Here is a 57391-nt window from a genome sequence, read left to right as displayed (position 1 = left end):
GGCAAGGGGTATTTCCAGGATCTGTTTGCGCGCTGCACAAGCGTGATGACGGGGCTGCAATCCCTGCCCCAGCCCGTCATTGCCCAAGTTCACGGTATTGCCACCGCGGCGGGCTGCCAGCTGGTGGCCTCTTGCGATCTGGCGGTGGCGGCGGAGGGCACCCGGTTCGGCGTCAACGGCGTGAACATCGGCTTGTTCTGCTCCACCCCGATGGTGGCGCTGTCACGGAATATCCCGCGCAAACAAGCGTTCGAGCTGCTGACCACCGGCGAGTTCGTCGAGGCCGCGCGCGCCGTGGAACTCGGCCTGGCCAACCGTGCCGTGCCGCTGGAGGACTTGGAGGCCGAGACCACGCGGCTGGCGGAAACCATTGCCTCCAAACTCGGAGCGGCTGTGAAGATCGGCAAGCAGGCGTTCTACGAGCAGCTGCAGATGCCGCTGGACCAAGCCTATGCCTATACCAGCCGCGTGATTGTCGAAAACCTGATGCACCGCGACACCATCGAAGGCATGGCCGCCTTTATCGAAAAGCGCGCGCCTGACTGGCAGGAGTGAGTTTTTCCGAAAATTTACGGAAAGCTTTAGGCTTTGTTTACCAATCGGAACGTAATGTTTCCGTAATAAGCCAAATGCCCGGCTTTCAATTCGGGCAGAAAGATGGCAGATATTGGGCAAGGTCGCAGACCGGCACAATTTGGGCTGCTGCTGCAGAAGGGTCCCTCCAACCGGTTCTCTCACCCCGGTGATCCATTCCTGCAGCGGCGGCCCCAAATCCCCCCCCTCCCGCTTTGAACGCCCGCCCACGGCTTCCCGCTCGCCCCAAGCCTGTTGCACGCGCGCGCCCCCTGCCCTATGTGGCGGGCATGACAGATCATTCGGCACAGACATTGCATATCGTGGGCGGCGGCATGGCCGGCTCGGAAGCGGCCTGGCAGGCGGCAAACATGGGTGTACAGGTGGTGATCCACGAGATGCGCCCCAAGGTGGAAACCTTTGCCCACCAAACCGGCAACCTGGGCGAGATGGTGTGTTCGAACTCCTTCCGCTCGGACGATGACGAGCAGAACGCCGTTGGCCTGCTGCACTGGGAAATGCGCGCCGCAAACGGGCTGATCATGACCACCGCGGATGAGCACCGGCTGCCCGCCGGCGGCGCATTGGCCGTGGACCGGGACCCCTTTGCCGAAACGGTGACCGCCAAGCTGAAGGCGCATCCGAATGTCACGGTTTCTTACGAAGAAATCACCGAACTGCCGACAGAGGGCCATTGGATCTTTGCAACCGGGCCGCTGACATCGCCGGAGCTGGGCAAGGCGATTCAGGCCGAAACCGGGGCCAAGGCGCTGGCCTTCTTTGATGCCATCGCGCCGATTGTCTATGCGGAAAGCATCGACATGTCGCAGGCCTGGATGCAGTCCCGCTATGACAAGGGCGAAACCGAGGAAGAGCGCACCGCCTATCTCAACTGTCCGATGGACAAGGACCAGTATGAGGCCTTCATCGACGCGCTGCTGGCCGCCGAGAAGACCGAGTTCCACGAAGGCGAGACCGCAGGCTACTTCGACGGCTGCCTGCCGATCGAGGTGATGGCCGAACGCGGCCGCGAAACCCTGCGCCACGGGCCGATGAAGCCGGTGGGGCTGACCAACCCGCATCAGCCGGAGGTCAAGGCCCATGCGGTGGTGCAGCTGCGCCGCGACAATGCGCTGGGGACACTGTTCAACATCGTTGGCTTCCAGACCAAGATGAAATACGGCGCCCAAACCGAAGTCTTCAAGATGATCCCCGGCCTGGAGAACGCCAGCTTTGCCCGCCTTGGCGGCATCCACCGCAATACCTTCCTGAACTCGCCCACCCTGCTGGACAGGCAGATGCGGCTGAAGTCGAAGCCCAACATCCGCTTTGCCGGCCAGATCACCGGCGTCGAGGGCTATGTGGAAAGCGCCGCCATGGGACTGCTGGCAGGCCGCCTGGCAGCGGCTGAAATCCTGGGCCAAGTGCTGCCGGAAGTGCCGCAGGACAGCGCCATGGGCGCGCTGATCCACCACATCACCGGCGGTGCCGAGGCCAAGACCTTCCAGCCGATGAATGTGAACTTCGGCCTGTTCCGCCCGGTCGACGGGTTGAAGGGCGGCCGCCGCGGCCGCAAGGACCGCTACAAGGCTTATACCGACCGCGCCAAGGATGTCTGGCAGGATTGGCTGAAAAACTTTTCCTAGACGAAAAGCCGTGTCCGCGCCTAAGCTTTTTCCATGACCGAGAAGTTTCTGGACAAGGCCTATGGCCTTGAAACACCGGAAGCGACCCTGGAACACTACAACCAATGGGCCGCTTCCTATGACGCCGAAATTGCCGAGAACGGTTACGCGACACCGGGCCGTATCGCCGGGGCATTGGCAAAATTTCAATCTGACCTGAGCGAGCCGGTGCTGGACTTCGGCTGCGGCACCGGCCTGTCCGGCCTTGCGCTGCGGCGGCAGGGGTTTGAGATTATCGACGGCATGGAGCCCTCCGGCGAGATGCTGGCACAGGCGCGCAGCAAAGGTGCCTACAGAGAACTCACACAGATTGATGTGGCTGATCCGCGGCCCATCCGGCAAGGTTCCTACCGTCTGGTCACCGGTTGCGGCGTGCTGGGCACAGGCGCGGCCCCGCCGCCCGTTTTCGACATGATCATGCATGCGCTGCCACGGGGCGGCTTATTCACTTTCTCCTTCAATGATCACGCCTTGGCAGACCGGGCATTCACTGGAAAGCTCAACGAATGGCTGGACTGTTCCGCAGCGCGGCTGCTATTTCGGGAACACGGGGAGCACCTCCCCGGAATGAACCTGAAATCCACCGTCTATGTAATTGAGAAAGCGTGACATTCACCACACGTTTTGCGCCGTCGCCGACCGGACCGCTGCACCTGGGCCACGCATATTCGGCGATGCTGGCACATGATATGGCGATGTCAGAAGGCGGCACCTTCCTGCTGCGCATCGAAGACATCGACCAGTCGCGTGCGCGCCCCGAATGGGAGGCGCAGATTTATGAGGACCTGCACTGGCTGGGCCTCAGCTGGCCCGAACCGGTCATGCGCCAGTCAGAGCGGCTGCCCAGCTACCAGGCCGCGCTCGACCAGCTAGCTGCACTGGGTCTCACTTATCCTTGCCGTTGCAACCGGGCCGACATAGAGGCCGCGGCTGGCGCGCCGCAGGAAGGCGTGCCGCAATTCGGGCCCGACGGGCGCATTTACCCCGGCACCTGCCGCAGCCGGCAGCCGTCAGAGGCCACGGGCCAGGACGTAATCCGGCTCAACATGCAGAAAGCCGTCCGCGCCGCGGATTTGCGCAGTTTCACGGAGACCGGGCCGGCCTTCCCGGGCACGCACGCACTGGACGCAGATACGTTGATCTCAAGCGTCGGCGACATCATCCTGGTTCGCAGAAACATGGGCAGCTCCTACCACATGTCGGTGGTGGCGGACGACGCGGACCAGGGCATAACGCACGCCGTGCGTGGTGCCGACCTGTTCGAGGCGACCCAGATCCACGTCCTGCTGCAATGCCTGCTGGACCTGCCCACACCCATTTACCACCACCACCATCTTATCCGCGATGACTCTGGCAAACGCCTCGCCAAACGCGACGATGCGCGTGCCATCGCCAAATACCGAGCCGAAGGCGCCACCCCGCAGGATATCCGGGAAATGGTGGGTCTGCCGCCTTCCCCTCGCTGAAAACATCCCCGCCGGAGGCAAGCCCGGCAGGGCCGCACCCGAAGCGGATCAGCTCATCGGCTTCATCAGCTCAACCTCTTCCCCGTCCCGCACCGCGGTATAAAAACAGGTCCGCCGGTTGGTGTGACAGGCCGCCCCGGTCTGGCGCACCAGCGCCAGCAGGCAGTCGCGGTCACAGTCGATGCGAAGGTCCACCAGTTCCTGCACATGGCCGGAGGTCTCGCCCTTGATCCAGAATGATTGCCGGGAGCGCGACCAATAGGTGACCCTGCCGGTCTCCAGCGTCTTCGCCACCGCATCGGCATTCATCCAGGCCATCATCAGCACCTCGCCGGAGGTGTCGTCCTGCGCAATGCAAGGGATCAGCCCGGCATCGTTGTAGGTCAGGCTGGCGGGATCAAAGGACATGTCTAAAAACCTTTTGCATCTGCTGTTCGGCTCCCTATGTATGGGGAACCTGCAAAATGGGAAAGACCGGGAAAGCGATGTCTGGCGATAGTGATCTGATCAAGCTGTATTCCTCGCGCATCTTGGCGCTGGCCGCCGACATCCCGCATCTGGACCGGCTGCAGGCACCGGATGCCACGGTCAAGAAGCGCTCGCCGCTGTGCGGCTCTGCGGTGACGGTCGACATCAAAGTCGAGGATGGCCGGATCACCGATTTCGGCCAGGACGTGAAAGCCTGCGCGCTGGGACAGGCCTCTGCCGCTGTGGTCGGTGCCAATGCAGTTGGCCGCTCGCTGGCAGAGGTGGAAACCGCACGCGACCAGCTGAAGGCCATGCTGACCCAGGACGGTCCGGTGCCGGATGCCCCGTTTGACGGGCTGGAGGTGCTGCAGCCTGCGCGTGAATTCAAGAACCGCCATGCCTCGATCATGCTGGCGCTGGAGGCGACGCTGGAAGCCATGCAAACCGCCGCCAAGGAGCAGTGCGCCTAAGAGGCCGCTGGTATTTTCGCTGCATTATTTGCAACGCGCGCAGCTCCGCTTTTAAGCGGAAGCTTTCACTTGTGTTCTTTGCACATGAAAAAAACCGCCGCACATCCGGGCAGATGGCGGCGGCAGTGATGCTCTGCTGTGCGGGACCCGGGCGGGCCAGGCAGGATCTTGAGGCGATTCAGTCGAAGATCGGGCCGCGGGGGATCGGGACAGGCGGTTGATCCCCTAAAACAGTCCGGGACAGGAAAGGGCCGGCCCGGCACAGCAGAAGCATTCAGGAAAACGGTACAGGCGTCAGAACAGCCCCGGCAGATGCAGCGCCGCCACCAGCATCACCATCAGAGAGGCCGCGCCGATGGCGTCCTGCAGCAGGGTTGAGTGGGCGTTTTGAATGGTGGTTTTGAGCTGTGCAATCATGGCTCGGGCCTCCTCCAGTCTGTGATGCTGCGCTCTGGCAATCTTGTTGCCTCTTTGTTCTCATTTTCAGGCGCGCCTGTAAAGAACTTTTTGAGAACATTTGCGAACACAGGAGAACACCCACGCGGAACACCCGCGTGACAGCAGCTTAACCCACTGAAATCAAACGAATCGCCTGATCCTGTTTCATCAGCCACAACAGAACGCGCGCCGCCTTGCCGCGCTCGCCTTCCAGCCTAGGATCAGCAGCCAGCAGTGCCCGCGCATCGCTTTGCGCCACCGCCATCAGCCCGGCCTGGCGTTCCAGATCGGCAATCTGGAATCGGGGCAACCCGGATTGCGCGGTACCGATCATGTCGCCCGCGCCGCGCATCTGCAGGTCGGTTTCCGAGATCCGGAACCCGTCCTCAGTCTCGCGCAGCACCTCCAGCCGTTTGCGGCCGCCCTCGGTCAGCGGCGGCTGGTACATCAAGAGGCAGGTCGACTCTGCACTTCCGCGCCCCACCCGGCCGCGCAGCTGGTGCAACTGGGCAAGGCCAAAGATCTCTGCCCGCTCAATTACCATGATTGAGGCATTGGGCACGTTCACCCCGACCTCGATCACCGTGGTCGCCACCAGAACCTTGGTCTTTCCTTCAACGAACGCCGCCATAGCCGCGTCCTTTTCAGCCGGCGGCATCTGGCCATGCACCAGACCCGCCGTGCCTTCGCCAAGGATGGCGCGCAGATGCTTGAAGCGTTCCTCCGCCGCTGTCAGGTCGCTCAGCTCGGATTCGTCGACCAGCGGGCAAACCCAATAACATTGCCGCCCCTCAGCAATCGCCTTGCGCAGATGGTCGACCACTTCCTGCATCCGTTCGGTGCTGATCACCGCCGTCTTTACGGGCTTGCGCCCCGGTGGTTTCTCATCCAGCACAGAAACATCCATGTCACCGTATTGCGCCAGCGCCAGCGAGCGCGGGATCGGTGTAGCGGTCATCACCAGAACATCTGCACCCTTGCCCTTTTCAGCCAGTTCCATCCGCTGACGCACACCAAAGCGGTGCTGTTCATCAACAATGGCCAGGCGCAAGTCGCGGAATTCCACGTCCTGCTGGAACACCGCATGGGTTCCGACCAGGATATGAATATCGCCGCGTTTCAGGGCCGCCAGTTTGGCCTTGCGCTCAGCGCCCTTGTCACGGCCCGTCAGGATCTCAATCACGACGCCCGCATCTTCGGCCAGCGGTGCAAGGCCTTCCATATGCTGCTGCGCCAGAATGCCGGTCGGGGCCATCATCACCCCCTGCCCGCCTGCTTCAACAGCAACCAGCAAAGCCATGAAAGCAACCAGTGTTTTCCCCGCACCCACATCCCCCTGCAGCAGCCGGTTCATACGCTTGCCCGAGGCCATATCGGCTGAGATTTCCTCGATCGCGCGGGCCTGCGCACCTGTAGGACGGTAGGGCAGCGCCTGCAGAACCTTTGATTGCAAGCGGCCGGTGGCAACACTTTGAATGCCGCGGGCCTTGCGTTCCTTCTGGCGGGCCAGCGCCAGGGTCAGCTGATGGGCAAACAGCTCATCATAGGCCAGCCGCGCCCGCGCCGGTACCTGCGGGCTGAGGTCATCGGGCCCCTGCGGCGCATGGGCAGACTGCAGAGCGTCATGCCAGGCAGGCCAGTTTTCCCGCAGCATCTGCGTCGGGTCGATCCATTCCGCCAGCTCCGGAGCCCGTGACAGCGCGCTTTGTGCCGCCTTGTACATGGTCTTTTGCGTGACCCCATGGGTCAGGCTGTAGACCGGTTCGAACTCCGGGATCCCGTGCGCCTCTTCCACAGGCAGCATGTGATCCGGATGCACCATCTGCGCCAAGCCATCAAACAGTTCCAGCTTGCCCGAAACCACCCGCCGGGCGCCTTCGGGCAGCTGCGCCTCAAGATAGCGGCTGCGACCATGGAAGAAGACCAGCTGAAACTCAGTCTCCGCATCCTCTGCATGAATGCGGTAAGCGCCGCCGCGGTTGCGCGCCGGGCGGTGGCGGCCAATGGTCACCTCCACGGTCACCGTGGCGGGCAGGTCCACCCCGCGGATAGTGTCGCGGCGGCGGCGGTCGATCACCGAATAAGGCAGCGAAAACAGCAGGTCGCGCGGCGTTTCGATATCAATCTGGCTGAGATTCTGCGCCGTTTTCGGGCCGACGCCCTGCAGGGTCTCGGCGCCGGCAAACAGCGGAAACAGGATCTCGGGACGCCCGCTCATGCCTCTGCGATCAGCTCCAGCCAGCCGTCTTCGTCCATCGTCCGGATACCCAGTTCCGCGGCCTTCTTGGCTTTGGAGCCGGCACCCGGTCCCGCCACCAAAATATCGGTTTTCTTGGAAACAGAGCCTGAGACCTTGGCCCCCAGCGCCTCTGCCCGGGCTTTGGCTTCGGCCCTGGTCATCTTCTCCAGCGTGCCGGTGAAGACAACGGTCTTGCCCGCTACCGGACTATCCGCCGCAGGGGCATCGGGCGGAACGATGGCCAGTTTTGCGATCAGCCGGTCGAAGGCCGCGCGCTCCTCTGCGTTGGCAAAGGCGTCACACAGGGACAGTCCCAGAACCGCGCCGATGCCGTCCACACCGATGAGGTCGGCCCAAGCCGCGGCGGCCTCCGGCGGAACGTCGCAAGCCGCAACAGCTGCAGCCCGTGTTTCCGAGATCTTTGCGCGCCGCCCTTCGACGGCAGCCTTCTGGCGTTCGGCCTCCTCAGCCTCATCCGCGGCCCGGTGTGCCAAGGAGGCGGGGCGGGCCGCGTCGATTGCATCGGCCATTGCCTGCCAATCCAGATAGTGCAGCGCCAGATCGCGGCCTGCGACCTCGCCAGCGTGGCGGATGCCAAGGGCAAAGATCAGCTTGGCCAGCGCGATTGTGCGCTTTTCCTCGATCGCTGCAAACAAGTTCTCCGCTGATTTCTCACCCCAGCCTTCACGGTTCTTCAACTGCTGCAGGCCGGAGCCGTAATTTGCTTGCAGATCAAAGATATCCGCAGGCTCCTTGATCCAGCCATCGCTGTGGAACTGCTCCACCTGCTTGGCACCCAGACCTTCGATATCAAAGGCTGCGCGGGACACGAAATGCTTCAGTTTCTCCACCGCCTGGGCGGGGCAGATAATGCCGCCCGAGCAGCGGCGCACCGCATCGCCCTCTTCCCGTTCGGCAGGGCTGCCGCACTCGGGGCAGATATGCGGAAACTGGTAGGCTTCTGCGCTCTGCGGGCGCTTGGACAGGTCGACGTCCGCCACCTTGGGGATCACATCGCCCGCACGGTAGATCTGCACCCAGTCGCCGATACGGATGTCCTTGCCGCCGCGGATTTCCTCTCCCTTGGAATCCCGGCCCAGGATGTAATCCTCGTTGTGCAGCGTTGCATTGGACACAACCACACCGCCAACCGTCACCGGGCTAAGCCGCGCCACCGGGCTCAGCGCGCCGGTGCGGCCGACCTGAATGTCGATGGCTTCCAGCCGGGTCCATGCGAGTTCGGCCGGGAATTTATGAGCAATCGCCCAGCGGGGCGTGGTGGAGCGGAACCCCAGCCGCGCCTGCAATGCCAGATCGTTGACCTTGTAGACGACGCCGTCGATGTCATAGCCCAGCGTCGCACGCTGTTCCTCTATGCTGCGGTAATGGCGGATCATTTCCTCGGTGGAGGCACAGAGCCGGGTCAGCGGATTGGTCTGAAAACCCAGGGACTTCAGCCGTTCGATTGCCTCCATCTGGGTCTCTGCCAGCGGTGCGCTCAGCTCTCCCCAGCTGTAGGCAAAGAACCGCAAAGGACGCGCACGGGTGATCTCTGCATCCAGTTGCCGCAAGGAGCCCGCAGCCGCATTGCGCGGGTTGGCAAATGTCTTGCCGCCGCGTTCTTCGTGCCGGGCATTCAGTGCCTCGAAATCCGCGTGGCTCATGTAGACTTCGCCACGCACTTCCAGAACGTCCGGCGCCCCTTCCAATTGCTGCGGGATGTCGGCAATGGTGCGGGCGTTGGCGGTCACGTTCTCGCCAATGCTGCCATCTCCGCGGGTCGCGGCCTGGATCAGCGTGCCATTTTCATAACGCAGGGACAGCGACAGCCCGTCAATTTTGGGCTCCGCCGTGAAGGCCAGCGCATCCGCCGGGCTGAGGCCGAGGTACTTGCGGATGCTGCGGTCGAAGTCCGAAACGTCTTCATCCTCAAAGGCGTTGCCCAGCGACAGCATCCGCACTGAATGGGCAATCTTGCCAAAGCCTGAGGCCGCTGGTGCGCCCACTGCATCCAGCTGGGTGGCCGCTTCCGCGAGTTCAGGGAAAGCATCCGCAAGAGCCCGGTAGCGGCGCTTCAGCGAATCATATTCCGCATCACTGATTTCCGGCGCGTCGTCCTGATGATAGGCCAGATCCGCCGCCCGCAGCTGTTTCTCAAGCGCTTGAAACTCTGCCTCAGCATCTGCTGCCGTCAGGCTGGCCACGTCTCTTTCTGTCATTTCTGCCACGCGCGGTCCCTCTTCGTTCTCACCTTCGGTGATAAGGCTCTGCGCCCGCCGCGTCCAGCGCATCTGACAACCCGCGCAGCCGGAAGATAAAAACAAAAAGACCCGCCGATTGGCAGGTCTTTGCAACCGGTGGCACGCCTTCACGCGCCACCCGGGTGTTCATCCTTTCAGGCGCCGACAGCCATCCGCTGACCGCCCGACAGATGATCCTCCTGCGGATCGCGCAGCACATAGCCGCGGCCCCAGACGGTTTCGATATAGTTCTCGCCATCTGTTGCGTTGCTGAGTTTTTTACGCAACTTGCAGATGAAAACATCGATGATTTTCAGTTCCGGTTCATCCATGCCGCCATAAAGGTGGTTCAGGAACATCTCCTTGGTCAGCGTGGTGCCCTTACGCAAGGACAGAAGCTCCAGCATCTGGTATTCCTTGCCGGTCAGATGCACCGCCTTGCCGCCGGCCTCCACCGTCTTGGCGTCCAGGTTGACCGCGATCTTGCCGGTCTTGATGATCGACTGCGAATGGCCCTTGGAACGGCGGATGATCGCATGGATCCGCGCCACCAGTTCCTCGCGGTGGAAGGGTTTGGTCAGGTAGTCGTCCGCACCAAAGCCGAAGCCCTTGATCTTGTTGTCGGTATCGTCGGCACCCGACAGGATCAGAATGGGCGTTTCGATGCGCGACATGCGCAGCTGGCGCAGCACCTCATGGCCGTTCATATCCGGCAGCCCCAGATCCAAAAGGATCAGGTCATAGTCGTATAGTTTGGCCAGATCGATCCCTTCTTCCCCCAAATCTGTCGTGTAAACGTTCAGATTGGCATGAGTCAGCATCAGCTCGATGCTTTTTGCCGTGGTCGGATCATCCTCAACCAGCAGAATGCGCATATTATTTTCTCCGCCTGTACACTGTTTCCCTCAGGTCGCGTTAACCTTGGTGGAAAAAAGTTAATGCCTCGTTACCATGATGGTTAATTTAGAATTTCAACTCAAGGGCGGCCTGATTTATTTTGCGTCCTGATCACGGAATTTCTTGAGACGTGTGGTTTTCAGGGCCTCTTCGCCATGATCGGCAACGGCTGCAACCCAGCTGCGAAACTCTTCCTCGCTCAGGCCATAACGGCGCATCGCCTCCTTCTGCGGCAGCAGCCCATAGAGCACACCGCGCACCACGGCTGCCTTGCGTGAGGCCACCCAGCGCTTGGTGGTTTCCGGCGGCAAATCGGCCCGGGTCATAATGGTGCCATCCGGCAGGGTAACCGCCCGCGGCCCGTCGACTTTCTTCAAAAACATCTTTCTTCCCTCTGAAGATCTTGCTCGTTGGGTCTGGCACCAGAATTTCCCAACAGGCTTAACGCTGCATGAACCACGCCCCTTGAGAGTCCTTAGGATTTTCATATATTCTGCGGCGCCTGCCCCCTTGCCTTTAGGAGCTGCCCCATGGCGCTGGACCAAGACCTGGAACTGAACTCGCTCGGCTTTGCCAAACCGCCCTCGGAGACCCGGGTGGTGGTGGCCATGTCCGGCGGCGTCGACAGCTCTGTTGTTGCTGCATATTTGGCCGATCAGGGCTATGACGTGGTCGGCGTGACGCTGCAGCTTTACGATCACGGCGCGGCGCTGGCGAAAAAAGGCGCCTGCTGCGCAGGCATCGATATCCACGATGCACGCCGCGTTGCGGAGGAGCGCGGCTTTCCGCATTACGTCCTGGATTATGAGAACATTTTTAAGGATGCAGTGATTGACGAGTTCGCCGACAGCTATCTGGCGGGCGCAACCCCGGTGCCCTGCATCCGCTGCAACGAGCGGGTGAAGTTCAAGGACCTCCTGGAAACCGCCAAGGATCTGGAGGCCGACTGCATGGCCACCGGCCATTACATCCAGCGCAAGATGGGCGAACACGGGCCGGAACTGCACTCGGCCGAAGACGCCAACCGCGACCAAAGCTATTTCCTGTTCTCCACCACGCCGGAGCAGCTGGACTACCTGCGCTTCCCGCTGGGCCATCTGCCCTCCAAGGACGCCACCCGCGAAATGGCGGCCCAGTACGGCCTGGCGGTGGCGGACAAGCCCGACAGCCAGGACATCTGCTTTGTGCCGGACGGCAACTACGCCAGCGTGATCGAGAAACTGCGCCCAGGCGCGGCGGAACCGGGCGAGATCGTGCATTCCGACGGCCGGGTTCTGGGCAGCCACGAAGGGGTGATTCACTACACCATCGGTCAGCGCCGCGGCCTGGGCATCGGCGGGCTGTCCGAACCGCTTTACGTGGTGAAGCTGGATGTGGACAAGAAACAGGTGGTTGTTGGTCCCAAGGAGCTGCTGGCCACCCGCACCATTCCAGTGCGCGAGATCAACTGGCTGGGGGATGAACCCTTCACCAGCCGCGCGGAATGGCATCTGAAGGTCAAGGTCCGTTCCACCCGCCCGCCGCGCGAAGCAATCATCCGGCCGCTGACGGACACAACCGCCGAGGTGGAGCTGCTGACGCCCGAGGAAGGCGTCTCCCCCGGCCAGGCCTGTGTGTTCTACGCCAACGAGGGCAGCCGCATCTTTGGCGGCGGCTGGATCTGGCGCGGCTACTGATACCCTGCCCTTGATGCGGTATATCTGCCCAAAATGGCCTGCGCGGCTGAGGGCAGACCTGCCCTTAGGTTCTTCTGAGCAAAAATCCCTGCATTTGCATTAGTGCCAGCCACCCGCGTTCTGTAACTGCGGTGGCGGCACGGACCGCGCGGGTGCGCAAGCATCCGCGCCACCAGAAGCCGCGCGCCGGAGGCATTGCATCCGGTGCGCTCCTGACCTCAGGTCCCGGGCAGCCGTTCAAGAACCGCGCGCGCTGCGCGCAGCCCCGGCGCCTCTCCGACCTGACCCAGGCGCTGCATGGTCAGTTCCATTGCGTGCATCTGGTCGTCTGGGTTCTTTGCCAGCACTTCCAGCCGGGCGGCGATGTTTTCCGGCGTGCAGTCCGGCCCCAGGCATTCCGGCACCACCCGCGTATCGCTCACCAGATTGACCAGTGTGACCGTGTCGATCAGCGCCATGCGCTTCATGATCTGCCAGGTCAGCCACTGAAATTTATAGGCAATCACCATCGGCGTACGGGCTGCGGCCAGTTCCAGAGAAACCGTGCCGGAGGCAGCCAAAGCCATACTGGCGGAGGCAAATGCCGCGCGTTTGAAGGCCTTGGCGCGCTCCGGGGGGTACCGGTTCGGATCGACCATGACGGCGCCCGCCGGCCAGTCCTTCAAGGCGTCTTGCACCTGAACCGCGACGGGCGCGGCGGCAGGAACCACAATCCGGTAGTCGGGATGCTTGGCAGCGAACTGCACCAGTGCCTTGCCGAACTCCGGCGCCAGACGTGCCACCTCCGAGCGGCGCGAGCCTGGCAGCGCCAGCACAAACGGCGCATCCCCCAAGCCGAACTCACTGCGGAAAGCAGCAATCTCCGCCTCCGTGGCCTGCGGCTCCGCCACCACCGGATGGCCGACAAAGTCGCAGTCCATCCCGGCCGCTTCCATAAAGGGCGGCTCAAACGGCAGCAGCGCCAGAACGTGGTCGATGACCTCAGCCATCTTCTGCGCCCGCTTGGGCCGCCAGGCCCAGACCGACGGCGCCACATAATGCACGGTGCGGATACTGCTGCGGTCCTTGACCAGCCGCGCCACGCGCAGCGAGAAATCCGGGCTGTCGATGGTGATCAAAACATCCGGCCTTGTCTCGATGACCGTCTCTGCCGTTTCCCGGATCCGGCGCTTCAGGTGGCGGTACTTGGGCAGCACCTCAGCCAGCCCCATCACTGACAGCTCATCCATGGGGAAACGGGAGGTCAGCCCCTGCTCCGCCATCAGCGTCCCGCCGATGCCATCGAATTGAACGCCGGGTGACAGTTGTTTCAGGCCTGCCATCAGCGCCCCGCCCAGCCGGTCGCCCGAAGGCTCACCGGCCAGGATAAAGATCCGCAGGCTCATGCCTCGCGCAGCCAGAGGAACAGGCCCAGCCGGTCGCAAGCCGCAATCACCGCGTCCTGATCCAGAACGATGACGCCGCCCGCCTCCAGCACAATGCCGGAAAGCCCGGCCTTGGCCGCGGCTTCAACCGTCTCCACGCCGATGGTGGGCAGATCGGCGCGGCGGTCCTGTCCGGGTTTCGGAGCCTTGAACAAGAGACCGCCCTGCCCGTCCGGGCGCCGCTGCAGCGAGTCCAGCATCCAATCTGTGCCAAACAGGTTCTCAACCGCAATCGCCTGCCCCTTGCGCACCGCGCAGGACTGGCCGATGTCAGCAGCCGACATGGCGGCGACGATCTCCGCACCGCGCTCTGCGTCCGCCTTGTCCAGCTCGCCCGGCTGCACCCTGGTCGGCACGCCAGCAGCCATCAGCAGATCCGGGGCCACCTCATGAGCCGCGCGGACGGCAAAACCGGCCTGCTCGAAAATGCCAATGATTGCGCGCAAGGCGCCGTCGTCGCCCGCCGCAAGCGCTGCCTGCAGCACCGGCACCAGCGGCAAGGTGGCAGCATCGATGGCGGAAGGGTCGATCTGCGGGCGGCGCACGGCGCCAGCCAGACAGATCTCCGTCACTTCAGCCGCCTTGAGCCGCTCCAGAAAGCTGCCGAGCTGTTCAAAGCGGAAGGTGATCTCGGGATCGACCAAATCCGGTTCCGCCCCTGCCATGGCGCAGATCAGCGGACGGCCCGGGGCTTGCGCCGCCACTTCAGCCGGCAGTGCGCCGGTGCCTGCAATCACTGCCAGCATCGCGTCAGCCCCCCGGTGTCAGGAAAGAGCGGTCGCTCTCGCCGGTGATGAAGGCGACGATCTCCTGCACATACTGGCTCTCGGTCTCATCCCCCAGCCGCTTGGCTCGCTCCTGAAAGGTGCCTTCGCCCTGTGCCAGCATCTGGAAGGCCGCGCGCAAGGCGGTGATGTCGCTGCGGGCGACGCCGCGGCGCTTAAGGCCAACCAGGTTCAGCCCATCCAGTTCGCCGCGCTGCGCCTGCACCAGGCCATAGGGAATCACGTCGTTGGTCACCATTGTGACCGCACCGATGATGGCCCCCTTGCCGATCCGCACCCATTGATGGATGCCGGACAGGCCGCCGATGATCACATCGTCCTCCAGCACGCAGTGACCCGCCACCGCGGCAGAGTTCACCACGATCACCCGGTCACCGACCTGCGCGTCATGGGCGATGTGGCAGCCGGCCATGAACAAGCCGTCGTCGCCGATGCGGGTCACACCGCCACCGCCCTCGGTGCCGGCGTTTACCGTCACATGCTCGCGGATGCGGTTGCGCTTGCCGATCACGGTCTTGCACTTCTCGCCCTTGAATTTCAGGTCCTGCGGGATCTCACCCAGCACGGCAAAGGGGAACACTACGGTCTCGTCACCGATTTCGGTGTCGCCGGTGACAACAACATGGGATTTCAGAACAACCCTGTCCCCCAGAACCGCCTCAGCGCCAACCACGCAGAACGGGCCGATCTCGCAGTCCTTTCCAAGCTTGGCGCCCTCTTCAATCACGGCACTGGGGTGGATTCTGCTCATCTCAGCTGCCCTCGGCCTGACGGTCGACCATTGCGGTGAACTCAGCCTCAGCGGCCACTTCACCCTCGACCGTTGCCCGCCCCAGGAACTTGAAGATCTTGCCGCCCGGCTTGCCGCGCAGGGTTTCGACATGCATCTCCAGCACGTCGCCCGGCACCACTTTGCGGCGGAATTTACACTTGTCGATGTTCATGAAGTAGATCAGCAGATCGGTGTCGACCATATCCATGCCCACGCCCAGCATCACACCCGCGGTTTGCGCCATAGCCTCGACGATGGTGACGCCCGGCATGATCGGCGTGCCCGGGAAATGGCCCTGAAAATGCGGCTCGTTCATGGTGACATTCTTGATGCCGCGGGCCGATTTATAGCTGTCGATGTCGACCACCTTGTCAACCAGCAGAAACGGATAGCGGTGCGGCAGGATCCGCTGGATCAGTTGAATGTCAGCGCTTTGCAGCTCGGTGGTCATGCGAGGTTTCCCATTTACGTCAAGATTACTGCGCTGTCCCTAGCAAGCGAACAGCCATTGGGCAAGTTCGCACGCTTAGTGCTCACCGGCCCCATCTGCGGCGCCGTCCCCCAGAACAGCGTCAATCCGCGCAATCGCCAGGGATGTGATATCGGCCGCATCGGCGCTCAGAAAGACCGAAGAGTGGTCGAGGATGGCGCCCGCCCCGGTTTCGCGCATGATCTGCTGAAGCACTGGCAGCGATGCCGTAATGAACTCGCGCCGGGCGTCTTCTCCCATCTGGGAAATCTCCCGCAGTTTCTGATCCTGGCGGCGGCGGGTTTCCTGCACCTTCTCGTCAAAGGAATCGGCCAAGGCTCGGAACGCTTCCGGCTCCATCCCGCTGCGCCGTTTGGTCAGCTCCAATTCTTCCTGGCGCAGCTCCGCTTCGATCCGCCGGTTCTCTGCAGTCAGCACCGCGCCTTCGGCCTCGATCTCACGCTCAACCCGCTGGCCAAAGGCACTTTCGGAAAACAGGCGGTCCGGCTGGATTGTGAGGATGCCGCTCTGCGGCAGCCCCAGCTGGAACTCGGTTCCTCCGTTTGCACTGGCCTCCTGAGCGTGGCCGAATGGCGCCGGAAACCAGCTCAGCGCCAGGGCAAGGCCAAACGCTGCCCAGTTTCCAGGCGCAAACCGCGGCACCAGATCAGAACCTCGCCTGCAAGGTCAGGTCAAAGGTCTGCTCTTCGTCAAAGTCCTCTTTCTGAAGGGCCTTGGAGAAATTGAACCGCAGCGGGCCGAACCCCGTGGTCCAAAGCAGCGAGACGCCAACCACATGGCGGAAAGACCTGTTGCGGCCCACAATAGTGGCGCCTGAGGTGTCAACATCCTGGAGGCCCCAAAGGCCGCCAACATCGTAGAACAGGCCGCCGCGCATACCCAGTTCCTCAGGCAATCCCAGCGGGAACTCCGCGTCGAACCGCGCAACCGCATAGTAGTTGCCGCCCAGGAAGTCGTTGTAGTTGCCGCCGCCCGGGTTGCCGGGGCTTTGGTCCCGCGGGCCAATACCGCCAGGCTCAAAGCCGCGCATGACAGACGGGGTCAGAACGAAACGGTCGATCGAGCGGCTGCTGCCGCTGCCTTCCCACTGGAAGGCCCCGGCCTCAAGGGTCGCGCGGATGGTCACTTCCTCGTTCCAGATTTGCTTCTGGGCAATCAGCTTGGTTGTTGCCTTGATGTATTCGGAATCGCCGCCGATGCCGGCATAATCCGCGCCGATTTCCACCAGGAAGCCCGCGGTCGGGTCCAGCCCGGTCAGGCGGCTGTCATAGCGGTAGGTAAAGCCGATCGCACTGGCGTTGCGTTCGCCCTGCGCGATTTCGTTCCGCACCACCGGCCCCGCAAGATTCTGATTGGTGTCATCGTCATCAAACAGCATCTCGTCCGCATCCCAGGTATAGCGGACCTGCAGGGACGTATCTTCCCCGGTGTCAAACGTCAGTGCCGGACGGAAGAACACCCGTTTGGTTCGGTACTCCGAGAAACTGGAGTCGGTTTCATTCAGCCCCAGATCCAGGTCGAAACGCAGTTTCCGGCCCAAAAGATAAGGCTCAGTGAAGCCCAGAACATAAGAATCGGACTCGGTTGCGGTTGCAATGTTGAAAGACAAACGCTGACCGCGGCCCAGGAAGTTGTTTTCCGTCAGGCCAATGCTGAGGCCAAAACCATCGGTGACCGAGTAGGCACCGCCGAGGTTCAGCGAGCCGGTTGGCTGCTCTTCAACGTCCACGTCAACGATCACCTGATCCGCAGAGCTGCCCTCGCGGGTTTCGACGTCCGCATTTGCAAAGAAACCAAGGGCCCGGATCCGCTCCGCACTGTTGCGGATGGAGCGCGGATTGAAGGGGTCGCCCTCGACAGAGGCAAACTGCTGGCGGACGACCCTGTCCAGCGTGGTGGTGTTGCCTTCGATGTCGATCCGTTCGACAAAGACGCGCGGGCCGCGGGTCAGGACAAATTCGATGTCCAGCGTCAGGTCGCGGTCATTGCGGGTGACCCGCGGTTCGACCCGCAGGAAGTCTATCTCATTGCGGACGGCAAGGCCTTCCATCCGGTCGATTGCGTTTTCAACCAGCGTTGGCGTGTAGGTGACACCCGGCTTGATCCTGAGGGTCGACGCGAACGCGTCCGCATCCGCTTCGGCCATTTCACTGGTGACAGTGATGTTGCCGAATTTGAACTGCTGCCCCTCTGTCACGTCGACAACCAGGAAAACGGCATCGCGTTCTTCGGTCACTTCGGCGTTGGTGCTGTTAACCCGGAAATCAACATAGCCGCGCGACAGGTAGAAATCCCGCAGCACCTGCTTGTCGAATTCCAGCCGGTCCTCAATCAGAGTGTCAGAGCGGATGAAGCCGCGCAGCAGCCCCGCCTGCTTGGTTTCCAGAACCCGCCGCAGGCGCCGGTCGGAATAGACGCGGTTGCCGGTGAAGGAAACGCGCTCCACTTCGATGGTATCGCCTTCGGAAATCTCGAAGACCAGGTCAACGCGGTTGTTGCTGCGGCGGATGATCCGCGGAGTGACGCGCGAGGCCAGGCGCCCCTGCACGCTGTAGGCTTCGGCGATGGAAGCAGCGTCACGCTCGGCCTGGCTGGGGTTGAACACCCGGCGCGGTGCAGATTCGATGATCTGAGTAAGCGCATCGTCCTTAAGGCGTTTGTTGCCTTCGAAACTGATCTGGTTGATGGTCGGAAACTCAGTGACCTTGATCACCAGCGTGCTGCCGCGCGGCACGATTTCCACTGTTTCAAATACGCCACTGTCAAGAATGCGCTGGTAGGCATCGTTCAGTTCGCCCGCGCTGACAGTCTGGCCGCGTTCAATGCCGGTATACGCGACAACGGTAGACGTCTGAATGCGCTGGTTGCCTTCGACCTGCACCGAATTGAAACGGTAGCTCTGCGCCTCGGCCGGCAGCGGTGCCAGCGCGTAACCCAGCGCAACTGCCAGAGAAATAGCAGAAACTTTCCGGTACAAGATATTGATGCCCGACTTGCGCTCGACACAGGACTTGCCTGCGATTTTCCCCCAAACCATTTTTCAGAACCCGATTATTATAGCAGCTTTGGGACGTGCGTACCGGGTTTGAAAGCGCTTGTCAAAACCATCTAAGGCGCTTCATGGGGGCAAGGCGCGCAGCGGGCTTCCGCGCCGGTTGCGGGAATCACAAAGAGGCGAGCCAGGCGCCTGCGGCAAGCGCACCAAAGATAACGAAACCGGTTACTGCCCGGTCCCAATTCAGCCGGACCAGGAGGCCAAGGCCGTGGTATGATTGCGAGAGTACGTGCATCACTTTCCCCAGTTCTTCTCTCAGCCGCCGGCGAGCAGCGAAAGGTTCCGCCAGCGGGTTGAGGAAAAGTTAATGGGGGAATGTGGCAGCACTTGGGCGGCACTGTGGCCGCCCCTGGCCGGGATCGTTGCAGCGGTGCCCGTTCAGCAGAACAGGTCGTTCCCCAGGGCAAACAGCATCAGCGACAGCACCACCGCAATGCCGAAGGTCATCAGAACCCGCACCGCCCGGTCGCTGGGCGGACGGCCCGCCACGGCCTCATAGGCGTAGAACATCAGATGCCCGCCATCGAGCGCAGGCACCGGGAACAGGTTCAGCAGGCCGACGGCCGTCGACAAAACCGCGATAAAGCGGATGAAACTTTCAGCCCCCTGGCTGGCCATCGCACCGGAGGTTTCGGCAATACCGATCGGACCGGACAGGTTACAGGTGCTGATTGCGCCGGTGATCATATGCTTCAGGCCCGAGAGCGAGGTCTCGACCACCGCCCAGACCTGATAGGTGCCCGCTGCCAGCGCGTCGCCGAAACCCGCGGATTCGGTTGCGGGGGAGAACGCCAGACCGCCGACAATGCCGATCCGCCAGCGGGTGGCAAAGCCGCCATCCGGCTGCGGTTCATCCGTGCGCCGGGGGGCCAGCGCCATCTCGACTGTTTCACCGCCGCGCCACACATCCAGCACCAGCACACGGCCGTCGGCGGCCTCAACCAGTTCCTTCAGCTGATCAAAGGACACCAGCGGCGCGCCATCGACCGACACGACCACATCACCCGGCTGCAGCCCCGCATCAGCGGCCGCGCTGCGCGGCACCACGCCCCGTACAAATGGCGGATAAAGATACGGCCCGCTGACCGTCAGCTCCTCGCCGTTCCGGCGCACGGTATAGTCCAGCGGCTGCTCTTGCGGCAGTGCCTCCCGAAAGGCGTCCCAGGCGTTTGAATCCAGGAAATCTGGCACTGCCAGTCCACCGGCTTCAAGCAGCTCATCCCCCTGCCGAAGCCCGTTTTCAGCACCGGGCAGCGCCTCAAGGGACCCAATTGTCAAAGGATCGCGCATGGTTCCCTGCGAAAACGCAATGGCGGTGAAAATCAGCGCGGACATCACGAAGTTGAACACCGGGCCTGCCGCAACGGTTGCGCCCCGCGCCCACAGCGGTGCCCCATGCATGGTGCGCCGCAACGCCGCCGGATCCGCCGCAGCGGCCTCCATCGCCTCGGCATCCTTGCCCGAGGCCGCATCGGCATCGCCAAGGAACTTCACAAAGCCGCCAAACGGCAGCGCAGCCACTTGCCAGCGGGTGCCGTGCTTGTCCACCCGGCTCCACAGCACAGGGCCAAAGCCCAGCGAGAACACCTCTGCATGGATGCCCGACCAGCGGCCAACGATGTAATGGCCGTACTCATGCACCGCCACGATCACCGACAAGGCGATGACAAAGCTGGCGATGGTATAGAGAAAACCGCCAAACTGCGGGACAAAAGAAAGTACGTCCAAAGATCTACCCTATGCGTTCTTCGGCGGCCTGCGCCGCCTGTTTCCTGGCGACATGGTCAACCCGGGTCACGTTATCAAGTGTCATTGCGGCATCAATGAGGTCGCTTTCCGCCTCAATCCGCTCTAGAACCGCCGCCGTCACCACGGCCATATCAGTGAAGCGGATGCGCCCGGCAATGAATTCATCCAGTGCCTGTTCCTTCGCTGCGTTGAAAGCCGCCCCCATCAGGCCGCCCCGCTCCATCACTTCATAAGCCTGCCGCAGCGCCGGATAGCGCGCCGGATCGGGGGCGCGGAAATTCAGCTGGCCGATGCGGGCAAGGTCCAGCCGCTCCACCGGCAAAGCCTGCCGCGCGGGCCAGTGGAGGGCATAGCCGATGGCATGGCGCATATCAGCAGCCCCCAGATGCGCCATCAGCGCGCCATCGTTGAAGCCGACCAGCGCATGGACCAGAGATTCCGGATGCACCAGCACCTCGATCTGTTCTGGCCGCACACCAAAGTATTCCCGGGTTTCAATGACTTCCAGCGCCTTGTTGAACATCGACGCGCTGTCGATTGTGATCCGCTGCCCCATGTCCCAATTGGGATGCGAGGACGCCTGCGCCAGGCTCGCCCTGGGCAGATCCTCCAGCGGCCAGTCACGAAAAGCGCCGCCTGACGCGGTGATGACAATCCGCTCCACCGCCTCAATGTCCTCGCCCGCCAGCCCCTGGAACACCGCCGAATGCTCGCTGTCCACCGGCAGCAGCCGGGCGCCGTGCCTTTCTGCGGTTTCCAGCAGCAGTTTACCCGCGCAAACCAGCGATTCCTTGTTGGCAAGCGCCAGCGTGGTGCCGTGTTTCAGCGCCTCGAGCCCCGGCGCCAGCCCGGCAGCACCGACAATCGCCGACATCACCCAATCCGCGGGCCGTGCCGCCGCCTCGACCAGAGCCGCCTGCCCGGCAGCAGCCTCCACGCCAGAGCCTTCCAGCGCCGCCCGCAGATCCGGCAGCCGGTCCTCAAAAGCGGTCACGGCCACATCTGCACGCAAGGCAATGGCGTCCTGGGCCAGCCGGGCAATGCTGGCACCGCCTGTCAGCGCCACCACGTCGTAGGATTCGGGCGCGCGGCGGATCAGATCGATGGTGTTCTGGCCAATCGACCCGGTGGCACCGAAGATGGAGATTTTCCGCATGGTCTTTCCTGACTGGTTATCCCCAAAAGGCGGCTACGGCCAGGAACATGGCTGCAGCGCCCAGCATCCCGTCGAAACGGTCGAACAGCCCGCCGTGACCGGGAATCAGCCCACTGGAATCCTTGACGCCCATTTTGCGCTTCAGGGCGCTTTCGGCCACGTCGCCGGCCTGGCTTGCCATCGACAACAGTACCGACAGCACAACAAAGCCCACGCCCTGCCCCATCTGCGCGGCAAAGACTGCCCCGACGATGGCGGCAGCAATCCAGCCCGAGGCGGTGCCGCTCCAGGTTTTCTTGGGGCTGACACGGGGCCAGAACTTCGGCCCGCCAATCGCCTTGCCCGCAAAATACCCGGCCACATCCGTGGCCACGACGATGCAGATCAGCCACAGCATCCAGGCCATGCCCATCTGGCCGCGCAGCCAGATAAAGCCGAAACCCGCCAGCAGCACCCACAAGGCAAAACCAGTGAAATACCGCCGCTGTTCACCGATTTGGCCGACGCCTGCGGCAACAGGCGCGGCCAGCACCGGCAGCACCCACAGCGCAGGCAAGAACGACGCTAGCAGAACCGCTCCGGCAGAGATGGCGCCGAGCTGCAGCGCCGTGCCGCTGCGCGACGGCAACAGCATCCGGACCAATTCCCACACCATGCCGCCGCAGCACAGTGCAATCATTGCGTTGAAGACCACCCCGCCAGACCAAACGGCAAAACCACCCGCAGCGATCATCACCACGGCGGACAAGGCGCGCGGCAACAGATCCGCCCAGCGGTCCTTGGCGCCGCTCATGTCTTCACCGCGCCGAACCGGCGGTCGCGGCGGCCATAGCTGCTGCACAGCCGAGCCAGTTCCTCAGCCGTGAAGTCCGGCCAAAGGGTGTCGATGAATTCATACTCGGCATAGGCCGACTGCCACAGCAGGAAGTTTGAGATCCGGGCTTCGCCGCTGGTGCGGATCACCAGGTCCGGGTCCGGCAGCACATGGGTGTCCAGATAGCGCGGCAGTGTTTCCTCATCGACGTCCTCGGGGTTCAGCCGGCCCTCCGCCACGTCCCGCGCCAGCCGTTTGGTGGCGCGGGCCACCTCGTCGCGGCCGCCGTAGTTCAGCGCGATGGTCAGCTGGGTGCCGCTGTTGCCCTCAGTCTTGCGTTCCAGCTTGTCCATGAGACCGGTCAGTTTGGCATCCAGCCGCACCCGGTCGCCAATAAACCGCACCCGCACATTTTTCTCAGCCAAGGCGTTCATTTCCTTGGAGATATAGCGGCGGAACAGGCTCATCAAACCGGTGACTTCAGTTTGTGTGCGCTTCCAGTTCTCTGTCGAAAAGGCAAAAATGGTCAGGTATTCCACGCCCAAATCCGGGCAGCACTCGACAACTTCACGGACCCGGCGCGCGCCGGCATGGTGGCCGAACAGCCGCGGCCGGCCCCGGGCCTGCGCCCAGCGGCCATTGCCATCCATGATGATCGCCACATGGCGCGGGCCGGAGCGCACCGCCGGAGCTTCTCCGGCAGCGCGCACTTGCGGGTTTGCGTCTCCTGGCATTACAGCCCGTCAGACCTGCATGATCTCGGCTTGCTTGGTTTCAAGCGCCTCGTCCACATGCTTGATCATGGCGTCGGTCAGGTCCTGGACCTCGGCCTCCCAGAATTTCTGGTCGTCTTCCGACATGCCGTCGGCCTTGGCCTTCTTGATCTGGTCCATACCGTCGCGGCGCACGTTTCGGATCGATACCCGGGCGTGCTCGGCGTACTGGCCGGCAACCTTGGTCAGCTCCCGGCGGCGTTCCTCGTTCAGCTCCGGAATCGGCAGCATGATGATGGTGCCGTTAAGCTGCGGGTTGATGCCCAGGCCGGATTCACGGATCGCCTTCTCCACCTTGCCCACCAGCGACTTGTCCCAGACGTTGATGGTGACCATGCGCGGCTCCGGCACGTTCACGGTGCCGACCTGGTTGATCGGCGTCATCGAACCGTAGGCATCCACCATCACCGGCTCCAGCATCGAAGCCGAGGCCCGGCCAGTACGCAGCGAGGCAAACTCGGTGCGCAGGTTGGCCATGGCGCCTTCCATGCGGCGTTTCAGATCGTCGGTATCCAGTTCAAAATCATCAGACATGCTGCTCTCTCCCCTTATCTGAGGCGGTCTTCCATTGGCTCATAAGCCATTGGAAGGCTGATGTATAGCGATCAAGCGGAGGATTCGCCGCCGCCGGTGCCGCAAGATTTAGCCTGCCAGCAGCGGAATTCACGGTTTTGATCCGGCCGCCCTGGCTCAGGCTTTGTCCTGACAAAGAAAACCGCCAGCGCTTATCGCGCTGGCGGTTTCACAAATGCCTTTTCAGAACCTCAGCCCTGAACCTTGGTGTAAGTGCCCTCACCCGACAGGATGCCGCGGAAGCCGCCCGGCTCATCCAGCGGGAAGACGATCAGCGGCAGGTTGTTGTCGCGCGCCAGTGCGATGGCAGAGGCGTCCATCACCTTCAGGCGCTTGGCAAAGACATCATCATAGCTGATCTCGTCATAGCGGACCGCATCAGCGTGTTCCTTGGGATCTTTGTCATAGATGCCGTCCACTCCGTTCTTGCCCATGAAGATCGCCTCGCAGGCCATCTCGTTGGCGCGCAGGGTCGCGGCGGTGTCGGTGGTGAAATAGGGGTTGCCGGTGCCGGCCGCAAAGATGCAGACCCGTTTCTTCTCCAGGTGGCGCACGGCGCGGCGGCGGATATAGGGTTCGGCGACTTCATCCATGCGGATCGCAGAGATCACCCGGGTGAACACCCCCAGCCCTTCCAGCGCCGACTGCATGGCCAGCGCGTTCATCACCGTGGCCAGCATCCCCATGTAATCGGCGGTGGTGCGCTCCATCCCCTGGGCAGAGCCCGACAGGCCGCGGAAGATGTTGCCGCCGCCGATCACCATACAGATTTCCACCCCCATTTCGTGCACGGTCTTCACCTCGCGGGCGATGCGCTGCACGGTCGGCGGATGCAGGCCGAACCCCTGGTCGCCCATCAGCGCCTCGCCCGAAATTTTCAGCATGACGCGTTTATAGGCGGCGGCCGGATCCAGCTCCGGCTTGTCTTGCGGTTGAGGCATGTTGCGCTCCAGAAGATGTGAGGGTTAATTTGCGCGGCAAAATGAAGTAAATCGCTGGCGGATTCAATCCGCGCAGCGCAGTTTCCGCGCATATTTGCGGAACATGCCCAGAAGACGGACCGCACCCCGATGAACCTGCCCGACATCGACCCCGGCAAACCTGTGCTGATTGCCGGCCCCACTGCCTCAGGAAAGTCCGCGCTGGCGCTGGATATTGCGGCGCGCCAAGGTGGTATTGTGGTCAATGCAGATGCAAGCCAGGTCTACGATTGCTGGCGCGTGATCACCGCCCGCCCCTCGGCAGAGGAAGAGGCGCAGGCGCCGCATGCGCTTTACGGGCATATGCCCTATGACGCGGATTATTCTGCCGGCCATTGGCTGCGCGAGGTGCTGCCGCTTCTGAACGGGCCGGAGCGCCTGATCATCGTCGGCGGCACCGGCCTCTACTTCACCGCTCTGACAGAAGGCATGGCCGAGATCCCCGCCACGCCGCCCGCGGTGCGGGCCGAAGCTGATGGCCTGCCGCTGGAGACGCTGCGGGCAGAGCTGGATGCGGAAACCGCCAGCCGCATCGACCTGATGAACCGGGCCCGGGTACAGCGCGCCTGGGAAGTGCTGAGGGCCACCGGGCGCCCCCTGGCCCGCTGGCAGGACGACACTCCTGCCCCGGCCCTGCCGCTTGAAAACTGCACGGCAATGGTACTGAACTCGGACAAAACCTGGCTGGAGGACCGCATCCGCCGGCGCTTCGGCCTGATGCTGGATCAGGGTGCCCTGGAAGAAATCGAGGCCATGCGCAGCCGCTACGATCCGGTTCTGCCGTCCTGCAAGGCCATCGGCGCGCCGGAACTGATGGGCTACGCCCAAGGCCATCTCACGCTCGAGGAAGCAGAGGAGCGCTCTGCCGTCGCCACCCGGCAGTTTGCCAAACGCCAGCGCAGCTGGTTCCGCGCCCGGATGAAAAACTGGCACCAGGTCGCATTGGCCTGAGCTGCCGCCGGCCCGTCAAATTGCCGGCATTTCCGGTTCCGGCAAGCGGAAACTTGCCAGAATCAGCAATTCATGAGCTGTTTCAGCCACTGATACCGGATCCTCTGCCAGTAATTGCTCATGCCATTTGATTCAGATTTCCCAAGAGAGTTCCATACCGCACCGCTGGTGCGGCTGGCTCCGGACGGCGGCTGGCAAACCTGTCTGGCACACAGCCGCTGCGACCACCTGCTGATCTGGATCTCCCGCGGCCAGGGACGCCTTATGCTGAATGGCGAGCAGCGCGGCTTTGGGCTGCATAGCGTCATCTTCATTCCCGCAGGCACGCTGTGGTCCGCGGATTTCGGGCGCCAGTGCCTGGGCCAGGTGCTGACGATGTCGGGCCCCTTGCTGCCGCCTTTCCCCGAAGAGCCGATGCACAGGAGGTTCGCCAGCCTGCAGGAGCAGACCAGCCTGGCCGGCCACTTCGAGGCCATCAGCCGCGAACAGGCCGCACGCGAACCGCATTGGAACCGTGCCGTGCAGGCCCGCTGCGAGCTGGCCGCCGTTGCCCTTCGGCGCCAGCCTGGGGCAGCAGGCAAGCTGACCGCGGCACAGCGCCTCTGCCAGGCCTATTGCCAGCGCATTGCCGGCCTCCAGGCCGGACAGCTCAGCATGGCTGAACACGCGGCAGCCCTGAATGTGACGCCGACGCATCTGACCCGGGTCTGCAAGGCCGCAACCGGCAAGACCGCAGCCGCCCTGCTGACAGAGCGCCAGCTGCACGCCGCGCGGACTCTGCTGATCACCTCAGATCTGCCCATTCGCGACATCGCTGCCCGGCTGGGCTTTGGCAGTGCCGCCTATTTCACCCGCTTCATCTCGCAGCACACCGGCCAGCCTCCCAGCGAATTGCGCGCAAACGCCTGCAGAAGACTGCAATAGACTGATCCGCCAGCGGTTTCCCGGCACGCGTCCTTCGGGCCGCGAATTCACGCATCCGTTAGCCGCCACTACTGGGCAGTTTTGAACAGTATGCGGATGTATGCCGCTCCCAATAAGAAAACCGACGCCAGAAATGTCGTATTTTTACACGGAAACGACGAAACTGTGCATTGACGAAACGTCGTATCTCTGCCGGAATGCAGGCATGGGGAAACTTTAATCCAAAACTCGAACCATAATCGCCTGGCCAGCCGCCGGGCCAAAATCCGTTTCGCAAGAAAATGACCGAACGGTACGACAGGGAGACCTAAATGACCAAAGACACCATCAACGGAGCCCCGATCCATTGGGCCGCCAAGATGCACGCCAAGGAAGTGCTGGACGGCAAGCTGGACCGCCGGGAGTTCCTGACCCGCGCCACTTCGCTGGGCGTCACCGCAGCAGCGGCCTATGGCATGATCGGCCTGGCTGCTCCCGTGAAAGCCGCAGAAGAGAAGCAGCAAGGCGGCACCCTGCGTGTGCAGACCGAAGTCCGCCCGCTGAAGGACCCGCGCACCTTTGACTGGTCGCAGATGGCCAACAAGACCCGCGGCACCATCGAATACCTGGTTGAATACAACAACGACGGCTCCTTCACCGGCATGCTGCTGGAAAGCTGGGAAATCAACGAAGACGCCACCGTCTACACGCTGAACGTCCGCAAAGGCGTGAAGTGGAACAACGGTGACGACTTCACCGCCGAAGATGTTGCCCGCAATATCGCCGGCTGGTGCGACAAGGGCCTGGAAGGCAACTCGATGGCCGGCCGTTTCGCAACCCTGGTCGACGGCGACACCGGCCAGGCGGTTGAAGGCAGCATTGAGGTTGTGGACAGCCACACCGTCAAGCTGAACCTGCCGGCCTCCGACATTTCGCTGATTGCAGGCATGGCCGACTACCCGGCGGCCATCGTGCACTCTTCCTTCCAGACCAACGACTTCACCCAGAACGTCGGCACCGGCCCGTTCCTGCTGACAGAGCTGGAAGTCGGCGTGCGCTCGGTTCTGGAACGCAACGACGACCACACCTGGTGGGGCGAGGCGATTTACGGCAAGCCGGCGCTGGACCGCATCGAATACGTGGATTTCGGCACTGATCCGTCGTCCTGGCTGGCGGCTCTGGAATCTGACGAAGTGGACATGCTCTATGAGTCGGTTGGTGAATTCATCGACGTGATGGATGGCCTCGGCTACAAGAAGTCCGAAGTTGTGACCATGTCCTCGATCGTGATCCGCACCAACCAGCTGGCGGAAATCGACGGCAAGAAACCCTATGCAGACAAGCGCGTCCGCAAGGCGATCCAGATGGCCGTCGACAACTCTGTCTGCCTGGAACTGGGTTATGGAGGCCGCGGCGAGCCTGCAGAAAACCACCACGTTGGCCCGATCCATCCGGAATATGCCGAACTGCCGCCGCAGAAGGTTGACCCCGCCGGCGCCAAGGCGCTGATGGAAGAAGCCGGCATGATGGACTTCGAGCATGAAATCCTGTCGATTGACGATGACTGGCGCCGGAACACCACCGACGCGGTGGCGGCACAGCTGCGCGACGCTGGCTTCAAGGTGAAGCGGACTGTTCTGCCCGGCTCGACCTTCTGGAATGACTGGGCCAAGTACCCGTTCTCCTCGACCAACTGGAACCACCGCCCGCTGGGCGTGCAGATCTGGGCGCTGGCTTATAAGTCGGGCGAAGCCTGGAACGAGTTCGGCTGGTCCAACCCTGAGTTCGACGCCCTGCTGGAGCAGGCCCTTTCGATTGCCGACGCTGACAAGCGCCGTGAAATCTCGGCCAAGGGCCAGGCCCTGATCCAGGAAGAAGGCGTGACCATCCAGCCCTACTGGCGTTCGCTGTACCGCCACATGCGCGAGGGTGTTGTCGGTGCCGACATGCACGTCTCCTTCGAACACCACCACTACAAGTGGGGCTGGGCAGCCTAAGCCCCGCCAGTTCCTGACACTTGCACCGCCCCTAATCGGGGCGGTGCTTTCCAGCTAAAAAGATAAGAGACCCGCCCTTTGAGCCGGGTCCGATCCGCCAGACTGACAGGGGACCCAAATGGGACTTTTCATTCTCCGCCGTTCGGGCGTGATGCTGCTGACGGCCCTGTGCCTGACGTTCATCGTGTTCTTCCTCACGAACCTCTACCCCAACCTCGAAAAACTCGCCAAAACCCAGGGCAACTTCCGCATGACGGATGAAGCCGTGGCCAGCTGGCTGGACAAGAACGGCCACAGCGGCTGGATGATCAGCCGCTACGGCGAATGGCTGGGCGTGCTGCCCGGCTGGACCCGCGAGAGCGAAGACGGCATCACTGGCCGCTGCATCACCGGTGAGGTCAGTGCAGAGGAGGCTGCAAATGCGCCGACCTTCTGCGGCATCCTGCAAGGGGACTGGGGATATTCCAGCGTTTTCAAAAAGGATGTGGCCAGCATCATCACCGAGCGCCTGCTGAACACGCTGCGCCTGATGGGCTGGGTGCTGCTGCTGATGGTTCCCTCTGCCTTGATCATCGGTGTTCTGGCCGGGATGCGCGAGGGCTCGGCAACCGACCGCGGCCTGTCGACGGTCTCCATTCTGACCACGGCAACCCCCGAATATGTCTCTGGCGTTATCTTCATCGCCGTCTTCACATCGTCCACTGTCGGCCTGAAGTGGTTCAAGGGAACCGCAACTGCGGCAACCGACAACCCGACGTTCGAAAACTTCTTCCTGCCGGTGCTGACCATTGCGCTCTACGGGATGGGCTACATCGCCCGCATGACCCGCGCCTCGATGACCGAGGTAATGACCGCGCAATACATCCGCACCGCCCGCCTCAAGGGCGTGAGCTTCCACAACATCGTCATCAAACACGCGCTGAGGAACGCGCTGATCGCGCCTTTCACCGTGATCATGCTGCAGTTCCCCTGGCTGCTGAATGGTGTGGTGATCGTGGAAACCCTGTTCAACTACAAAGGCTTCGGCTTCATCCTGGTGCAAGCTGCCGGCAACAACGACATCGACCTGCTGCTGGCTGTGTCCGTGGTGTCCGTGTTCGTTGTTCTGATTACCCAGATGATCTCCGACATTGGCTACGTGTACCTCAACCCGCGTATCCGGATCTCCTAAGGAAGGCAGCAAAGCATGGAACCTCTTAGCGCACTCGATATCACCGCGCGGATCCTCTACCAGCTGTCGCCGGTCTGGATTTCGCTTCTCATTCTCTTTGCCCTCTCTGCGGCCTTCAAGCGCCGCCTCGGGCTCTATGGCAAACTGTTCGACAGCCCCATCGGCATGATCGGCTTTGCCCTGGTCATGTTCTGGGTCTTCACCGGCATCTACGGCGCGATGGACATGATCGTGACGCATGACCCGCTGTCTCAAGTCTCCGGCATGAAGAACAAGGTGCCCGGCACCCCGGTCCGCGGCCTCGGCGAGGAAGAATACCAATGGTACCTTCTGGGCGGCGACAACCTGGCCCGCGACGTCTTCAGCCGCTTGATCAAAGGAGCTTGGGTGGTTGTGCAGATCGCCCCGCTGGCCACTTTGTTCGCCTTTATGGTCGGCATTACGCTGGGCCTGCCTGCCGGCTACTACGGCGGCCGGCTGGACACCATCCTGTCGTTCCTGGCGAACCTGATCCTGGCCTTCCCGGTGATCCTGCTGTTCTACCTGCTGGTCACGCCCGAGATCGTGGCAACCGGCGTTCCGAACTATATGGCGATTGTCCTGTTCATGTTCCCCATCGTCTTCATCGGCGTGCTGCTGAACTCGCGCTATTACACCCGGCCCAAGCTGCGTAACCCGCTGATGGCCGGTGTTCTTGGCATTGCGATCTGGCTCTATCTGCAGCTCGTCTCCAACGGCGGCTACTTGATCAACACCAGCACCGGCTTCAAGATCCCGGGACTGCCGAAAGTGCTGGATTTCTTCGACATCCCCGGCGGTATCCTGGTGGTGTTCGTCTCGGTGGTCTTCGTCAACTCGCCCACCGTGTTCCGCATCGTGCGCGGCCTGACGCTGGACATCAAAACCCGCGACTATGTGGCGGCTGCCCAGACGCGCGGCGAAGGGCCCTGGTACATCATGCTGTGGGAAATCCTGCCCAACGCCCGCGGGCCGCTGATCGTCGATTTCTGCCTCCGCATCGGCTACACCACCATCCTGCTTGGCACCCTCGGCTTCTTTGGCCTCGGCCTGCCGCCGGAAAGCCCGGACTGGGGTTCAACCATCAATGACGGGCGCAAGCTCTTGTCGATCTACCTGCACCCGGCGCTGCCGCCTGCCTTCGCGCTGCTGACGCTGGTTCTGGGCCTCAACCTGCTGGCCGACGGCCTGCGCGAGGAAAGCCTGAGGGATTGATCCAAACCGGCGGGACCGGGGGCCAGCCCCCGGACCCCCGGGATACTTGAGGCCAGATGAAAGGGATCCTGTCTCTTCCAGCCTCAACAGGGAGAAAAGAATATGAACAAACTGGCAGACTACGACGGCCCGATCCTCGAGATTAACAAGCTGTCGATCTCCTTCTTCACCCGGTTGCGCGAAATTCCTGCAGTGATGGATTTCTCGGTCACCGTTCAGCCCGGCGAGGCCGTGGGCCTTGTGGGCGAGTCCGGCTGCGGTAAATCCACCGTGGCGCTTGGCGTCATGCAGGATCTGGGCAAGAACGGCCGTGTCGTCGGCGGCACCATCAAGTTCAAGGGCCGCGATCTGGCGGAGATGAGCGCCGAAGAACTCCGCGACATCCGCGGCAATGAGATCGCGATGATCTATCAGGAGCCGATGGCCAGCCTCAATCCGGCGATGAAGATCGGCAAGCAGCTGATGGAAGTGCCGATGATCCACGAGGGCGTCAGCGAAAAGGAAGCCTATCAGCGCGCGCTGGAAGTGGTGACCGACGTGCGCCTGCCCGACCCGGAGCGGATGCTGAATTCCTTCCCGCACCAGCTGTCGGGCGGCCAGCAGCAGCGGATCGTGATTGCAATGGCGCTGATGTCGAAACCGTCGCTGCTGATTCTGGACGAGCCGACAACCGCGCTGGACGTGACGGTGGAGGCCGCAGTGGTCGAACTGGTCAAGGACCTGGGCAAGAAATACGGCACCTCGATGCTGTTCATCTCCCACAACCTCGGCCTGGTGCTGGAAACCTGCGACCGCTTGTGCGTGATGTACTCTGGCGAGGCAGTGGAGCGCGGCTCGATCCACGATGTGTTCGACGAAATGCAGCATCCCTATACCCAGGCGCTGTTCCGCTCGATCCCGCTGCCCGGCGCCGACAAGAACTCGCGTCCGCTGGTGGCCATTCCGGGCAACTTCCCGCTGCCCCACGAACGGCCAAACGGCTGCAACTTCGGCCCGCGCTGCGATTACTTCGAGGAGGGCCGCTGCGATCAGGACATGGTCATCCCGATGTCGCCGGTGCACGGCAATGACCGGCACGAAACCCGCTGCCTGAAGTTCCAGGAAATCGACTGGAATGCACCTCTGACGCTTGCCGACCAGAAGGAAAAGACCGCGCCCGGCAAGGTCATCCTCAAGATCGATAACCTCAAGAAATACTATGAGGTATCTGCCAATGCCCTGTTCGGCGGCGGCGATAAGAAGGTGGTGAAAGCCAACGAAACCCTCAGCTTCGAGGCCCGCGAATCCGAAACCCTCGCCATTGTCGGCGAGTCCGGCTGCGGCAAATCCACCTTCGCCAAGGTGCTGATGGGACTGGAAACCGCCACCGAGGGCCAGATCCTGCTCGACAACCGCAACATCGAGCAGATCCCGATCGAGGAGCGTGACACCAAGACCGTCTCCGACGTGCAGATGGTGTTCCAGAACCCCTTCGATACTCTGAACCCCTCGATGACCGTGGGCCGTCAGATCATGCGGGCATTGGAAATCTTCGGCATCGGCGATTCAGAGGCCGAACGGCGCAAGCGCATGCTGGAGCTTCTGGACCTGGTGAAACTGCCCCGCGCCTTTGCCGACCGGATGCCGCGGCAGCTGTCAGGCGGCCAGAAGCAGCGTGTGGGCATCGCCCGCGCCTTTGCCGGCGGCGCCCGCATCGTGGTGGCGGATGAGCCGGTCTCTGCGCTCGACGTGTCGGTGCAGGCTGCGGTCACCGACCTCCTGATGGAGATTCAGCGCAACGAGAAGACGACGCTGCTGTTCATCTCCCACGACCTCAGCATCGTGCGCTACCTCTCCGACCGGGTGATGGTGATGTACCTCGGCCATGTGGTGGAACTTGGCGACACCGACCAGGTGTTTGCACCGCCCTACCACCCCTACACCGAGGCGCTGCTGAGCGCGGTGCCGATTGCTGATACCTCCGTGGAGAAAGAGCACATCGTTCTGGAAGGCGACATTCCCTCGGCGATGAACCCGCCGCCGGGCTGCCCGTTCCAGACCCGCTGCCGCTGGAAATCCGAAGTGCCGGGCGGGCTGTGCGAGAAGGAGGTCCCGCCGGTGCGCACATTGGACGGCGGCCACCAGATCAAATGCCACCTCAGCGACGACGTGCTGGAGCGCATGAAGCCGGTGATCAAGGTCGCAGCCGAGTAAGGCGCCAGAACAGCGCGCAAAAGAAAAGCCGGGGTGCTGACACCCCGGCGTTTTCATGCGCACATCATCACAGCAGTGCCCCCACTCCCGCGGGGGGCGGTCTCAGCTCAGCAGCAGCACCGAAATCATCAGAAGGTTGATCGAGGCAAATTGCATCAGCCGCGGCGCCTTGCTGCCCTTGGCTGCCGCCACCAAGGCAGCCGCCACTGAAACCGCAAGACCGGCCAGAGCCAGGCCGCTGCCTGCCAGTCCCGCCAGGCCGCTGTCCGGTCCCCACGGCGAGTCCGCAACCGTCATGCCCTTCAGCCCGACGCCGATCAGAATGCCCGTGACCGCGCCTGCCAGGCTGAGCATCGCGCTGCGCGGCTGAACCGGCAGACGGCTGGCCAGAACGCTGTCGATCATATGCCGGGTCGGCACCGCGCTCGGCTGCCAGTCGATGCGTTCAAGGCGTTCGTCAAAGCTGTTGATATACAAGGCATTCCCTCCAGAACCTGCGTGCAGATTCACGAAAAATTAAGGCAAATGCTTGACACTCCGGCGGAGTTAACGCGGCATTAAGGAAAGTTATCCACAGGTTAACGCCTGCGCCGCCTTGGGATCAGGACCCTAGCTGCCCCAGATCTTCCGCACGTAGTTCTGGGTTTCCTTGTAGGGCGGCACCCCGCCGTATTTCTTCACCGCATCCGGACCGGCGTTATAGGCCGCAAGCGCCAGCCGCCAGGAGCCGAACTTGCGGAACTGGCGCGCCAGATAGCGGGCACCGCCCTCCAGGTTCTGCTGCGGCACGGCCGGATTCACCCCCAGCGCCCGCGCGGTGGCCGGCATCAGCTGGGCCAGACCCAGCGCGCCCTTGTGCGACTTGGCATTGGGGTTCCAGTTGCTCTCCTGCTGAACCAGGCGCAGGAACAGATCCTCCGGCACGCCGTGCTGGCGTGCCGCGCTGCGCGCCATCTCCAGATACTGGCCGCGGTACTTGCCGCTGTAAGGCAGCGTGCCGCCGGAGGACGGGATGCTGAAGGTCTTGGGCTGAAGCCGGACAGAGTTCTTGTACTGGGCCGCGGCCCGTCCATCCAGCACCCTCGTGTGGGCCGCAAACAGATCCCGCCGGTTCTTGGTGCTGAACATATCGGCAGCCGCAGGCTGCCCTGCTCCAACCATGGCAATAACCAAACCCGCAACGGCTTTGCGCATATCCGCTGTCCCGACACTGTCCCTGTTTGCGCAAATATAACCAATGCGGAGCAAATTTAAAGCAACACAGGCGCAAGAACCTGTGTGCGGCGTCGAAACAAGCGCAAAACCATCCCCAGAGAGCTGCTTTCCTCACCCTGCCGGGGTCTATAGTGTGCTGGCAAAACAGCCCGGACGGATTCGCACCGGTCCGGTCAATGACAGGATATTCAGGAAATAAAGGACGGAACCCTATGGCCGGCTCACTCAACAAAGTCATGCTCATCGGCAACCTGGGCCGCGACCCGGAGGTGCGCAGCTTCCAGAACGGCGGCAAGGTCTGCAACCTGCGCATTGCCACCTCGGAAACCTGGAAGGACCGCAACACCGGCGAGCGCCGCGAGAAGACTGAATGGCACTCCGTCGCTGTCTTCAGCGAAGGCCTGGTCCGCGTCTGCGAGCAGTATCTGCGCAAGGGCTCCAAGGTCTACATCGAAGGCCAGCTGCAGACCCGCAAGTGGCAGGACCAGAGCGGCCAGGACCGTTACTCGACCGAAATCGTGCTGCAGGGCTTCGGCTCCACCCTGACCATGCTGGATGGCCGCGGCGAAGGCGGTGGCGGCGGCGGCCAGGGCGGCGGCGGTTACGGCGGCGGCAGCCAGGGCGGCGGCTACGGCGGCGGTTATGACAGCGGACCGCAGGGCGGCGGTGGCGGCGGCAGCTTTGGCGGCGGCGCGTCCCACAACATCGACGACGACGAAATCCCGTTCTGATCCCGTCCGGGCGAATCAAGAAACACTGACCGCTGTCAGACATCACCCTCCGGCCCTTTGGTCCGGGGGGTTTTTTGCTGCTTGCACTGGTTTTCTGATGGCATTGCGGGCGGGAGACACCGCCTGCGGGCCATGGTCTCTCCATCTGCCTTTCAGTCTCAGCGCTGGCCGCACTTCCTATTGATACATCTGAAATTCAGGTTTTCTTTTCAATCGGGTAACCCGCTGTCCCCCAATGCAGACAGCCTTTCCCGGCGGCCAGAAGGCGCCCGCCATTTTGCGATAAAATTACGGTCTGCTGGCCGGCAGCTAGGTGAAAATTAAGACATATCCTGAATGCTGAATGGAAATAACGGGAAACGGTTCATCAAGGATTCGGAATATGGGTATGCGCTTTTTGCAGCATCTCTCGATCAGAACCAAGATCGGGATACTTCTGGCAGCACCGCTGCTTCTCAGCCTTTGGTTCATCGGGCAAACCCTGCTCGACCTGCAGCGCAAGGCCCAGGCCGACACGGTCCTCGCCGGGGAGGTGCTGGAACATATGAGCAGCCTTGTCCACAATCTGCAGCTGGAACGCGGGCTGAGCGCAAACTATCTCGAAAGCGCCGCGGGCACGCCGCCGGAAAAGCTGGTCAAGGTGCGCCAGGAAAATGACGCCAAGATGGCTGCCTATCTCGAGGAGATCAGCCACATCGACCTTGCGTCCATACCGGCCGAGTCCGCAGATTCCATCACCTTTGCCAGGTCGGAACTGGCCCGCAAGAAGGACATCCGCCAGAAGATAGACACCCACTCTTTGAAGCTGAAGGATCTGATTTCTTATTACACGGAACTGAACGCGGCCCTCATCCAGACCGGTCTGGCACTGGCCAACGGCATCGACGATCCCCGGATCTCGCAGGAGGCCGTGGCCCTGTCCTTCTTCATGCGTGCGATCGACGCCGCGGGCCTGGAACGTGCAGCCGGCGCCGTGGGGTTCAAGCATGGCTGGAAACCGAAAGACCGCGAAACCTTCGTTGCCTATCATGAACTGTTCAAGGAGCGCCTGAGCACCTTCATGAACTTCGCAACCGCAGAGGACCGGAAAGCCGTTCAGGGCTTGTTCGGCAGCCCCGAAATGAAAACCTTCGAGGACCTGCGCAAGGGTATTCTGCACGGCGACAACGGCGCGGACGTCACTGCGGAAAGCTGGTTCGCAGCTGCAACCAAGGCCATCGAGGTTCTGCAAAAGAAGGAAGTGCTGCTGATCGAGCATTTGGAGCGCGACATGGCTGCCTTTGATGCGCACAGCAAGCTGCTGCTGACAGAGATGGCCATTTTTGCCGCTGTCATGCTGGGGCTGGTGCTTCTGCTTGGCCTGTCGATTGCCCGCAACATCACCGGGGGTCTGGCGGTTCTGAACGTGGCGCTGAAGAAACTCGGCTCCGGCGAGACCGAGGTCGAGGTTCCCGGCGCAACCCGCCGCGACGAAATCGGCACGGTGGCACGCAATGTCGTCGATCTGCGCACCGTCACCCAGCGCAAGCAGGAAGAGCGCGTGCAGGAGGAGAAAGAACGCCGGGAGGAGATCCTCACCGTGGCCCGCACCATCGGCAAATCACTGATGGACCTCCAGCAGAAACGCCTGGACAAGCCGATCCAGGAGTTCTTTCCGGATGAATTCAAATCGATCCGGATGGACTTCAACGATTCGCTGACAGCGCTGAGCACGGCCATCTCCGTGATTGCCGAACTCACCAGCAGCGTCGATGAAAGCACCAAGTCGATTGCCGAGGCCTCCATGGACCTCGCCCACCGCACCGAGGCGGAATCGGCGACGCTTGAAAAAACGACCCATGCCATGGGGGAGCTGACCAGCAACGTGCAGCGCTCCGCCGAAAACGCCGGCCGCGCCGAGCAGCTGGCCGACAGCGCACAGCACGGGGTCAAATCCTGCGACGAGGTGGTCAAGAACACCATCACCGCAATGGACAAGCTGCAGGAATCCTCGCAGGAGATTTCCCAGATCACCAAGGTGATCCAGGACATCGCCTTCCAAACCAACCTGCTGGCGCTGAACGCCGGGGTTGAGGCCGCCCGCGCAGGCGAAGCAGGCCGCGGCTTTGCGGTTGTCGCCTCCGAGGTGCGGATGCTGGCACAGCGCTGTGCCGACGCGGTGCAGCAGATCGACGAACTGACCGCCCGCAGCTCCGAACAGGTCAAAAACGGTGCGGCGCTGGTGGATCAGGCCGGCCAGGCCATGGCCACCGTGAATGACCAGGTCGGCGAGATTTCCTCGCTGGTGGTCGAGATTGCCGGCAACATGAAGGAACAGTCGGCCCAGATGAGCGATGTCAACACCGCTGTCGGTGAGCTGGAGATGATGGCCCAGCAGAACGCCGCCATGGCCGAACAGACCACCGCGGCGACCACCTCACTGTCTGAACAGGCACAGGAGCTGCGGGAGCAGGTGTCTCAATTCACCATCGGCGCGGCCGCCTCAGCCCTGCCGGCGCCAGCGGCGCATCCGCCGCTCAGCATCGACTTTGATGCAGAGGATGACGGCTGGGACCAGGACCTGAACAGCAGCAACGCAGCCTGAGCCGGCCGCTGGCACAGCAAACAAAAAGGGCAGCCCCGGGGCTGCCCTTTGACTGTCCGCGGGTGCCCGCCCGGTTCAGGCGCCCGCGCTGCGCAGCACGTCCAGCACCGCGCCCGGCGGCACATCGCCGGTGACAAAGGCCTCGCCGATGCCGCGCGCCAGGATGAAACGCAGCTGGCCGGCAACCACTTTCTTGTCCTGGCCCATCAGATCCAGCAGCGCCTCTGCCCCGGGCAAATCGCCCGGAATGTCGGCCAGATCTGTCTTCATGCCCATCGCCTTCAGATGCGCGCGCACCCGGCTGGGATCTTCCTGCGAACACAGGCCCAGCTTGGACGACAGCTCAAACGCCAGCGCGCAGCCGATCGCCACGCCCTCGCCATGCAGCAGCCGGTCCGAGTACCCCGTGGCCGCCTCCAGCGCGTGGCAGAAGGTATGACCCAGGTTGAGCAGCGCCCGGTCGCCCTGCTCTGTTTCGTCGCGCACCACGATGTCGGCCTTCATCTGCACCGAGCGCGCCACCGCCTCGACCCGCGCCGCCACATCGCCTGCAGCCAGCGCCGGGCCGTTCTGTTCCAGCCAGGCAAAGAACTCCGCATCGCCCAGCAATCCGTATTTCACCACTTCGCCATAGCCGGACAGGAAATCCCGCGCGGTCAGGGTTTCCAGCACCGAGGTATCCGCCAGCACCAGCGACGGCTGGTGAAAGGCGCCGATCAGGTTCTTGCCCTGAGGCGCGTTGATGCCGGTCTTGCCGCCCACCGAACTGTCGACCTGCGCCAGGAGCGAGGTCGGGATCTGCACGAACCGCACGCCCCGGCGCAGCACCGCAGCGGCAAAGCCCGCCAGGTCGCCAATGACGCCGCCGCCAAAGGCCACAACCACGTCGCCGCGCTCCACCTTCTGATCCAGCAGCCATTCCACCGAGCGGGTGAACTGCGGCCAGCCCTTGGTCGCCTCGCCCGGCGGCAGCGCCAGCGCGTTCATCTCCACGCCCGCAGCGGCCAGCCCGGCACGCAGGGCGTCCAGGTGCTTCTCCGCCACGGTCTCATCCGTCAGCACCGCCACCTGCGGGCGGCTCAAGAACGGCTTGATCCGCTCCCCGGCCTGCGCCAGCAGGCCCGGGCCGATCACAACATCATAGGCGCGCTCGCCCAGGGGCACATGAACCGTGCGCTCCATCAGTTCCACTCCAATACATCGGGGCGTGCCTTCAAGGCGTCCAGCACGCGGTCCACCATGGTTTCAATCGAGGCCTGCCCGTCCGAGACCACCGACACATCCGCCTTGGCATAAAGCGGCACCCGCTGATGATACAGGTTGCTGAGTGTCGCACGCGGGTCGGCCGTGCGCAGCAACGGCCGGGTGTCGCGGTGGCGCACCCGGTTCCACAGCACCTCGAGGTCGGCATTCAGCCAGACCGAGACGCCCTTGGCGGTGATCACCTGCCGGTTCTCCTCTGCCAGGAATGCCCCGCCGCCGGTCGACAGCACGCCGCGCTCTTCTTCCAGCAGGCGCGCGATCACCTGGCGCTCCTTCTGGCGGAAGAAAGGCTCGCCGTCGCGGGCGAAAATCTCCGGAATGGTCATGTTGGCGGCGGCTTCGATCTCATGGTCGCTGTCCAGAAACGGCGCGTTCAGCCGGGCCGCCAGCGCTCGGCCCACGGCGGTCTTGCCGGCCCCCATCATGCCCACCATCACGATGGTCTTCTTCAGTTTCCCAGGCACCGGCGCTGCTGCCTTCTGGCCGCTGATTTGCTCTTTTTCGCTCATTCTTCAGTGAATGACGTGATCTTGCCGAAAAGGGAATATATAACTTGGGCAAAAGAGCAGGAAACAGGCATTGGATGCGCTATGGGGCGATTGATTAAGTATTTGGTCTACTTGCTGGTTCTGGCTGCAATCGGGCTGGTGGGCTACGCCTATGTCGGCCCCTGGTTCGGCGCCGATTTCAGCGCGCCCAGCAGCGAAGTGCGCAAACCGGTGGTGCTGAATGCGGATTAAGGCGGCTGCCGCCGGGGTGATGCTGGCAGGCAGCGCGCTTGCCAATGAACCGCTGGCGGCAATTGACTGGCTCAACCAGCCGGCGCCCCGTGTCGGGCTGCCCGGCACCGTGCTGCTGGAGCCGCCCGTCGCGGGCACTGCCGCTTTGCCGCAAATATCGGTGACGCCGCTGGAGACATTGCTGCCTCCGGTCGGGCTGGTGCCTGCTGCCGCAACCGGCCTGCCTGCCGATCTCTGGCGCGGCAGTTCCGCCGATGACATCACCCATCTGATCGAAACCGTGCCGGTGCGCGGCAGCCCGGCGATGCAGGCGCTGCTGTTCACCCTGCTGCTGTCGGAAACCCGCCCGCCCGCCGCCACTGGCGACCGGATCCTGCTGGCCCGGCTCGACCGGCTGCTGGCGCTGGGGGCCACCGACCCGTCGCAGGCGCTGGTGGAGCACGCAGGCCCGGCGGACAGCAAGGAGCGCTTTGCCCGCTGGTTCGACGCCACCCTGCTGACTGGCAGCGAGGATGCCTCCTGCGCGGCCCTCACCGCGTCACCGCATCTGTCGGACAGCTACGCCGTGCGGATATTCTGCGCAGCCCGGCGCAGCGACTGGCCGACCGCGGCGCTGATGCTGGAAACGGCCCACGCGCTGGAGCTGCTGCCCAGGGAGCAGATGGATCTGCTCGACAGGTTCCTGAATCCGGACCTGTTCGAACTGGCCCCGCCGCTGCGCCGCCCGGCGCATCCTGACCCGCTGACCTTCCGGCTGTTTGAAACCATTGGCGAGAGCATGCCCACCGCCCCGCTGCCGCCGGCCTTTGCCGCCGCCGACCTGCGCGACATTGCCGGCTGGAAGGCGCAGCTGGAAGCCGCAGAGCGGCTGGCCCGCGCCGGCGCGCTCAACCCGAACCAGTACCTGGGCCTGTTCAGCGCCCGCAAACCCGCCGCCTCCGGCGGCATCTGGGACCGGGTCTCGGCGGTGCAGAAACTTGAGGACGACCTGGGGTCCGGCAGTCCTGACACGATTGCCAGATCCCTGCCCCGCGCCTGGCAGGCCATGCAGGAAGCCGGCACCGAAACCGTCTTTGCGGATCTCTTTGCCGAGCCGCTGGCGCGCGCAGAGCTGACAGGACCGGCGGCTCAGCTCGCCTGGCGCATCCGCCTGCTGTCGCCAGCCTACGAAACCGCCGCCCATGACGCACAGGCCTCCGGCGCGGCCGGTCATTTCCTGGCCGCACTCGCCCAAGGCCGCCCCGGCGATGCCGCCGCACCGTCACCGCTGGCAGAAGCCATTTCGCTGGGGTTTGCCGCGGAGGCCGCCGCGCCGCCCGCCATCCGCCGGCTGCTGGACAACGGCCAGCTGGGCGAGGCGATCCTGCGCAGCATGGTTTTGTTTGCCCAGGGCGCCGACGGCAACCTTGGCGATCTCACCGCCGCCCTCGCCGCCTTCCGCGCCGTCGGGCTGGAGGACACCGCCCGCCGCGCCGCCCTTCAGCTGATGCTGCTGGAGCACGGCTGACATGGCAGCCCCGCGCGACAATTTCCAGTGGATCTCCACCTTCCTGGATGCCCAGGCGGCGGAAACCGGCGCCTCGCAGAACACGCTCCTGGCCTATGGCCGCGACCTCAAGGATCTGACCGCCTGGCTGGAGCACCGCAAGCTTGGTTTCCTGACCGCCACTCAGGACAATATCGAGGCCTATCTGATCAACTGCGACGCGCAAGGTTTGGCCCGCTCCACCCGGGCCCGGCGGCTGTCGGCGGTCAAGCAGATCTACCGTTTCGCGTTTGAGGAAGGCTGGCGCGAGGACAATCCCGCGATCCAGATCCGCGGCCCCGGACGGGAAAAGCGGCTGCCGAAGACCCTTGAAGTGATCGAGGTCGACCGCCTGCTGGACGCCGCCCGCCAGACCGGCCGGACAGAGGCCGACCGGCTGCGCAACACCTGCCTGATGGAGCTGCTCTATGCCACCGGCATGCGGGTCACGGAACTGGTCTCGCTGCCGGTGTCCGCCGCCCGCGGCGACCCGCGGATGCTGCTGATCCTGGGCAAGGGCGGCAAGGAACGCATGGTGCCGCTGTCGCCGCCCGCCCGCGAGGCTCTGGCGCAGTGGCTGCTGGTGCGCGACGGCGTTGAAGCAGAGCGCGAAGCCAAGGGGCACCCGGCCTCGCGTTTCCTGTTCCCGTCCCGCGGCAAATCCGGCCACCTGACCCGCCACCGGTTCTACCTCTTGATCAAGGAACTGGCGGTGACCGGCGGCATATCCCCGGACAAGGTGACGCCGCACACCCTGCGCCATGCCTTTGCCACCCACCTGTTGGCAAACGGCGCCGATCTGCGCGCAATCCAGGCGCTCCTGGGCCATGCCGACATCGCCACCACAGAGATCTACACCCATGTGCTGGATGCGCGGCTGCAGGAACTGGTGCTCGAACATCACCCGCTGGCCCGCCGCGATTAACCGCGACGCTTGAAGCGGCGGGGCTAAGACCCCATAAATACTGCGAACAATCAACAGACCGGACACCTGCCCTCTCATGGACACCGCCTCCACCGTTCTCGACAGCGCCTTCTGGACCACTGCCGGGGCCATCGTGCTGCTCCTCGTCTTTTCCGGCTTCTTCTCGGGCTCGGAAACCGCACTGACCGCCGCGTCGCGCGGCAAGCTGCGCGCCCAGGCCGACAAGGGCTCCCGCGGGGCTCAGCGCGCGCTGTTCATTACCGAAGACAATGAGCGCCTGATCGGTTCGGTTCTGCTGGGCAACAACGTTGTCAACATCCTCGCAGCGTCGCTCGCCACCGCATTGTTCACCAGGATCTTCGGTGAAGGCGGTGTGGCGATGGCAACGCTGGTGATGACCCTGCTGGTGCTCGTCTTTGCCGAGGTCCTGCCCAAGACATACGCGATTTCCAACGCCGAAAAGGCCGCCTCGGCAGTGTCGGCACCGATCAGCATCCTCGTCATGATCCTGTCGCCGATCGTGGGCGCGGTGCGGCTGTTCGTGCGCGGCGTGCTGCGGGTCTTTGGCGTGCAGATCGACCCGGACAGCCACATCATGGCGGTGCGCGAGGAAATCGCGGGCGCCCTGCAGCTGGGCCATTCCGAAGGTGTGGTCGAAAAGGAAGACCGCGACCGCATCCTGGGCGCGCTCGACCTTTCCGACCGCTTTGTCGAGGAGATCATGCTGCACCGCTCCCACATCGAAATGGTCGATGCGGACGCAGAACCTGAAACCATCCTGGAGCAATGCCTGCACAGCCAGCACACCCGCCTGCCGGTGTTTCGCGGCGAACAGGAGAACATCATCGGTGTGGTTCACGCCAAGGACCTGTTCCGCGCGATGTACGAACAGGCCGGCGGCGCGGGCGGAGATTCCGGCCGGCTGAAGTCCTTTGACATCGCGGAAGTGGCCAAGGCCCCCTACTTCGTGCCCGAAACCACCACCCTGGACGAACAGATGCGGCAGTTCCTGCGCATGCGTTCGCATTTTGCACTGGTGGTGGATGAATACGGCGCCCTGCAAGGCCTGATCACGCTGGAGGATATCCTGGAAGAGATCGTCGGCGAGATCACCGACGAATTCGACCCCGCGGAGGAAAGCGTCGCCAGAAAGACCGCCGACGGCTCCTATCTCGTCGAAGGCGCCACCACCATCCGCGACCTGAACCGGGCCACCGACTGGAGCCTGCCGGATGACGAGGCCAACACCGTTGCGGGCCTGGTGATCCACGAGGCGCAGATGATCCCGGTCAAGGGCCAGGTGTTCTCCTTCCACGGCTTCCGCTTTGAGGTCACGGCGCGCGAAGGCAACCGCGTGACCGAGCTGAAAATCCGGCCGCTCTCTTGACAGGAGGGCGGCGGTGACCCGTGCGGCAATACTGGCCTGGGGCTGGTTCGACAGCATCGTGCTGGAGCTGTTCCGGCAGCTGCGCTGGTCCTTCCTGCCGCCACTGCTGATCTACTTCGCCTATGGCGCGCAGGGCATCAGCACCGTCGCCGCCTCGTTCTACGTCAAGGAATACCTCGACCTCTCCGCTGCCTTTCTGGCCGGTCTGGCATTCTGGGTCGGGCTGCCCTGGGCGCTGAAGATGCCGCTGGGCCATCTGGTCGACCTGATCTGGCGCTGGAAATACCTGCTGATCCTCGCGGGCGCCGTGCTGATGGCTGCCAGCTATGGCATTCTGGCCGCCATCGTGCTGCAGCCGGACATGATGAGCGCGCTGATGCCGCTGGGCGCCTGGTACGTCACCGCGGCCCTGCTGGCGCCCTGCGGCTTCGTGCTGCAGGACGTGGTGGCGGATGCCATGTCGGTAGAGGCCGTGCCGCATGCGGATGCGGACGGCAATCCCCTGCCAGAAGCAGAGACCAAATCCCTGCACACCACCATGCAGACCTTCGGCCGCATCGCGCTGATCGGCGGCTCCAGCGCCGCCGCCGCGCTGAATGTCGCGCTGTTTGACGGCGCCGATACCCTGCCCCAAGCCGACAAGGGCGCGCTTTACGGCTTTGTCTTCACCCTCGCCCTGCTGATCCCGGTGATTTCCCTGTCCGGCGTGGCGCTGGCGATCTGGCAGAAATGGCGCAAGACCACCGTGCTGCGCCGCGCAGGCTTGGACGAAACCGAAATCCGCAGCCGCATCGACCTCCCGCGAGAGCCGGTCACCCCGAACCACTGGTACTTCATCGGCGGCGGCGCCTTTGTGGCGCTGTCGCTGGCCGTGGGCCTCGGTGATGTGCCCTACTCGCAGGAAATCGTCTTCGCCGGATCCATGGCCATCGTCCTGTTCCTGATGCGCCAGCTTGTCGCGGTGCTGCCCACCGATCACGCCCGCGCCCTCATTGGCACCGCCATCATCATCTTCGTCTACCGCGCCACCCCCTTGCGCGGCCCCGGTGCCACCTGGTTTGAGATCGACGTGCTGGGGTTCGACCAGCAGTTCCTTTCGGTTCTCTCGCTCATCACCTCACTGCTGACGCTGGCCGGGATGCTGATCTTCCGCCCGCTGATGGCCAGCCGCCCGATTGCCTGGATCGTCGCCTTCCTGGCGATCACCGAAGCCGTCCTCAGCCTGCCCAACATCGCGCTCTACTACGGTGCCCACCACTGGACCGCCGCAATGACCGGCGGCATTGTCGACGCCCGCTTCATTGCCATCGTCGACACTGCAGTGGAATCGCCGCTGGGCCAGGTTGCGATGATCCCGATGCTCGCCTGGATCGCCCGCAACGCCCCCTCAGGGCTCAAGGCCACCTTCTTTGCGGTCATGGCCTCCTTCACCAACCTGGCGCTCTCGGCCTCCAGCCTCGGCACCAAGTACCTGAACGAGATCTTCGTGGTGACCCGTGAAGTCACAGATTCGGCAGGTGCCGTCACCACAGCCGCCGACTATTCCCAGCTCGGCATGCTGCTGATCACCGTTGGCGTCATTCTCCTGGCCGCCCCGCTGACGGCAATTTTCCTCATCCAGAACAGCCGCTTCCGCACCTCTGAGTAACGCCGAAGCCCTCCTGCAGCCCATAAGCGGCACACTATGCCGTTTTTCTTCTGGACTACTGTTCACTTCTGTCCAGAATGCGGGAAACACCTGTTCTGGGAGGGATCCATGAAAACCACCACCCGCGTGGCAGTGATCGGCGGCGGCGTCGTCGGCTGCTCTGTCCTCTACCACCTGACCAAGCTCGGCTGGTCCGACGTCATGCTGATCGAACGCTCGGAGCTGACCAGCGGCTCCACCTGGCACGCGGCGGGCGGTTTCCATACGCTGAACGGCGACACCAACATGGCGGCGCTGCAGGGCTACACCATCAAGCTCTATAAAGAGCTGGAAGAGATCACCGGCATGTCCTGCGGCCTCCACCACGTCGGCGGCGTCACCCTGGCCGAAACCCAGGAGCGCTTCGACATGCTGAAGGCGGAACGCGCCAAGCACCGTTTCATGGGGCTGGAAACCGAGATTGTCTCCCCCGAAGAGATCAAGAAGATCGCCCCCGTCACCAACGTGGACGGCATCATCGGCGGGTTGTACGACCCGCTCGACGGCCACCTCGATCCCTCGGGGACAACCCACGCCTATGCCAAGGCCGCGCGCATGGGCGGCGCCACAATTGAAACCCACTGCAAGGTGATCGAGACCAACCAGCGCCCGGACGGCACCTGGGATGTGGTGACGAACAAAGGCACTATTCACGCCGAACATGTGGTCAACGCAGGCGGTCTCTGGGCGCGCGAGGTCGGCGCCATGGCGGGCGTCTACTTCCCGCTGCACCCGATGGAGCACCAGTATATCGTCACCGACGAAGTGCCGATGATCGCCGAAATCATCGACGGCGGCGGCGAGCACCCGCATGTGATGGACCCGGCCGGCGAAAGCTACCTGCGCCAGGAGGGCCGCGGTCTTTGCATCGGCTTCTACGAACAGCCCTGCAAACCCTGGGCGGTGGACGGCACGCCTTGGGACTTCGGCCACGAGCTGCTGCCCGATGACTTCGACAAGATCGAGGATTCCATTGCCTTCGCCTACAACCGCTTCCCCGCGCTGGAGGCCGCAGGCGTCAAATCCGTGATCCACGGCCCCTTCACCTTTGCCCCCGACGGCAACCCGCTGGTCGGCCCGGTACCCGGCATGCGCAACTACTGGTCCGCCTGCGCCGTTATGGCCGGCTTCTCCCAGGGCGGCGGCGTCGGGTTGATGCTCGCGCAATGGATGGTTGAGGGCGAATGCGAGCGCGATACCTTTGCGATGGACTGCGCCCGCTTCGGCGACTGGATCACCCCGGGCTACACCCGGCCCAAAGTCATTGAAAACTATCAGAAACGCTTCTCCATCGCCTACCCGAACGAGGAGCTGCCCGCGGCCCGCCCGTTCCGCACCACCCCGATGTATGACATCTTTGACGGCATGGGCGCGGTCTGGGGCGCGCAATACGGCATGGAGGTCCCGAACTACTTCACTGAGGGCGACGAGCCGCGCTACGAGACCCCCTCCTTCCGCCGCTCCAACGCCTTTGAGGCCACCGCGCGCGAGGTCAAGGCGGTGCGCGAAAGCGTGGGCATCAACGAGGTCCACAACTTCGGAAAGTACCTGGTCAAAGGCGCCGGCGCCCGCGCCTGGCTCGACCGCATCATGGCGGGCCGGGTGCCGCAGCCAGGCCGCCTGTCGCTGACCCCGATGCTGTCGCCCAAGGGCCGCCTGATCGGCGACTTCACCATCTCCTGTCTTGGAAAATCAGGGGCGGAGGAAGAGTTCCAGCTCACCGCCTCTTACGGCTCGCAGGCCTACCACATGCGCTGGTTCCTGCAGAACCTGGACGACGGCGTTCAGCTGGAAAACATCTCCGACACCCGCAACGGCTTCCAGATCGCAGGCCCCAAAGCCCGCGAGGTGCTGCAGGCCTGTACCCGCCGGGACATCTCGGACATGCGCTTCATGGATGTGCGCCGCCTGACCGTGGGCATGGCCGACTGCATCGTGCAGCGGGTCAGCTACACCGGCGATCTGGGCTATGAGATCTACTGCGACCTGCCCAGCCAGCGCGCCCTGTGGGATGCACTGTGGAATGCAGGCCAGCCGCACGGCATGAAGCCCTTTGGTATGCGGGCCATGATGTCCCTGCGCCTGGACAAATTCTTCGGCTCCTGGCTGCGGGAGTTTTCGCCCGACTATACGGCAGCAGAGACCGGGCTGGACCGCTTCATCTCCTTCAAGAAGGAAGCGGATTTCATCGGCCGCGCCGCAGCTGAGGCCGAACGTGAGGCAGGCCCCGCCCGCCAGCTCTGCGCCTTTGAGGTCGCGGCGGATGACGCCGATGTGGTCGCCTATGAGCCGATCTGGCTGGACGGCGAAGTCGTGGGCTTCTGCACCTCCGGCGGCTATTCGCACCACGCGCAAAAATCCATCGCGCTGGGGTTTGTCCCCACGGGGACAGCCAAGGAAAACCTGGAGGTGGAAATCGAAATCCTCGGCAAGATGTACAAGGCCCGCCTGATCACCCAGCCGCTGTTCGACGCAGACGGCGCGCGGATGCGGGGCTGAGGCCCGAAAGCACCGGATTCAGGTCAGCCCGCCTGACCTGAATCCACGCTGTTGCCACAGCAGCGCACGCTGACGCCGCGAAACCCGCGCAACACATAGGTCAGTGCCGGCACCCGAATGTTTCGCGCGCGAAACATTCGGTCAATCCTGCTGACCTATGCGGCTTTCACTGGATCCGCCTCTTCATCTGGCTAAGAATATCCCCGCCGGAGGCATCCATCAGCCCGGCACAGCGCCGAGGTTCGACCAGTCATGACTGCCATCGCCATTCTCCTGCTCGCCGCCGGCGCCTCCTCCCGGATGCAGGGCCGAGACAAGCTGATGGAGGTGGTGGACGGCCAGCCCCTGCTCAGCCTGATGTGCCGCCGCGCCGCGCTGACCGGGCTGCCGGTCTACGCCACCCTGCCCGGCCCGTCCCATCCGCGGGCGGCAGCAACAGGCGATGCAATCCAGGTTCCGGTGCCGGACGCGGCGGAGGGCATGTCCGCCTCCATCCGCCGCGGCACCGCGGCGCTGCCGGAAGACACGCAAGCGGTGATGATCCTGCCCGCCGACATGCCGGAGATTACTGCGCAGGACATGCTGCACCTCGCAGCGCATTTCGACGGTCCGGACAACCCCATCCTGCGCGCCGCAGCAGAGGACGGCACGCCGGGCCACCCGGTGCTGTTCCCACGGCGCTGCTTCGAGGCGCTGCAAGGCCTGCAGGGCGATCAGGGCGCGCGCAGCATCCTGACGGGTGAAACGGTGCAGACCGTGCCGCTGCCCGGCCGCAACGCGGTTACCGATCTGGACACGCCGCAAGACTGGGCAGCCTGGCGCCGGAGCCGCTGATTGACCGCCTGAAAGCAGAGAAGGCAGGGCCGAGACCCTGCCTTCCTGCGCTACGCTCTTATCCACCGACTCCCCCAAGACGGCAGCTGCACCTTTCAGTGCACAAGCAGATGCGCCTCGTGTTTCCGAAGGGAGCGGCGCGCGGCGGTGTATCCATCGCGGCCCTTTTGCGATTTCAGTTCCGGGAACAGTTCGAACAGTTCATTGCGCTGTGCATTGTCCAGCCCGCGCAGGGACTGGTCGCCGGGCTGGAAGCTTTCGGTCCAGGCGCCGTCGGACAGCACAACCTCATGCTGGTCGAACATGAAGTGGATGTAGGTCACGCTGGCGACCTCCACCGGGTCCACGCCCGCCAGGCCGGTCAGATGCTTGGCGGCAACCAGCACTTCGCGGTCCTCGAAGTAAAGCGCGGTCTTGTCGTTGGCGACCAGCACCCGGTGGTTCGGGCTGACCATCATGTCACGCTCCGGCAGGCCGTTGCCAAGGGCGCCCTGGCGGATCAGAACCGGCTGAAGATGCGCGGCGCCTTTCAGCTCTGCGGTCTTGAGCGTGCGGGTGCCGACCCAGCGGATTTCCTGAATGCCGTTGTCGCGGGTGATCACCCGGTCACCGGCCTGCAGGTCCTCGACTTTGCGCTCCCCCTGCGGGGTTGCGATCAGCGTGCCCGGGGTGAAGCAGGGAATGATCTGCTCGATCTCGCCAAAGGTCATCGAGCCGGTCACTTCGCCGTCTTCATCGAGGAAGTTCACGGTCCCTGAAAGGCTGTTGCCATCCGGATCAACCGTGACGCCGGTCAGTTCAAACGGGCCGCTGCCTGTCAGGTCCAGAGTGTCGAAGTCATCGCCGCCCGAGCCGCCGTCAACAACGTCGCCAGCCGTGCCGCCGATGAAGGTATCGCGGCCGTCACCGCCTGACAGCGTGTCAGCGCCCTGGCCGCCGGTGATCAGGTCATTGCCGTCACCGCCCTCGACATAGTCATCGTCGATGCCTGCATCGATGGTGTCATTGCCGGTGCCGCCATAGATCTCGTCATCGTCATCCTGGCCATAGATCACGTCGTTGCCGGCGCCGCCATAGATCGTGTCCATCCCATTGGTGGGATCCGGGTCCGCAGGACGGCCATCGCTGCCGTCATCGGTGATGTTCAGCCCGTCCGGGAAAGCCGGGTCAAGGCCGCCATAGATGGTGTCGCTGCCGCTGCCGCCTTCGATGAGGTCGGATCCCTCGCCGCCGGTGATCAGATCGTTATCCGCGCCGCCATCGATGGTGTCGTCGTCGATGCCGCCGTCAATCACATCCATGCCGGTGCCGCCGTCGATCAGGTCGGCGTCATCCCCGGTGGAGATAGTGTCGTTGCCAGCCCCGCCCAGAACGGTATCGCGGTCGTCGTAGGGATCGGCATCAGCCGGGATGAACGGAATATCCGGGTCGGTGCCGGTGTAGCCCGGGAAACCGCGGTCGGGCAGTGGCGTGCCGCTGCTGCTGGACGTGTCGATCACATCGTCGCCGTCGCCGCCTTCCACCGAGTCGGAGCCGTCGCCGCCGTCGATGGTGTCGTTGCCGCCGCCGCCCAGGATGGTGTCGTCGCCTTCACCGCCGCTCAGGCTGTCGTCGCCCGGCACAACCGGGTCCGCGGGCTCGGAAGAATAATCGTAGTGCGCGTTGTCCAGCGTCGTGCCGGAGGTGCCCAGATCAATGATCAGCTTGACGTCGTTGAAGTCCCGGTCGCCCAGATTGCGCAGATCCTCGAACCCCAGCTGCACCGAACCATCGGGGAACTCGTAGATCCCTTTGGTATGATCCAGCCCGTCGGGGTTCAGATCGGCATTCTCGCCGTAACCCGAGGAATAGAAGGTCCCCTGCGGGCTGATGATGCCAACGCCGATGACCGCACCGGCGGGCGCATCGTAGGTGTAAGTTTCGCCCACATCCGCATTTGCATTTTCAGAAAGCACGACAATATTGCTGATCTCACCGGTTTCCGGGTCGATGGTGTAGGCAAAGACCTGGTTCTGAAAAGTCGCGCTGGTCGAGGAGATGGTGATCTTTACAGGTTCGGTGACACCTGAAACCCCATCCCCGAGGATCAAGTCGTTGCCGCTGCCGCCGTCCACAGTGTCGCTGCCCGAACCGGCATAGACGGTATCATCTCCGCCGCCTGCAACGATCACGTCGTCATCAGGCCCGGCAGCCGGGTCAATGGCGTCTGCGTTATCGACCATGTCGCCTTCCGGATCGCCGGTATAGGCCCCGTCAATCAGGTCATTGCCTGCGGTACCCTCTACGATTCCATCCAGTTCCGGATTCGGATTTTCGTCGCTCATAGTCTTCACCCTCTCCTCGCCGGGCAGGTCCCAAGCCCCATCGTCCGGACCAGCCAGGCAGTCGCGCAGCCACGCAGAATGCCGCCAAAAAAACACCCGCCCATGCAGGAGGAGGGCCAGACCGCACAGGCGCTCTGGTTTGCGTGCTCAAGCAGCACACAGCCGGATTGCAGTCGCTTTTCGGATCAGTGGAGTGCGCTTATCACGGCACGAAGACTTAAAATAAAATTTTAGCAGTCCACCACAGTCCAGCAGCTTGCAGAACATGCCCCCCCAATGGGCTGAATCATGAATACTTTAGGCGGATCGGGCGACAAAGACAAAAAATTGCCTAAAATTCCCCTCATTTCGCCGCCCGGACGCAAAATCGGGTTCCGTTACCGGCGGGAGCACGCGTCACTGTTTCCATTTTTCCACCAAAATAGCGTGCCGCTCGGGTCCAAACATGCCATTTCCGCCATATATGGGCGGTTTCAGCGCCGGAATGGTTTCCATATTCGAAACACGGGATTTCCCAGGCGCGGCCTGTGCCGCCTTCCCCATTGTGGCAGCGCAGCCCGGAGATTGGGGGTCATACGGCAATCAATTCTGTGCGATATGCGGATTTTGTTTCCCGGATTGGCCAAAGATTACCCTGCAAGGCACGAATCATGGCAGCAAAGGGGCAGCGAACCGCCCGCCGGACAACAAGGAAAAAACCGGGGGAAATTGAGTCAAACCCGGCACTTCAGGCCAGAAGATACGCAGCGGCATCCGCCGCGCGGGTGCAGGTTATCAGTATCAATGCCAGGGTTATGGCGGAGAGACAGGGATTCGAACCCTGGAGACGGTTTCCCGCCTACACACTTTCCAGGCGTGCGCCTTCGACCACTCGGCCACCTCTCCGTTGAGGGGGCTTTTGAAGGATCAGCCGGGGAAATGCAAGGGCTGAAACTGCAAAAACTTCACTTACCCCCAAAACTTTTTCAGGCCTCCAGATGCAGGTAGACGCGGCGGTTCTGTTTGCCCTTTTTCTCAACCTTTCCAAGGCGGATGCGGCCGATTTCGCCGGTGCGCTTCACATGGGTTCCGCCGCAGGGCTGCAGGTCCACCTGCTCGTCTTCCGTGCCGATCCGCACCAGGCGGACGTGTCCTGCCCCGCGCGGCGGCGACACCGACATGGTCTTGACCAGCTGCGGGTTGGCATCCAGTTCGGCGTCGGTGATCCAGTCCTCCGTCACCGCCAGATCGCGGTCGATCAGTGCCTGCAGCTGCTCCTGCAGCGCCTGCTTGTCCTCCGGCGCCTCGGGCATGTTGAAATCAAGCCGCCCCTTGTCCGCGCCGATCGAGCCGCCGGTCACCTCCAGCGGAATCACCACGGACAAAAGGTGCAGTGCGGTGTGGACCCGCATGTGGCCGTAGCGGCGGTCCCAGTCGAGCGTCTGGGTCACAGTGGTGCCCACCGCAGGCAGCGCCTCGCCTTCATGCGGAACCAGAATGATCGCGCCCTCCCCGCCCTTGACCGTGGTGGCGATGGAGCACTGGCCGCCGGCCCACAAAAGCTGGCCGCTGTCGCCGGGCTGGCCGCCGCCTGTGGCATAGAATAATGTCCGGTTCAGCACGATCCCGCCCTGATCGGAATGGGCCACCACTTCGGCCTCGGTCATCCGGGCATAGGCGTCCTTGCGGAACAGCGGTTCACTTGTCGGCATCGGCTTCCCCTTCTCCTTCCTGGTCCTGCTGCAGATCGCTCACATCCGGCTTGGGCGGCATTGCCGGGGCCGGAGGGCTGCTGCCGGCAGCGCTGGCAGGCGCTGCGCCAGCGGGTGAAAGCGCCTCCGGGTTACGGATCCATATGTCGCGCTGCATGAAGGGGATCTCAATCCCCTCTTCCTGGAAGCGCTTGGCGATTTCATAGTTCATGTCGGATTTCACCGACAGAACCCAGTTCACGTCGCGCAGGATGGCGCGGATTTCAAAATCCAGGGAGTCAGCGCCGAAGCCCTGGAACACCACATAAGGCGCCGGATTGAGCAGCACCATCGGATGCGCCTTGGCAATCTCGGTCAGAATCGCCTCGACCTTGCGCGGTTCGGTGCCATAGGCGACGCCCACCGGCACGATCACCCGGCCCACGGTGTTGCCGCGGGTATAATTGGTGACGGTTCCGCTGATCAGGTCCGAGTTGGGCACGATCACATCGGTGCGGTCAAAGGTCTCGATCCGGGTGGAGCGCACCGAGATGTCGCGCACGTAGCCCATCAGCCCGCCGACCTCGATCCAGTCGCCCTTGGAGACCGGGCGTTCGATCAGGAGGATGATGCCCGAGACGAAATTCGACACGATGGTCTGCAGGCCGAAACCGATGCCGACAGACAGCGCACCGGCAACGATGGCGAGCGAGGACAGGTCGAGGCCTGCCATGGAAATGGCGATCACTGCCGACAGGAAGATGCCGACATAGCCCAGGCCGGAGGTGATGGCGTTCTGGCCGCCCGGGTCGATCTTGGTCTTGGGCAGCAGCGAATTGCGCAGGGAGCCCTGGATCAGCCGGGTCAGCGCGTAGCCTGCGGCAAAGACCACCGCAAACGTCAGGAAGGCGGTGGGCGAGATACGGGTTTCGCCGATCTGAAAGCCCTCGAGGAAGCGCGACCAAAGCTCGGTCATGTCCGCCACCCGCGCGCCCCAGATCAGGGCCAGCAGCGGCAGCGCCAGGGCGGCCAGCAGGAAGCCGATCAGGACCGCAAACAGCGACTCCCGCGCGGCAGAGCCCTTGCCGGACAGCCAGCCGTAGACATCGCCCAGGAACCGCTGGAACACCAGCAGTGCGGCCAGCAGGGCCAGAGTGGACACCGCGGGGTAGATCAGCGCCTCAGCCGCATTGACATAGCCAAGCGCGGCCAGCAGCGGTGAAATGAAGCCGAGAAGATACGTCGCGCGCCGTACGAAGGTCAGGATACGGTTGGCGCCCGCGGCTATGGCACCGTCTTCCTCCGCTCCGGGTGCCTGCTTCTGGCGGCGTTTAACCCCGATCCGGTGCAGCCGCAGCATCACCAGCGCCGCCGCCGTGATCAGCGGAAAGCTGGCAACTGCGTGAACGGAAGACGGGATGGTTTCGATGTTTTCCAGCTTTACCAGCGCGTCCTGCATCACCAGGATCACCGCCAGGATATCGACCATCAGCCGGGTTTCATTCAGCCGCCCCTCCTGCACCGGCACCAGATCGTTTTCGATGCGGCCGGAGAACAGCTGGTTGCCCAGCCAGTGGAATGACAGGACCAGCAGCGCCCAGCCCGGGACATAATCCAGCAGCAGCGTGCCGCGGCTGCCGAGGATGCCCGAAAGCTCCACCGCGGCGGCCAGGCAGATGATGCCGATGAAGGGCAGAATGACTTCGAGCAGCGACACAATGAAGCCCCAGACGCCGCGCCCGCTGCTGCCGAACTGGCGCAGGTAGTCGCCTGCGGCGTGGGCCCAGGGGCGCCCTCTCAGCAGAAGGAACGCGGCAATTCCCAAGAGCAGCAGCAGCGCTGGCAGGCTGTTGCTGATGCGTTCGGCGGTGGTGGCGCTGCTGATCCTTGAGGCGGTCTCGTTCCAGATCGAGCTTGCCGACCGGCTGAGGGTGCGCAGCGCGCCGGGCCAGTGTTCCGGGTTCAGCGGCGAGGGCCCGCGCTCCAGCAGCTTGCGGGTGCGGCGTTCGCGGATGATCTTGTCAATCTCGGAAATCAGGCCGTTGGCGCGGCTGTAGGCCTCCTCGGAGACGATGCGCGGCACTTTCAGGTCGCGCAGCTGCTCTTCCAGCGAGGCGCGCAGCTGAGCGATATCTTCTGGTTCGCTCTCGCCCTCTTCCGGCGCCTTGCCAAGGGCGCTGATCTGGCCTTCGAGCGTTTTGATACGGTCGCCGTTTTCCGTCCGCGCTTCCAGGAACCGCTGACGGTAGGTGGTCAGCTCCTTGCGCAGGGCTTCCAGCGCGGCGCTGGAGGCGCGGCTGGCGTCAATCACTTCTTCCGCGCGGTTCGCGGTCTTGAGCCAGTCCTGATAATAGGCGCGGGATTCAGCCGTCAGCTGCGCCAGCGCAGGCACTGCGAGGCCGGTCACAAGGACCAGCCCCAGCAGCAGAGTCCGCAAAGCGGTTATAAAAGGTGTCATACGTCCTCAAAAACACCGGGGATCGATGCGGGCGTGTGGGTCATCCACTCCGGCACCGGCAGGTTCTTTTCACGCAGGAAATCGGGATTGAACAGCTTGGACTGATACCGGGTGCCGTAATCGCACAGCACGGTCACAATGGTCTTGCCCGGCCCCATCTCCTTGGCCAGGCGCACGGCACCGGCGATGTTGATCGCGGAGGAGCCGCCCAGCACAAGGCCCTCGTCATGCAGCAGGTCAAAGACGTAGGGCACGGCTTCGGCGTCGGAAATCTGATAGCTGTAGTCCGGGGTGAAGCCTTCGAGGTTCCTGGTGATGCGGCCCTGGCCGATCCCCTCGGTGATCGAACTGCCCTCAGAGGCCAGTTCACCGGTGGTGTAATAGGAATAGAGCGCCGCGCCCATCGGGTCTGCAAGACCGATCTTCACGCCTTTGGGCTGCAGCGCCTCGGCGACGCCGGCAATCGTGCCGCCAGAGCCGACGGCGCTGACGAATCCATCCACCTTGCCGCCGGTCTGTTCCCAGATTTCCGGGCCGGTGGTTTCCACATGGGCCTGACGGTTGGCGACGTTGTCGAACTGGTTGGCCCAGATGGCGCCATTGGGTTCGGTCTTGGCCAGTTTCTCAGCCAGGCGCTGGGAATAGCGCACGTAGTTGTTGGGGTTCTTATAGGGCGCCGCGGGCACCTGAACCAGCTGCGCGCCAGCAAGCCGCAGCATGTCCTTCTTTTCCTCGGACTGGGTTTCCGGGATCACGATCACCGTCTTGAAGCCCATCGAGGCGCCGACCAGTGCCAGGCCGATGCCGGTGTTGCCGGCGGTGCCCTCCACGATGGTGCCGCCCGGTTTCAGATCACCGCGGGCGATGGCATCGCGGATGATGTAGAGCGCGGCGCGGTCCTTGACCGACTGGCCCGGGTTCATGAATTCCGCCTTGCCCAGGATCTCGCAGCCGGTCTCTTCGCTGACGCGGTTCAGGCGGATAAGAGGTGTATGGCCGACGGCATCAGCCAGATCGCGTGCAATGCGCATGGTATCCCTTTCGATCGTTCCCCCATGGTGTATCCAAGCGGATTGCCGATCACAAGGCGGGAAGCGGGTCAGGAATGCTCTGCGCGCAGACGATCACGGTGCCGTGACAGCCACAGCGCTGCCGTGATCAGCGGCATGTCCTGGTAGGCCTGCGTGTCGATCCCCGCCATCATCTCCTCGTAGCTGAGGGTCTTGCTGCGGATATCTTCCCCTTCGCCAGCAACGCCACCGCCGCCCGACACATCAGAAAGATCTGCTATGCCGATGAAAATATGGATATATTCCGCCAGCGCCCCGCTGGAGGGGTAGCCGCGCGCAACGGCTTCCAGATGCTGGATGGTGACGCCTGCTTCCTCCACCGCTTCACGCCGGGCGGTCTCCTCGGCGCTCTCGCCCGGGTCGATCACGCCGGCCACCGGCTCCCACATCCAGGGGCAGGCGTCGCCCATCATGAAGGGCGGTGCGCGGAATTGTTCCACCAGCAGAACCTGGTCGCGCACCGGATCGTATGGCAGTACCACGGCCGCATGGCCCGCCATCGACGCCGACCGGTTCAGAACCGGGCTCATGCTGCCATCGAAGCGGCGGAACTGAAGGTCCATCTCCTCCATCGCAAAGAAGTTCAGATGGGCACGCTTGTGGGAATGAACGATCACATCACGGCTAAGGTCATGCACCCCGTCGCCGGGCCGGGCCTGGCCAGCCAGCCAGGCAGCGGCGCGGCGGCGGATAGAGGGGAAACTGCGGGCCGCCTCGTCAGCGCTCATCCGGCCATGATAGGCCATCACCTCCTCAGCCGCGCGCAAGGAGAGCGCGCCCCAGTCTGCCACCCAGGCCGCAAGGTCCCAAGGCTCCGCAGTTTGCCAAAGCCCCGGTTCCGGAAAATAGACGTCAGCCGCGGCCGTGCTTCCGTCCTCCAGCTCAACGGCAACAGGCTTTAGCGCGTAACCGAAGCCGCCTTCATAAAAATTCAGGGCCTCCAGATCGGCCTGCGACAGGTCCCGCACCAGAACACCCTCCGCCACGGCGCCCGGACGTTCCTCGATTGCGGGAAAAGGCTGGCCCGCCACCTGATAGACACCGTGACCGGGCAGTCTGGCAGGCTGCGCCTTCAGCGCGTCCCGGCTGCGGCCCAGAACCAGTTCAAGCAAAGGCCAATGGCGCAGCGTGCCAAAGAAAAAGAGATCAGCCACGGGATACAACCTGTTGTTTTTGAATGTTTTCAGCGCCAGCGCTGCGAAGCGTTCTCAGTCACAAGGCCGGCAAGAGCCCCGCCGACCACCAAAGGTATCAGCACCGACGGAACGGCAATTAGAAAGAAGTATTCCATGCCAATGACAAAAATCT

Annotated in this window: 50 protein-coding genes and 1 tRNA gene (2 of these 51 running past the window's edge); 22 read left to right on the top strand and 29 right to left on the bottom strand. The window is 63.3% G+C overall.

The window, feature by feature from the left end; genetic code table 11:
• The 4 genes from K3725_RS07610 to gluQRS form a co-directional block, all read left to right on the top strand.
• Positions 1–555, top strand: the 3' portion of a protein-coding gene (locus K3725_RS07610) for an enoyl-CoA hydratase (protein ID WP_260018190.1). 231 nt of this gene lie to the left of the window's left edge; only the last 555 of its 786 coding nucleotides appear in the window; its start codon lies beyond the left edge, outside the window; the stop codon is at positions 553–555.
• A gap of 308 nt (positions 556–863) precedes the next feature.
• On the top strand, positions 864–2219 hold the full coding sequence (trmFO, locus tag K3725_RS07605) for a methylenetetrahydrofolate--tRNA-(uracil(54)-C(5))-methyltransferase (FADH(2)-oxidizing) TrmFO (RefSeq protein ID WP_260018189.1): 1356 nt from the start codon (positions 864–866) through the stop codon (positions 2217–2219).
• A 33-nt stretch (positions 2220–2252) separates the two neighbouring features.
• A complete protein-coding gene (locus K3725_RS07600; protein ID WP_260018188.1) occupies positions 2253–2867 on the top strand; it encodes a class I SAM-dependent methyltransferase in 615 nt (204 codons plus the stop codon).
• Positions 2864–3724, top strand: coding sequence for a tRNA glutamyl-Q(34) synthetase GluQRS (gene gluQRS, locus K3725_RS07595; protein ID WP_260018187.1), 861 nt, complete (start codon positions 2864–2866; stop codon positions 3722–3724). The genes K3725_RS07600 and gluQRS overlap by 4 nt, the downstream gene beginning before the upstream one ends.
• A 48-nt stretch (positions 3725–3772) precedes the next feature.
• Here gluQRS and hisI read toward each other — a convergent pair whose 3' ends face one another.
• Positions 3773–4132: a phosphoribosyl-AMP cyclohydrolase gene (hisI, locus tag K3725_RS07590; RefSeq protein ID WP_260018186.1), complete on the bottom strand. Its 360-nt coding sequence runs from the start codon at positions 4130–4132 to the stop codon at positions 3773–3775.
• 77 nt (positions 4133–4209) lie between these two features.
• Here hisI and K3725_RS07585 point away from each other — a divergent pair, with 77 nt between their 5' ends.
• Complete coding sequence (locus K3725_RS07585; protein ID WP_260018583.1) at positions 4210–4662, top strand: iron-sulfur cluster assembly scaffold protein; 453 nt, start codon at positions 4210–4212, stop codon at positions 4660–4662.
• Between the two features lie 294 nt (positions 4663–4956).
• Here K3725_RS07585 and K3725_RS07580 read toward each other — a convergent pair whose 3' ends face one another.
• The 5 genes from K3725_RS07580 to K3725_RS07560 all read right to left on the bottom strand — a co-directional run bounded on the left by K3725_RS07580 (position 4957) and on the right by K3725_RS07560 (position 10859).
• Positions 4957–5079, bottom strand: coding sequence for a hypothetical protein (locus K3725_RS07580; protein WP_260018185.1), 123 nt, complete (start codon positions 5077–5079; stop codon positions 4957–4959).
• Positions 5080–5227: 148 nt separating this feature from the next.
• Positions 5228–7318: an ATP-dependent DNA helicase RecG gene (gene recG / locus K3725_RS07575; RefSeq protein WP_260018184.1), complete on the bottom strand. Its 2091-nt coding sequence runs from the start codon at positions 7316–7318 to the stop codon at positions 5228–5230.
• Entirely contained in the window at positions 7315–9558 is a 2244-nt protein-coding gene (ligA, locus tag K3725_RS07570; protein ID WP_260018582.1) for an NAD-dependent DNA ligase LigA, read from the bottom strand. Before ligA ends, recG begins: the two co-directional genes overlap by 4 nt.
• Positions 9559–9734: 176 nt before the next feature.
• On the bottom strand, positions 9735–10454 hold the full coding sequence (gene ctrA / locus K3725_RS07565; protein WP_260018183.1) for a response regulator transcription factor CtrA: 720 nt from the start codon (positions 10452–10454) through the stop codon (positions 9735–9737).
• Between the two features lie 117 nt (positions 10455–10571).
• A complete protein-coding gene (locus K3725_RS07560) occupies positions 10572–10859 on the bottom strand; it encodes a DUF1153 domain-containing protein (RefSeq protein ID WP_019296169.1) in 288 nt (95 codons plus the stop codon).
• 147 nt (positions 10860–11006) lie between these two features.
• On the opposite strand from K3725_RS07560, the gene mnmA reads away from it, so the two are divergent.
• Positions 11007–12152, top strand: coding sequence for a tRNA 2-thiouridine(34) synthase MnmA (mnmA, locus tag K3725_RS07555; protein WP_260018182.1), 1146 nt, complete (start codon positions 11007–11009; stop codon positions 12150–12152).
• A 218-nt stretch (positions 12153–12370) separates the two neighbouring features.
• Here mnmA and lpxB read toward each other — a convergent pair whose 3' ends face one another.
• The 12 genes from lpxB to pyrH form a co-directional block, all read right to left on the bottom strand.
• The gene (gene lpxB, locus K3725_RS07550; RefSeq protein WP_260018181.1) at positions 12371–13537 is read right to left on the bottom strand and encodes a lipid-A-disaccharide synthase; all 1167 of its coding nucleotides are present in this window, start codon (positions 13535–13537) and stop codon (positions 12371–12373) included.
• On the bottom strand, positions 13534–14322 hold the full coding sequence (locus K3725_RS07545) for an LpxI family protein (protein WP_260018180.1): 789 nt from the start codon (positions 14320–14322) through the stop codon (positions 13534–13536). Before K3725_RS07545 ends, lpxB begins: the two co-directional genes overlap by 4 nt.
• A gap of 4 nt (positions 14323–14326) precedes the next feature.
• Positions 14327–15112, bottom strand: a complete 786-nt coding sequence (gene lpxA / locus K3725_RS07540) for an acyl-ACP--UDP-N-acetylglucosamine O-acyltransferase (protein WP_260018179.1) — start codon at positions 15110–15112, stop codon at positions 14327–14329.
• A gap of 1 nt (position 15113) precedes the next feature.
• On the bottom strand, positions 15114–15584 hold the full coding sequence (gene fabZ / locus K3725_RS07535; protein ID WP_065266844.1) for a 3-hydroxyacyl-ACP dehydratase FabZ: 471 nt from the start codon (positions 15582–15584) through the stop codon (positions 15114–15116).
• A 75-nt stretch (positions 15585–15659) separates the two neighbouring features.
• On the bottom strand, positions 15660–16220 hold the full coding sequence (locus K3725_RS07530) for an OmpH family outer membrane protein (RefSeq protein WP_409201597.1): 561 nt from the start codon (positions 16218–16220) through the stop codon (positions 15660–15662).
• Between the two features lie 49 nt (positions 16221–16269).
• The gene (gene bamA / locus K3725_RS07525) at positions 16270–18660 is read right to left on the bottom strand and encodes an outer membrane protein assembly factor BamA (protein WP_260018178.1); all 2391 of its coding nucleotides are present in this window, start codon (positions 18658–18660) and stop codon (positions 16270–16272) included.
• A 396-nt stretch (positions 18661–19056) separates the two neighbouring features.
• Entirely contained in the window at positions 19057–20406 is a 1350-nt protein-coding gene (rseP, locus tag K3725_RS07520) for an RIP metalloprotease RseP (RefSeq protein ID WP_260018177.1), read from the bottom strand.
• A 4-nt stretch (positions 20407–20410) separates the two neighbouring features.
• Positions 20411–21583 (bottom strand): 1-deoxy-D-xylulose-5-phosphate reductoisomerase, encoded by a 1173-nt coding sequence (dxr, locus tag K3725_RS07515; RefSeq protein WP_260018176.1) that lies wholly within the window; start codon positions 21581–21583, stop codon positions 20411–20413.
• A gap of 16 nt (positions 21584–21599) precedes the next feature.
• Entirely contained in the window at positions 21600–22376 is a 777-nt protein-coding gene (locus K3725_RS07510) for a phosphatidate cytidylyltransferase (RefSeq protein ID WP_260018175.1), read from the bottom strand.
• Positions 22373–23131: an isoprenyl transferase gene (locus tag K3725_RS07505; protein ID WP_260018174.1), complete on the bottom strand. Its 759-nt coding sequence runs from the start codon at positions 23129–23131 to the stop codon at positions 22373–22375. Before K3725_RS07505 ends, K3725_RS07510 begins: the two co-directional genes overlap by 4 nt.
• A gap of 9 nt (positions 23132–23140) precedes the next feature.
• A complete protein-coding gene (gene frr / locus K3725_RS07500; RefSeq protein ID WP_260018173.1) occupies positions 23141–23704 on the bottom strand; it encodes a ribosome recycling factor in 564 nt (187 codons plus the stop codon).
• A gap of 230 nt (positions 23705–23934) precedes the next feature.
• Positions 23935–24684, bottom strand: a complete 750-nt coding sequence (gene pyrH / locus K3725_RS07495) for a UMP kinase (RefSeq protein WP_260018172.1) — start codon at positions 24682–24684, stop codon at positions 23935–23937.
• Positions 24685–24813: 129 nt separating this feature from the next.
• Between pyrH and miaA the strand changes: the two genes are divergently transcribed.
• The 6 genes from miaA (at position 24814) to K3725_RS07465 (ending at position 33171) form a co-directional block, all read left to right on the top strand.
• A complete protein-coding gene (gene miaA / locus K3725_RS07490) occupies positions 24814–25674 on the top strand; it encodes a tRNA (adenosine(37)-N6)-dimethylallyltransferase MiaA (protein WP_260018171.1) in 861 nt (286 codons plus the stop codon).
• A gap of 120 nt (positions 25675–25794) precedes the next feature.
• Positions 25795–26598 carry an AraC family transcriptional regulator gene (locus K3725_RS07485; protein ID WP_260018170.1) on the top strand — a complete coding sequence of 268 codons (804 nt, stop codon included), beginning with the start codon at positions 25795–25797 and terminating at the stop codon, positions 26596–26598.
• A gap of 311 nt (positions 26599–26909) precedes the next feature.
• Positions 26910–28574, top strand: a complete 1665-nt coding sequence (locus K3725_RS07480; protein ID WP_260018169.1) for an ABC transporter substrate-binding protein — start codon at positions 26910–26912, stop codon at positions 28572–28574.
• A gap of 118 nt (positions 28575–28692) precedes the next feature.
• Positions 28693–29745 (top strand): ABC transporter permease, encoded by a 1053-nt coding sequence (locus K3725_RS07475; protein ID WP_260018168.1) that lies wholly within the window; start codon positions 28693–28695, stop codon positions 29743–29745.
• 15 nt (positions 29746–29760) lie between these two features.
• A complete protein-coding gene (locus K3725_RS07470) occupies positions 29761–30978 on the top strand; it encodes an ABC transporter permease (protein WP_260018167.1) in 1218 nt (405 codons plus the stop codon).
• A gap of 102 nt (positions 30979–31080) precedes the next feature.
• Positions 31081–33171, top strand: a complete 2091-nt coding sequence (locus K3725_RS07465) for an ABC transporter ATP-binding protein (RefSeq protein ID WP_260018166.1) — start codon at positions 31081–31083, stop codon at positions 33169–33171.
• 102 nt (positions 33172–33273) lie between these two features.
• Here K3725_RS07465 and K3725_RS07460 read toward each other — a convergent pair whose 3' ends face one another.
• On the bottom strand, positions 33274–33648 hold the full coding sequence (locus K3725_RS07460) for a hypothetical protein (protein ID WP_260018165.1): 375 nt from the start codon (positions 33646–33648) through the stop codon (positions 33274–33276).
• 132 nt (positions 33649–33780) lie between these two features.
• A complete protein-coding gene (locus K3725_RS07455) occupies positions 33781–34365 on the bottom strand; it encodes a lytic transglycosylase domain-containing protein (protein WP_260018164.1) in 585 nt (194 codons plus the stop codon).
• 233 nt (positions 34366–34598) lie between these two features.
• On the opposite strand from K3725_RS07455, the gene ssb reads away from it, so the two are divergent.
• Positions 34599–35117, top strand: a complete 519-nt coding sequence (gene ssb, locus K3725_RS07450; protein ID WP_260018163.1) for a single-stranded DNA-binding protein — start codon at positions 34599–34601, stop codon at positions 35115–35117.
• 382 nt (positions 35118–35499) lie between these two features.
• Positions 35500–37701, top strand: a complete 2202-nt coding sequence (locus K3725_RS07445; protein WP_260018162.1) for a methyl-accepting chemotaxis protein — start codon at positions 35500–35502, stop codon at positions 37699–37701.
• 75 nt (positions 37702–37776) lie between these two features.
• Here the strand turns inward: K3725_RS07445 and aroB are convergent, their stop codons facing one another.
• Complete coding sequence (gene aroB / locus K3725_RS07440; RefSeq protein ID WP_260018161.1) at positions 37777–38883, bottom strand: 3-dehydroquinate synthase; 1107 nt, start codon at positions 38881–38883, stop codon at positions 37777–37779.
• Entirely contained in the window at positions 38883–39473 is a 591-nt protein-coding gene (locus tag K3725_RS07435) for a shikimate kinase (RefSeq protein WP_222475460.1), read from the bottom strand. Before K3725_RS07435 ends, aroB begins: the two co-directional genes overlap by 1 nt.
• A gap of 81 nt (positions 39474–39554) precedes the next feature.
• Here K3725_RS07435 and K3725_RS07430 point away from each other — a divergent pair, with 81 nt between their 5' ends.
• From K3725_RS07430 to K3725_RS07400, 7 genes are all read left to right on the top strand, one after another.
• Positions 39555–39704, top strand: a complete 150-nt coding sequence (locus K3725_RS07430) for a hypothetical protein (RefSeq protein WP_175392908.1) — start codon at positions 39555–39557, stop codon at positions 39702–39704.
• On the top strand, positions 39694–41211 hold the full coding sequence (locus tag K3725_RS07425) for a hypothetical protein (RefSeq protein ID WP_260018160.1): 1518 nt from the start codon (positions 39694–39696) through the stop codon (positions 41209–41211). Before K3725_RS07430 ends, K3725_RS07425 begins: the two co-directional genes overlap by 11 nt.
• A 1-nt stretch (position 41212) precedes the next feature.
• Positions 41213–42154 carry a site-specific tyrosine recombinase XerD gene (locus K3725_RS07420; protein WP_260018159.1) on the top strand — a complete coding sequence of 314 codons (942 nt, stop codon included), beginning with the start codon at positions 41213–41215 and terminating at the stop codon, positions 42152–42154.
• Positions 42155–42230: 76 nt separating this feature from the next.
• Entirely contained in the window at positions 42231–43541 is a 1311-nt protein-coding gene (locus tag K3725_RS07415) for an HlyC/CorC family transporter (RefSeq protein WP_260018158.1), read from the top strand.
• Positions 43542–43554: 13 nt separating this feature from the next.
• Positions 43555–45189: a hypothetical protein gene (locus K3725_RS07410; protein ID WP_260018157.1), complete on the top strand. Its 1635-nt coding sequence runs from the start codon at positions 43555–43557 to the stop codon at positions 45187–45189.
• Between the two features lie 108 nt (positions 45190–45297).
• Complete coding sequence (locus K3725_RS07405) at positions 45298–47727, top strand: FAD-dependent oxidoreductase (protein WP_260018156.1); 2430 nt, start codon at positions 45298–45300, stop codon at positions 47725–47727.
• 252 nt (positions 47728–47979) lie between these two features.
• Positions 47980–48561 (top strand): NTP transferase domain-containing protein, encoded by a 582-nt coding sequence (locus K3725_RS07400; RefSeq protein WP_260018155.1) that lies wholly within the window; start codon positions 47980–47982, stop codon positions 48559–48561.
• Between the two features lie 95 nt (positions 48562–48656).
• On the opposite strand, the gene K3725_RS07395 is transcribed toward K3725_RS07400, so the two are convergent.
• Positions 48657–50885, bottom strand: a complete 2229-nt coding sequence (locus K3725_RS07395; RefSeq protein WP_260018154.1) for a Hint domain-containing protein — start codon at positions 50883–50885, stop codon at positions 48657–48659.
• 445 nt (positions 50886–51330) lie between these two features.
• On the opposite strand from K3725_RS07395, the gene K3725_RS07390 reads away from it, so the two are divergent.
• Positions 51331–51597: a hypothetical protein gene (locus K3725_RS07390; protein WP_260018153.1), complete on the top strand. Its 267-nt coding sequence runs from the start codon at positions 51331–51333 to the stop codon at positions 51595–51597.
• An 83-nt stretch (positions 51598–51680) separates the two neighbouring features.
• Here the strand turns inward: K3725_RS07390 and K3725_RS07385 are convergent.
• From K3725_RS07385 to K3725_RS07360, 6 genes are all read right to left on the bottom strand, one after another.
• Positions 51681–51770, bottom strand: a tRNA-Ser gene (locus K3725_RS07385).
• An 80-nt stretch (positions 51771–51850) separates the two neighbouring features.
• Positions 51851–52576: an alanyl-tRNA editing protein gene (locus K3725_RS07380; protein WP_260018152.1), complete on the bottom strand. Its 726-nt coding sequence runs from the start codon at positions 52574–52576 to the stop codon at positions 51851–51853.
• Positions 52563–55013 carry a DUF3772 domain-containing protein gene (locus K3725_RS07375; protein ID WP_260018151.1) on the bottom strand — a complete coding sequence of 817 codons (2451 nt, stop codon included), beginning with the start codon at positions 55011–55013 and terminating at the stop codon, positions 52563–52565. Before K3725_RS07375 ends, K3725_RS07380 begins: the two co-directional genes overlap by 14 nt.
• Entirely contained in the window at positions 55010–56044 is a 1035-nt protein-coding gene (locus tag K3725_RS07370) for a cysteine synthase A (RefSeq protein ID WP_260018150.1), read from the bottom strand. The genes K3725_RS07375 and K3725_RS07370 overlap by 4 nt, the downstream gene beginning before the upstream one ends.
• A gap of 68 nt (positions 56045–56112) precedes the next feature.
• Complete coding sequence (locus tag K3725_RS07365) at positions 56113–57237, bottom strand: gamma-glutamylcyclotransferase (RefSeq protein ID WP_260018149.1); 1125 nt, start codon at positions 57235–57237, stop codon at positions 56113–56115.
• Between the two features lie 29 nt (positions 57238–57266).
• Positions 57267–57391 carry the final stretch of a TrgA family protein gene (locus K3725_RS07360; RefSeq protein WP_260018148.1) on the bottom strand. It continues 316 nt past the right edge of the window, so only the last 125 of its 441 coding nucleotides appear in the window; its start codon lies off the right edge, out of view; the stop codon is at positions 57267–57269.

It is taken from the genome of Leisingera sp. S132 (assembly GCF_025144465.1).
Lineage (GTDB): Bacteria > Pseudomonadota > Alphaproteobacteria > Rhodobacterales > Rhodobacteraceae > Leisingera.
Note: the sequence above shows the minus strand (reverse complement) of the source record. Positions and strands in the feature narration are given on the sequence as shown.

What these genes read in the sequence shown, in the direction of transcription:
- K3725_RS07485 (WP_260018170.1), top strand. Translation starts at nt 25,795, where the DNA reads ATGCCATTTGATTCAGATTTCCCAAGAGAGTTCCATACCGCACCGCTG.
- K3725_RS07600 (WP_260018188.1), top strand. Translation starts at nt 2,253, where the DNA reads ATGACCGAGAAGTTTCTGGACAAGGCCTATGGCCTTGAAACACCGGAA.
- bamA (WP_260018178.1), bottom strand. Translation starts at nt 18,660, where the DNA reads ATGGTTTGGGGGAAAATCGCAGGCAAGTCCTGTGTCGAGCGCAAGTCG.
- frr (WP_260018173.1), bottom strand. Translation starts at nt 23,704, where the DNA reads ATGTCTGATGATTTTGAACTGGATACCGACGATCTGAAACGCCGCATG.
- K3725_RS07510 (WP_260018175.1), bottom strand. Translation starts at nt 22,376, where the DNA reads ATGAGCGGCGCCAAGGACCGCTGGGCGGATCTGTTGCCGCGCGCCTTG.
- aroB (WP_260018161.1), bottom strand. Translation starts at nt 38,883, where the DNA reads ATGGAGCGCACGGTTCATGTGCCCCTGGGCGAGCGCGCCTATGATGTT.
- fabZ (WP_065266844.1), bottom strand. Translation starts at nt 15,584, where the DNA reads ATGACCACCGAGCTGCAAAGCGCTGACATTCAACTGATCCAGCGGATC.
- trmFO (WP_260018189.1), top strand. Translation starts at nt 864, where the DNA reads ATGACAGATCATTCGGCACAGACATTGCATATCGTGGGCGGCGGCATG.
- hisI (WP_260018186.1), bottom strand. Translation starts at nt 4,132, where the DNA reads ATGTCCTTTGATCCCGCCAGCCTGACCTACAACGATGCCGGGCTGATC.
- K3725_RS07405 (WP_260018156.1), top strand. Translation starts at nt 45,298, where the DNA reads ATGAAAACCACCACCCGCGTGGCAGTGATCGGCGGCGGCGTCGTCGGC.
- K3725_RS07505 (WP_260018174.1), bottom strand. Translation starts at nt 23,131, where the DNA reads ATGCCAGGAGACGCAAACCCGCAAGTGCGCGCTGCCGGAGAAGCTCCG.
- K3725_RS07395 (WP_260018154.1), bottom strand. Translation starts at nt 50,885, where the DNA reads ATGAGCGACGAAAATCCGAATCCGGAACTGGATGGAATCGTAGAGGGT.
- K3725_RS07430 (WP_175392908.1), top strand. Translation starts at nt 39,555, where the DNA reads ATGGGGCGATTGATTAAGTATTTGGTCTACTTGCTGGTTCTGGCTGCA.
- miaA (WP_260018171.1), top strand. Translation starts at nt 24,814, where the DNA reads ATGAACCTGCCCGACATCGACCCCGGCAAACCTGTGCTGATTGCCGGC.
- recG (WP_260018184.1), bottom strand. Translation starts at nt 7,318, where the DNA reads ATGAGCGGGCGTCCCGAGATCCTGTTTCCGCTGTTTGCCGGCGCCGAG.
- K3725_RS07400 (WP_260018155.1), top strand. Translation starts at nt 47,980, where the DNA reads ATGACTGCCATCGCCATTCTCCTGCTCGCCGCCGGCGCCTCCTCCCGG.
- pyrH (WP_260018172.1), bottom strand. Translation starts at nt 24,684, where the DNA reads ATGCCTCAACCGCAAGACAAGCCGGAGCTGGATCCGGCCGCCGCCTAT.
- K3725_RS07390 (WP_260018153.1), top strand. Translation starts at nt 51,331, where the DNA reads ATGCCATTTCCGCCATATATGGGCGGTTTCAGCGCCGGAATGGTTTCC.
- dxr (WP_260018176.1), bottom strand. Translation starts at nt 21,583, where the DNA reads ATGCGGAAAATCTCCATCTTCGGTGCCACCGGGTCGATTGGCCAGAAC.
- K3725_RS07420 (WP_260018159.1), top strand. Translation starts at nt 41,213, where the DNA reads ATGGCAGCCCCGCGCGACAATTTCCAGTGGATCTCCACCTTCCTGGAT.
- lpxB (WP_260018181.1), bottom strand. Translation starts at nt 13,537, where the DNA reads ATGAGCCTGCGGATCTTTATCCTGGCCGGTGAGCCTTCGGGCGACCGG.
- K3725_RS07480 (WP_260018169.1), top strand. Translation starts at nt 26,910, where the DNA reads ATGACCAAAGACACCATCAACGGAGCCCCGATCCATTGGGCCGCCAAG.
- ssb (WP_260018163.1), top strand. Translation starts at nt 34,599, where the DNA reads ATGGCCGGCTCACTCAACAAAGTCATGCTCATCGGCAACCTGGGCCGC.
- ctrA (WP_260018183.1), bottom strand. Translation starts at nt 10,454, where the DNA reads ATGCGCATTCTGCTGGTTGAGGATGATCCGACCACGGCAAAAAGCATC.
- K3725_RS07370 (WP_260018150.1), bottom strand. Translation starts at nt 56,044, where the DNA reads ATGCGCATTGCACGCGATCTGGCTGATGCCGTCGGCCATACACCTCTT.
- lpxA (WP_260018179.1), bottom strand. Translation starts at nt 15,112, where the DNA reads ATGAGCAGAATCCACCCCAGTGCCGTGATTGAAGAGGGCGCCAAGCTT.
- ligA (WP_260018582.1), bottom strand. Translation starts at nt 9,558, where the DNA reads ATGACAGAAAGAGACGTGGCCAGCCTGACGGCAGCAGATGCTGAGGCA.
- K3725_RS07470 (WP_260018167.1), top strand. Translation starts at nt 29,761, where the DNA reads ATGGAACCTCTTAGCGCACTCGATATCACCGCGCGGATCCTCTACCAG.
- K3725_RS07455 (WP_260018164.1), bottom strand. Translation starts at nt 34,365, where the DNA reads ATGCGCAAAGCCGTTGCGGGTTTGGTTATTGCCATGGTTGGAGCAGGG.
- K3725_RS07465 (WP_260018166.1), top strand. Translation starts at nt 31,081, where the DNA reads ATGAACAAACTGGCAGACTACGACGGCCCGATCCTCGAGATTAACAAG.
- K3725_RS07560 (WP_019296169.1), bottom strand. Translation starts at nt 10,859, where the DNA reads ATGTTTTTGAAGAAAGTCGACGGGCCGCGGGCGGTTACCCTGCCGGAT.
- K3725_RS07545 (WP_260018180.1), bottom strand. Translation starts at nt 14,322, where the DNA reads ATGCTGGCAGTGATTGCAGGCACCGGCGCACTGCCGGCTGAAGTGGCG.
- K3725_RS07375 (WP_260018151.1), bottom strand. Translation starts at nt 55,013, where the DNA reads ATGACACCTTTTATAACCGCTTTGCGGACTCTGCTGCTGGGGCTGGTC.
- K3725_RS07475 (WP_260018168.1), top strand. Translation starts at nt 28,693, where the DNA reads ATGGGACTTTTCATTCTCCGCCGTTCGGGCGTGATGCTGCTGACGGCC.
- K3725_RS07435 (WP_222475460.1), bottom strand. Translation starts at nt 39,473, where the DNA reads ATGAGCGAAAAAGAGCAAATCAGCGGCCAGAAGGCAGCAGCGCCGGTG.
- K3725_RS07585 (WP_260018583.1), top strand. Translation starts at nt 4,210, where the DNA reads ATGTCTGGCGATAGTGATCTGATCAAGCTGTATTCCTCGCGCATCTTG.
- K3725_RS07415 (WP_260018158.1), top strand. Translation starts at nt 42,231, where the DNA reads ATGGACACCGCCTCCACCGTTCTCGACAGCGCCTTCTGGACCACTGCC.
- mnmA (WP_260018182.1), top strand. Translation starts at nt 11,007, where the DNA reads ATGGCGCTGGACCAAGACCTGGAACTGAACTCGCTCGGCTTTGCCAAA.
- K3725_RS07580 (WP_260018185.1), bottom strand. Translation starts at nt 5,079, where the DNA reads ATGATTGCACAGCTCAAAACCACCATTCAAAACGCCCACTCAACCCTG.
- K3725_RS07380 (WP_260018152.1), bottom strand. Translation starts at nt 52,576, where the DNA reads ATGCCGACAAGTGAACCGCTGTTCCGCAAGGACGCCTATGCCCGGATG.
- K3725_RS07425 (WP_260018160.1), top strand. Translation starts at nt 39,694, where the DNA reads ATGCGGATTAAGGCGGCTGCCGCCGGGGTGATGCTGGCAGGCAGCGCG.
- K3725_RS07445 (WP_260018162.1), top strand. Translation starts at nt 35,500, where the DNA reads ATGGGTATGCGCTTTTTGCAGCATCTCTCGATCAGAACCAAGATCGGG.